The organism is Carnobacterium sp. AT7 (assembly GCF_000171855.1).
Lineage (GTDB): Bacteria > Bacillota > Bacilli > Lactobacillales > Carnobacteriaceae > Carnobacterium_B > Carnobacterium_B jeotgali.
Window position 1 is genome coordinate 57,672 of record NZ_ABHH01000003.1, and the last position, 57,671, is coordinate 115,342.

At 35.8% G+C, this 57,671-nt stretch carries 52 protein-coding genes, 1 other RNA gene, 1 pseudogene and 1 other annotated feature (2 of these 55 cut by a window edge); of the genes and pseudogenes, 3 read left to right on the forward strand and 51 right to left on the reverse strand.

The genetic code is table 11. The annotated features are described in order from the left end of the window. The 12 genes and pseudogenes from CAT7_RS01830 to sufC form a co-directional block, all read right to left on the reverse strand. Positions 1 to 1,093, reverse strand: the beginning of a protein-coding gene (locus tag CAT7_RS01830; protein WP_007721374.1) for an Eco57I restriction-modification methylase domain-containing protein. 2,201 nt of this gene lie to the left of the window's left edge; only the first 1,093 of its 3,294 coding nucleotides appear in the window; the start codon lies at positions 1,091 to 1,093; its stop codon lies off the left edge, out of view. Then, positions 1,071 to 4,760 (reverse strand): helicase-related protein, encoded by a 3,690-nt coding sequence (locus CAT7_RS01835; RefSeq protein WP_007721375.1) that lies wholly within the window; start codon positions 4,758 to 4,760, stop codon positions 1,071 to 1,073. The genes CAT7_RS01830 and CAT7_RS01835 overlap by 23 nt, the downstream gene beginning before the upstream one ends. A 299-nt stretch (positions 4,761 to 5,059) precedes the next feature. Further along, positions 5,060 to 5,203, reverse strand: coding sequence for a hypothetical protein (locus tag CAT7_RS12250; protein WP_007721376.1), 144 nt, complete (start codon positions 5,201 to 5,203; stop codon positions 5,060 to 5,062). Between the two features lie 370 nt (positions 5,204 to 5,573). Beyond that, positions 5,574 to 5,903, reverse strand: a pseudogene (locus tag CAT7_RS01840) (recombinase family protein); the annotation flags it as partial. Positions 5,904 to 6,113: 210 nt separating this feature from the next. Next, positions 6,114 to 6,269: a hypothetical protein gene (locus tag CAT7_RS12255; RefSeq protein ID WP_007721378.1), complete on the reverse strand. Its 156-nt coding sequence runs from the start codon at positions 6,267 to 6,269 to the stop codon at positions 6,114 to 6,116. A 724-nt stretch (positions 6,270 to 6,993) separates the two neighbouring features. After that, positions 6,994 to 7,212 carry a DUF3006 domain-containing protein gene (locus CAT7_RS01850; RefSeq protein ID WP_007721380.1) on the reverse strand — a complete coding sequence of 73 codons (219 nt, stop codon included), beginning with the start codon at positions 7,210 to 7,212 and terminating at the stop codon, positions 6,994 to 6,996. Then, positions 7,213 to 8,052, reverse strand: coding sequence for a ComEC/Rec2 family competence protein (locus CAT7_RS01855; RefSeq protein ID WP_007721381.1), 840 nt, complete (start codon positions 8,050 to 8,052; stop codon positions 7,213 to 7,215). It lies immediately after the preceding gene. A 288-nt stretch (positions 8,053 to 8,340) separates the two neighbouring features. Further along, the gene (gene sufB / locus CAT7_RS01860) at positions 8,341 to 9,735 is read right to left on the reverse strand and encodes a Fe-S cluster assembly protein SufB (RefSeq protein ID WP_007721383.1); all 1,395 of its coding nucleotides are present in this window, start codon (positions 9,733 to 9,735) and stop codon (positions 8,341 to 8,343) included. A gap of 31 nt (positions 9,736 to 9,766) precedes the next feature. Then, positions 9,767 to 10,198 (reverse strand): Fe-S cluster assembly sulfur transfer protein SufU, encoded by a 432-nt coding sequence (gene sufU / locus CAT7_RS01865; protein WP_007721384.1) that lies wholly within the window; start codon positions 10,196 to 10,198, stop codon positions 9,767 to 9,769. Further along, positions 10,185 to 11,423: a cysteine desulfurase gene (locus CAT7_RS01870; protein ID WP_007721386.1), complete on the reverse strand. Its 1,239-nt coding sequence runs from the start codon at positions 11,421 to 11,423 to the stop codon at positions 10,185 to 10,187. The genes sufU and CAT7_RS01870 overlap by 14 nt, the downstream gene beginning before the upstream one ends. Beyond that, the gene (gene sufD, locus CAT7_RS01875) at positions 11,420 to 12,706 is read right to left on the reverse strand and encodes a Fe-S cluster assembly protein SufD (protein ID WP_007721387.1); all 1,287 of its coding nucleotides are present in this window, start codon (positions 12,704 to 12,706) and stop codon (positions 11,420 to 11,422) included. Before sufD ends, CAT7_RS01870 begins: the two co-directional genes overlap by 4 nt. Before the next feature lie 11 nt (positions 12,707 to 12,717). After that, complete coding sequence (gene sufC / locus CAT7_RS01880; RefSeq protein ID WP_007721390.1) at positions 12,718 to 13,491, reverse strand: Fe-S cluster assembly ATPase SufC; 774 nt, start codon at positions 13,489 to 13,491, stop codon at positions 12,718 to 12,720. Between the two features lie 241 nt (positions 13,492 to 13,732). Here sufC and CAT7_RS01885 point away from each other — a divergent pair, with 241 nt between their 5' ends. Beyond that, entirely contained in the window at positions 13,733 to 14,461 is a 729-nt protein-coding gene (locus tag CAT7_RS01885) for a gamma-glutamyl-gamma-aminobutyrate hydrolase family protein (RefSeq protein WP_007721392.1), read from the forward strand. A 76-nt stretch (positions 14,462 to 14,537) separates the two neighbouring features. Here the strand turns inward: CAT7_RS01885 and CAT7_RS01890 are convergent, their stop codons facing one another. The 12 genes from CAT7_RS01890 to ald all read right to left on the reverse strand — a co-directional run bounded on the left by CAT7_RS01890 (position 14,538) and on the right by ald (position 25,275). After that, positions 14,538 to 15,011, reverse strand: a complete 474-nt coding sequence (locus CAT7_RS01890; protein WP_232208099.1) for a PH domain-containing protein — start codon at positions 15,009 to 15,011, stop codon at positions 14,538 to 14,540. Beyond that, positions 14,944 to 16,512: a PH domain-containing protein gene (locus CAT7_RS01895; RefSeq protein ID WP_007721397.1), complete on the reverse strand. Its 1,569-nt coding sequence runs from the start codon at positions 16,510 to 16,512 to the stop codon at positions 14,944 to 14,946. The genes CAT7_RS01890 and CAT7_RS01895 overlap by 68 nt, the downstream gene beginning before the upstream one ends. Further along, positions 16,505 to 16,987 carry a PH domain-containing protein gene (locus CAT7_RS01900; protein WP_007721403.1) on the reverse strand — a complete coding sequence of 161 codons (483 nt, stop codon included), beginning with the start codon at positions 16,985 to 16,987 and terminating at the stop codon, positions 16,505 to 16,507. Before CAT7_RS01900 ends, CAT7_RS01895 begins: the two co-directional genes overlap by 8 nt. A 518-nt stretch (positions 16,988 to 17,505) precedes the next feature. Then, complete coding sequence (locus CAT7_RS01905; protein ID WP_007721404.1) at positions 17,506 to 18,351, reverse strand: MetQ/NlpA family ABC transporter substrate-binding protein; 846 nt, start codon at positions 18,349 to 18,351, stop codon at positions 17,506 to 17,508. Positions 18,352 to 18,467: 116 nt separating this feature from the next. Next, the gene (locus tag CAT7_RS01910) at positions 18,468 to 19,172 is read right to left on the reverse strand and encodes a methionine ABC transporter permease (RefSeq protein WP_007721406.1); all 705 of its coding nucleotides are present in this window, start codon (positions 19,170 to 19,172) and stop codon (positions 18,468 to 18,470) included. Next, positions 19,156 to 20,196 carry a methionine ABC transporter ATP-binding protein gene (locus CAT7_RS01915; RefSeq protein WP_007721408.1) on the reverse strand — a complete coding sequence of 347 codons (1,041 nt, stop codon included), beginning with the start codon at positions 20,194 to 20,196 and terminating at the stop codon, positions 19,156 to 19,158. Before CAT7_RS01915 ends, CAT7_RS01910 begins: the two co-directional genes overlap by 17 nt. A gap of 68 nt (positions 20,197 to 20,264) precedes the next feature. After that, positions 20,265 to 20,528 (reverse strand) — a binding site (T-box leader). 50 nt (positions 20,529 to 20,578) lie between these two features. After that, the gene (locus tag CAT7_RS01920; RefSeq protein WP_007721421.1) at positions 20,579 to 20,929 is read right to left on the reverse strand and encodes a glycine cleavage system protein H; all 351 of its coding nucleotides are present in this window, start codon (positions 20,927 to 20,929) and stop codon (positions 20,579 to 20,581) included. A gap of 21 nt (positions 20,930 to 20,950) precedes the next feature. Further along, entirely contained in the window at positions 20,951 to 21,310 is a 360-nt protein-coding gene (locus tag CAT7_RS01925) for an arsenate reductase family protein (protein ID WP_007721423.1), read from the reverse strand. A gap of 29 nt (positions 21,311 to 21,339) precedes the next feature. Continuing rightward, entirely contained in the window at positions 21,340 to 22,515 is a 1,176-nt protein-coding gene (locus tag CAT7_RS01930) for an FtsW/RodA/SpoVE family cell cycle protein (protein ID WP_007721425.1), read from the reverse strand. 162 nt (positions 22,516 to 22,677) lie between these two features. After that, positions 22,678 to 23,676 (reverse strand): YihY/virulence factor BrkB family protein, encoded by a 999-nt coding sequence (locus CAT7_RS01935; protein ID WP_156780498.1) that lies wholly within the window; start codon positions 23,674 to 23,676, stop codon positions 22,678 to 22,680. Positions 23,677 to 23,817: 141 nt separating this feature from the next. After that, the gene (locus tag CAT7_RS01940; protein WP_007721429.1) at positions 23,818 to 24,048 is read right to left on the reverse strand and encodes a DUF2969 family protein; all 231 of its coding nucleotides are present in this window, start codon (positions 24,046 to 24,048) and stop codon (positions 23,818 to 23,820) included. Between the two features lie 111 nt (positions 24,049 to 24,159). Continuing rightward, positions 24,160 to 25,275 carry an alanine dehydrogenase gene (gene ald / locus CAT7_RS01945; protein ID WP_007721430.1) on the reverse strand — a complete coding sequence of 372 codons (1,116 nt, stop codon included), beginning with the start codon at positions 25,273 to 25,275 and terminating at the stop codon, positions 24,160 to 24,162. A 228-nt stretch (positions 25,276 to 25,503) separates the two neighbouring features. On the opposite strand from ald, the gene CAT7_RS01950 reads away from it, so the two are divergent. Beyond that, positions 25,504 to 25,857 (forward strand): hypothetical protein, encoded by a 354-nt coding sequence (locus tag CAT7_RS01950; protein ID WP_007721431.1) that lies wholly within the window; start codon positions 25,504 to 25,506, stop codon positions 25,855 to 25,857. A 344-nt stretch (positions 25,858 to 26,201) separates the two neighbouring features. Here CAT7_RS01950 and CAT7_RS01955 read toward each other — a convergent pair whose 3' ends face one another. Both CAT7_RS01955 and CAT7_RS01960 read right to left on the reverse strand, forming a co-directional pair. Further along, complete coding sequence (locus CAT7_RS01955) at positions 26,202 to 26,741, reverse strand: PadR family transcriptional regulator (protein ID WP_007721433.1); 540 nt, start codon at positions 26,739 to 26,741, stop codon at positions 26,202 to 26,204. Further along, a complete protein-coding gene (locus CAT7_RS01960; protein WP_007721435.1) occupies positions 26,738 to 27,580 on the reverse strand; it encodes a sialate O-acetylesterase in 843 nt (280 codons plus the stop codon). Before CAT7_RS01960 ends, CAT7_RS01955 begins: the two co-directional genes overlap by 4 nt. Positions 27,581 to 28,023: 443 nt before the next feature. Here CAT7_RS01960 and CAT7_RS12660 point away from each other — a divergent pair, with 443 nt between their 5' ends. Beyond that, positions 28,024 to 28,296: a transposase family protein gene (locus tag CAT7_RS12660; RefSeq protein ID WP_442852114.1), complete on the forward strand. Its 273-nt coding sequence runs from the start codon at positions 28,024 to 28,026 to the stop codon at positions 28,294 to 28,296. A 1,206-nt stretch (positions 28,297 to 29,502) separates the two neighbouring features. On the opposite strand, the gene CAT7_RS12350 is transcribed toward CAT7_RS12660, so the two are convergent. From CAT7_RS12350 to gap, 25 genes are all read right to left on the reverse strand, one after another. After that, positions 29,503 to 30,081, reverse strand: a complete 579-nt coding sequence (locus CAT7_RS12350; RefSeq protein WP_007721436.1) for a phage integrase N-terminal SAM-like domain-containing protein — start codon at positions 30,079 to 30,081, stop codon at positions 29,503 to 29,505. Positions 30,082 to 30,269: 188 nt separating this feature from the next. Continuing rightward, positions 30,270 to 30,636: a transfer-messenger RNA gene (gene ssrA, locus CAT7_RS12110) on the reverse strand. 179 nt (positions 30,637 to 30,815) lie between these two features. After that, positions 30,816 to 31,769, reverse strand: a complete 954-nt coding sequence (gene argF / locus CAT7_RS01970) for an ornithine carbamoyltransferase (protein ID WP_007721440.1) — start codon at positions 31,767 to 31,769, stop codon at positions 30,816 to 30,818. Further along, positions 31,766 to 32,983 (reverse strand): acetylornithine transaminase, encoded by a 1,218-nt coding sequence (locus tag CAT7_RS01975; protein ID WP_007721442.1) that lies wholly within the window; start codon positions 32,981 to 32,983, stop codon positions 31,766 to 31,768. The genes argF and CAT7_RS01975 overlap by 4 nt, the downstream gene beginning before the upstream one ends. Next, positions 32,976 to 33,779: an acetylglutamate kinase gene (argB, locus tag CAT7_RS01980; RefSeq protein ID WP_007721444.1), complete on the reverse strand. Its 804-nt coding sequence runs from the start codon at positions 33,777 to 33,779 to the stop codon at positions 32,976 to 32,978. The genes CAT7_RS01975 and argB overlap by 8 nt, the downstream gene beginning before the upstream one ends. Before the next feature lie 9 nt (positions 33,780 to 33,788). Further along, positions 33,789 to 35,024: a bifunctional glutamate N-acetyltransferase/amino-acid acetyltransferase ArgJ gene (argJ, locus tag CAT7_RS01985; RefSeq protein ID WP_007721446.1), complete on the reverse strand. Its 1,236-nt coding sequence runs from the start codon at positions 35,022 to 35,024 to the stop codon at positions 33,789 to 33,791. Positions 35,025 to 35,043: 19 nt separating this feature from the next. Further along, positions 35,044 to 36,081, reverse strand: a complete 1,038-nt coding sequence (gene argC / locus CAT7_RS01990) for an N-acetyl-gamma-glutamyl-phosphate reductase (RefSeq protein ID WP_007721448.1) — start codon at positions 36,079 to 36,081, stop codon at positions 35,044 to 35,046. Positions 36,082 to 36,265: 184 nt separating this feature from the next. After that, positions 36,266 to 37,048 carry a Cof-type HAD-IIB family hydrolase gene (locus CAT7_RS01995; RefSeq protein ID WP_007721450.1) on the reverse strand — a complete coding sequence of 261 codons (783 nt, stop codon included), beginning with the start codon at positions 37,046 to 37,048 and terminating at the stop codon, positions 36,266 to 36,268. A 34-nt stretch (positions 37,049 to 37,082) separates the two neighbouring features. Beyond that, positions 37,083 to 37,763: a histidine phosphatase family protein gene (locus CAT7_RS02000; RefSeq protein ID WP_007721452.1), complete on the reverse strand. Its 681-nt coding sequence runs from the start codon at positions 37,761 to 37,763 to the stop codon at positions 37,083 to 37,085. Positions 37,764 to 37,890: 127 nt separating this feature from the next. Next, on the reverse strand, positions 37,891 to 39,885 hold the full coding sequence (locus CAT7_RS02005) for a fructose-bisphosphatase class III (RefSeq protein ID WP_007721453.1): 1,995 nt from the start codon (positions 39,883 to 39,885) through the stop codon (positions 37,891 to 37,893). A gap of 176 nt (positions 39,886 to 40,061) precedes the next feature. After that, entirely contained in the window at positions 40,062 to 40,535 is a 474-nt protein-coding gene (locus CAT7_RS02010; RefSeq protein WP_007721455.1) for a glutathione peroxidase, read from the reverse strand. Positions 40,536 to 40,646: 111 nt separating this feature from the next. Then, the gene (smpB, locus tag CAT7_RS02015) at positions 40,647 to 41,105 is read right to left on the reverse strand and encodes an SsrA-binding protein SmpB (RefSeq protein WP_007721458.1); all 459 of its coding nucleotides are present in this window, start codon (positions 41,103 to 41,105) and stop codon (positions 40,647 to 40,649) included. A 32-nt stretch (positions 41,106 to 41,137) separates the two neighbouring features. Beyond that, positions 41,138 to 43,489: a ribonuclease R gene (rnr, locus tag CAT7_RS02020; protein ID WP_007721460.1), complete on the reverse strand. Its 2,352-nt coding sequence runs from the start codon at positions 43,487 to 43,489 to the stop codon at positions 41,138 to 41,140. Positions 43,490 to 43,492: 3 nt separating this feature from the next. Further along, on the reverse strand, positions 43,493 to 44,245 hold the full coding sequence (locus CAT7_RS02025; RefSeq protein WP_007721462.1) for an alpha/beta hydrolase: 753 nt from the start codon (positions 44,243 to 44,245) through the stop codon (positions 43,493 to 43,495). Between the two features lie 187 nt (positions 44,246 to 44,432). Then, the gene (gene secG / locus CAT7_RS02030; protein ID WP_007721464.1) at positions 44,433 to 44,669 is read right to left on the reverse strand and encodes a preprotein translocase subunit SecG; all 237 of its coding nucleotides are present in this window, start codon (positions 44,667 to 44,669) and stop codon (positions 44,433 to 44,435) included. Positions 44,670 to 44,776: 107 nt separating this feature from the next. Beyond that, positions 44,777 to 46,018: a DUF1015 domain-containing protein gene (locus CAT7_RS02035; RefSeq protein WP_007721466.1), complete on the reverse strand. Its 1,242-nt coding sequence runs from the start codon at positions 46,016 to 46,018 to the stop codon at positions 44,777 to 44,779. Positions 46,019 to 46,029: 11 nt separating this feature from the next. Then, on the reverse strand, positions 46,030 to 47,211 hold the full coding sequence (locus CAT7_RS02040) for a 3-phosphoglycerate dehydrogenase family protein (RefSeq protein WP_007721468.1): 1,182 nt from the start codon (positions 47,209 to 47,211) through the stop codon (positions 46,030 to 46,032). Between the two features lie 4 nt (positions 47,212 to 47,215). Continuing rightward, the gene (serC, locus tag CAT7_RS02045; protein ID WP_007721470.1) at positions 47,216 to 48,295 is read right to left on the reverse strand and encodes a 3-phosphoserine/phosphohydroxythreonine transaminase; all 1,080 of its coding nucleotides are present in this window, start codon (positions 48,293 to 48,295) and stop codon (positions 47,216 to 47,218) included. 193 nt (positions 48,296 to 48,488) lie between these two features. After that, entirely contained in the window at positions 48,489 to 48,986 is a 498-nt protein-coding gene (locus CAT7_RS02050; RefSeq protein WP_007721473.1) for a mannose/fructose/sorbose PTS transporter subunit IIB, read from the reverse strand. A gap of 63 nt (positions 48,987 to 49,049) precedes the next feature. Next, positions 49,050 to 51,890, reverse strand: coding sequence for a sigma 54-interacting transcriptional regulator (locus CAT7_RS02055; protein ID WP_007721476.1), 2,841 nt, complete (start codon positions 51,888 to 51,890; stop codon positions 49,050 to 49,052). A 486-nt stretch (positions 51,891 to 52,376) separates the two neighbouring features. Beyond that, positions 52,377 to 53,675: a phosphopyruvate hydratase gene (gene eno, locus CAT7_RS02060; protein ID WP_007721480.1), complete on the reverse strand. Its 1,299-nt coding sequence runs from the start codon at positions 53,673 to 53,675 to the stop codon at positions 52,377 to 52,379. A gap of 199 nt (positions 53,676 to 53,874) precedes the next feature. Continuing rightward, a complete protein-coding gene (gene gpmI, locus CAT7_RS02065; protein WP_007721482.1) occupies positions 53,875 to 55,404 on the reverse strand; it encodes a 2,3-bisphosphoglycerate-independent phosphoglycerate mutase in 1,530 nt (509 codons plus the stop codon). After that, positions 55,404 to 56,159 carry a triose-phosphate isomerase gene (gene tpiA / locus CAT7_RS02070; protein WP_007721484.1) on the reverse strand — a complete coding sequence of 252 codons (756 nt, stop codon included), beginning with the start codon at positions 56,157 to 56,159 and terminating at the stop codon, positions 55,404 to 55,406. Before tpiA ends, gpmI begins: the two co-directional genes overlap by 1 nt. A gap of 30 nt (positions 56,160 to 56,189) precedes the next feature. Beyond that, complete coding sequence (locus CAT7_RS02075) at positions 56,190 to 57,377, reverse strand: phosphoglycerate kinase (RefSeq protein ID WP_007721487.1); 1,188 nt, start codon at positions 57,375 to 57,377, stop codon at positions 56,190 to 56,192. Between the two features lie 125 nt (positions 57,378 to 57,502). After that, positions 57,503 to 57,671, reverse strand: partial view of a type I glyceraldehyde-3-phosphate dehydrogenase gene (gap, locus tag CAT7_RS02080; RefSeq protein WP_007721489.1) — the 3' portion only. It continues 836 nt past the right edge of the window; the window shows 169 of its 1,005 coding nt (coding positions 837-1,005); its start codon lies off the right edge, out of view; the stop codon is at positions 57,503 to 57,505.

Consider the following 57,671-nt stretch of genomic DNA (forward strand, 5'->3'; position numbering starts at 1 on the left):
CAGCACTAGACTCATCTGTTGTAAAATTAAATTCATCAAAATGATTGTATAATCGTGTGAAAAAATCTTTAGGAAATTTTATTATCTCATCAATAAAATCATTTTCTTTAGCTTCAAAAAGTCCACCATTTAGATACGGCGTAAGTAAATCACCGCTGGTTCTAGACCCTATCTCAGTATTTAAAGTTTCAAAAAACAATAGCTTTAATCTTTGATTATAGTATTCAGTAGCTGTTAAATCGTTTGTTTCAAAGTAACCGATACTTTCATTAATAACATCCATCTTTCTCAAAAACCATATAAATAATAGTCTACCCAATAACCTAGAAGAAAATTGTTTTGAGTCTTCCGAATTCTTTCCATTTTTTTCTAAACATGTTACTACCTCTGCATAATGACTCGCCACATATCCATAAAATTGTTTATTTACTTCTTTAAGTTGTAAAGCATTCCAAAGAGTAGTATGAATTGTACGTTGTGGTTCAAATTCTAATTGCTCTCCTTTTTCAATTCCAGTATACGCTGCAGCACCATTAAGTTTATCTTTAAAAATCAACTTTTGGGTGTTGCTTAAATGTCCATGTAATTCTAATACACGTAATTTTTGATGATTAGATATAACTACCATTAAACTACTAGTATCTGGTGTTAAAAAGAAGTCTATACCTACTTTATATTCTGGTTTCCGAGTAAGTTCTGAATCTTCCCAGTTTTGTGAGTATTCTGTGGCTGCAGCAATTTTTTGTTTAGTTGCTGATTCACTAAACCAAAAAAAGTTACTCTCCAAAGCACAATCATCTGAATAAAATAGTTTAAAGGCACTTCTCGCTGAAGTAGATTCAGGATGAATATTAAACCATGATATCTGTTTTTGATTTTTAAATGTGTCTAAAGTAAGGGGGGCTGGTAATGTCCCTGTATGTCTAGAGTTTCTACTTAATTGATTTTCCCAATTATCATTCTCAGGAAGAATTACTTTTAATACTTCATCTGCTAAATCAATTGCAATTGCAAGTGACATCCATTTATCATTTTCATTTGAAAGTTTTTTCACCAAATCATCTATGGTACTAAGCCTTTTCGTTGTTAGCATAAAATAAAACTCCTTGGATTTTATCTATTTTTTGTTCCTGATTTTCTTTATCTAAAAGTTTGTTAATAAATACTTCAAATCTTCGAATTGTTGTAGAATATGGAGCTCCCGATTCTTTTACTTCTCTGTTTAATTTTCGCACAAGTTGTTCGAACTCTCGTTTTTCATTTGATCTTTTTATGCCTTTTTTAACTACGCCTAGCACATCCATTGTGAAGTATGTTCCTACTATTTCTAAAGCTTTTATATGTGAAGGCTTCAAATCAAATACAGCTTTGTTAGAATCAAATTGTACTTTTAATTCAACTTTTCCTTTAGAAATATATTCCTCCCTATTTACTTTAATAGTATCCATATTAATAGTATCGTCATCAGGCGTTGTTTTTATTCTGTGTAATGCTTCTTGTTCCTCCATATATTCTGTTCTAATAGCACGAAACGGACCTCTACTTTGACCAGAAAATGCAATTTTAACAAACCCTATATCTTTAATCTTTTCCCCTGTTCCTGTAATTTTCCCACTAGTTGTATATAAGCCAATTACTTCAGAAGGGTCAATAATAGTTTCTTTAGAGTGTGGAAGATAATTCCATTTTCCTTTAGGAATAGCTTGTATCCTTTCAATCTCCCCATCATTTTTATGTTCTTCTAAAAAATCCCTTAATTCTAACGAATAATTGTCAATCCAGTCTAGTGGATCACCTTGATTCTCTAATTTATAAGCCGCTTTACTAGCTGTTGCTTCATTTTCATTGTAATAATCGAGCATGTCATTAAATTCAATTGGGTTTGCTTCTTCGCCTAAGACACTTTGGTCATTACCTACTGTTGAATTTATGGTATCAATTTTACGTTCGATTCTTCTAACAAGCTTTAAGTATGTTTCTAAATCATCACTAGGAGTCGCATTTGCAATAAGAACCTCATCAAAGCAGGATCCTAAACGATTAATACGTCCATTTCTTTGTATCATCCTTACTGGATTCCAATGTAAATCATAATTTACTAAGATACCGGCATCTTGTAAATTTTGACCTTCTGAGAGTACATCTGTTGCAAATAAAAAATTCAATTCTATTTCACCAGTTTTCAACTGATATTTTTTACTTTTCGGAGAGAATCTTTTTGCGATATTATCTACTTCTTTACTATTACCCGAAACAAACTCTGATCGCTTGCTAAATCCTGGTATTTTATCTTCTAATAGTTTAGGCAAAGTATCTCTCAGGTACTCAATTGTGTCAGAAAAGAAACTAAAAATAAGAACCTTATTTCCATGTTTCCCTTCGTTTATTTGTTCGCATAAACGTGTAATAAAAGCATTTAATTTTTCATCGGATCCTTCTTGGGTTATAAATCCCAGTAATTTTAATAGTAAATCAATGATTAATTTATCCCGATTAATATCTTTCCTTAATTGCACCAAATTATAAATATTTTCGTCCGCTTCTTTACGTTCAATTCCACGTTTTTTTATATACTCTTCATCGCCATCTATAGCTTCTTCTATTTCTGTTAAGTATTGTTCATAATCTTCAAAGGCTTTATCAATATCTTCACCATATTCATTTTCTAATAATGAAGCATCAGATAGATTTACTATAAATCCTTTATCTAGCCAATTTTCGAAAAATTCAATTCTATGTTTATAATTTGAAATAGATTTTTTTAAAGCCATCATTGATGATTCCAAACGTTTTAACCAAGTTACATGTAGCATATTATGAATGGCTAACTGAGTTCTTATTTTAGATGGTATATTTATTGAGCGTATATCTGGAATAGACTTACCGTAAATTTCATTATGATAAGAATCAGGTTTGTATGGGGGAAACCCAAGAAAATTAATTAATTGAAAAAGAAGTGGTATTACTGTTTCCGACACACCACTATTTATTATTTTTAAATCTAAGTATTTTTCTGAAATATCATTATCTTCTAATACCTGTTCATTTTGATTATCTTCTTGAAGTCTATGAATATTAGTGTACAGATCAATCGGATGAATCGTTCTTTGTGTAATTTCATTTACAAAATCTAGATTTAATCTTCTTGGGTCAAATCCCTCAAAAATGCTACTAATTTCTGCTTCAATAGCAGCTTTAACTAATTTTGAATTATCGTTTCCATAGCTATATGAGAATTGTTCAACTTTTGTATCAGGAAATAGCTTTTGTCCAGCAGCATTGCTTTTCATTGCGTTTCTTTTTATAACACCTTGCCTTGTAGAGCGAACTAAATAATGCCTTATACCAGAAGTTAACGATTTCCGATAGATGTTCCAATCTAATTTTTCACCATTCTTTTCCGCCCTACTAACTTGTGATTGAATTCTTTTTAAAGCTTCAAAGAAATCAATATATTCTAATTGTGAGTTTCCTGTAGCATAAGGAACATTTACAGAAACTAAATCCCCCTTTGAACCAAGCTGAATTTGATTGGCAAAATCCATAAGTGAATTATTTATAGGAGTGGCAGTAAGAAGTAAGACTTTGGCATCCGGGTTTTCCTGAAATAATTCTAAGATTTGTTGGTGTCTTGTAGATCCTGCGTTTCTTAAATTGTGTGCTTCATCTACTACAAACAGGTCTATTTCATCCCTCTTATTTCTACGACTTTTTGATTTATCAATTAATCGTTCAATTTTATTACTATCCTGCTGTGTATATATTTCAAAATCTCGATGTTCCACTAAGTTCCATCTATCACTTTCTAATTCATCAACCCACTGCTGCTTCAATGAGGCAGGTGGTATAATAGCAATATTCACCTTATCGTCATGAATATATTGTTTAATAATAGCTGCAGCTGTGATGGTTTTACCTAATCCTACTGAATCGGAAAGCATAGCAACTCCCATTGTGTCTAATTTACGTCGAAGGCTTAGGGCATTTTGATTTTGAAATTCATGCAAAACTTTTTCAATATCAGTATCGAAAGGCGATATGTCAATCAACTCATCCGGAAAAACTTCCATTAATGTTTTTATATATACATCATATGGTCCATACGTTTTATCCCCCACAGGACTGTTACTTAATATTTCTGTAAAATCACCTGTCCAATCTTCAGCACCTATATCATTCCACAACTCTTCAAACCATGTGATATGACCGTTTTCTTGATTTTCAGTTTTTGGTTCAAACTCAACTATTTTATAGTCATATGTTAAAAAGTTAAGTTCTTGACTAGTAGTCAGTCCAGCTTTTGTAAAATTTGATGATCCAACTATCCCTACAGATTTTCCGTCACCTAATTCACCAAATATGTATGCCTTGGCGTGTAATCTAGGTTTCCTAAATACTTTTACTTCTAAATTACCTTCTTTGATTAGGGTTACAACTTTACGTGATGTCTCCCGCAGTTCATTTATTTGATTCGCTATTCCATAATCTTCTAAATCAGATTGAACATAGCTATCTGGAAATATATCATTTTCATCAACTGAAATTTTAAATTTTTTTTGAAGATGATTAGCTAAAGGCTCTTGCCCGATTAATAAGTGTATTTTAGTATAATGCTTAATTTCATCTATTAATTCCAAAGTTCCTGCTAAATCCCAATAGCCTGTCGCTATACGAAGAACATTATAACTTGGAGCAATCGTACGTAATGTTTCCGCTAAAGTTTTCCTCTTATTATCAATAAATTGTGGATATTGCGCCATTAAATTTGCCTCTTTTCGTTTCTATATATGGATTTCCCCTAAAAATAATATGTATCTAAAGATGATTTGAGAATATAAATAGAAAAAAGGAAGCCCACTTCTGTAGAATAGCGTTAGCACAACACATTCACAGAAAAAAGGACCTCACTATGAACGATTTTACTACAGAAATTCTAAAGTCTCTAGCAAAAAAATGATTTAATGAATTGTTTCGTGTCTATTAGCGTAAAATAAGGAGATACGCTCAATATTCTTGCAAAAATGATTGAAACAGACACTGATTAATTAGCAAAAACAAACTAAATTGGAACATCCCAATAATCTTCAGTATCGGTGACACCTAAATCGCAACTACAACCTGAAGTACCAAAATAATCAAGTGAGTCCGGGTCATTAGCAGAAGTAACTTTTCGTAACGGCAAAGAAACTGGTAGAAAAGTCATATCTTCAGTAACAACACCTTTAAGTTATAGTGAACAACTTAAATGATCAGACAACTGATTCTTCTTTTCCTAATTTAGTAATTAGTCTGGTATAGATATGGTTTTGACAAACTTAATCACAGCTGAGTAAAAGCAAGAATCTATAACTTTTGAAATTTAAGGCTAGAGATTGCTTATTAAAATAATTTTCCAATTCGAAATAAAGCATTTTAAGCTGTTTTCATATTCAATTACCCATGAACTTACCCATGAAAATGACTTAAAATCACCTTTACTTCTTTTAGCCCAAACCCTAAAAGAAACACTTTTGGTAAAAAAATTTTATTCTTATCTTAACAGTCATCAGTTAAACAAGTGAAGTTAGAGTTTATCAAATATATATTTTTTTATCTGTGAGCAATTTCCGTTTAAAACGAGTTAGTGTACTTTTACTAATACCAGTCATTTTTTCAACTTCTGAATAGGAATGTATCTCTAACAGTTGCATAGCTAAATCAATCTGCTGCTTAGAGTGTTTTTTTGGCCTTCACTCCCTGAAACCGGGACGTTGTTTGGCAATTTCCTTTCCTTCTTGTGTCCGTTCTACAATCAAGTCACGTTCAAAATCTTCAAAGGCACTAAAGACAGTAAAGATTAGTCTTCCGGTTGAGGTATTTTCGATGACACCTAAATTCAAGACATTAATCCGCACACCTTTTTCAATCTTTCTTATTTTACACTTCTAATCTACATACAGAATCCCATAAATTCAACGTTCTGTCTATGACTATTTAGGGTACACCTAAAATAGTCATACACATTTTTTTGTATATCTTTTCAATCTGGAGCATTACTTTTATTTTTGAATTAATTTTTCAGATTAATTAAATAGACTAACATACAGTTGGTTTTTCAAAAAAGCGAAACTAACTTATTTATTAATTTTCTCATGTGACATAATTAGTGTCATAAAAAAATCGCAAGCTTCTGACTCTGTACAAAATAAATAGATGACAGTAATTTTTTCCGTAGTTAATTCAATAATCCATTTTTTTCTTTCTATAATTACTTCTCCACTAGTATACATAAAATCCCTCCATTTTTACCTACTATTATATAATATTGATAAATAGAAGAGATTTTCATTTATATTTTTACAATAACTTTTAATAATGCTTAAATATATAAAAAACTTCTTCTATAATGTATTAATTTGCTTAGTTTATAGAACCTACAATTGGCTTTAACTAGTAGGCTTATTTTTAATTTTCTATAGTTCTTGATAAATAACTGCTTGCGAGCCAGAACAATGCATTCAACTGTTAAATCAATACCTTTTCAACTTCTTATACTTACTTAAAAGCTTTCTTTCCAATAATTAAACAATTACAGTTTTACTTTTTACATCTAAAGCTATATAACAAAATGGATAATCATGTTTAGTATTGATCCCTTTGACAACTAAAACCACTTTCACAATAAATGTTGCAACAGTCATAATTTTTCATTATTAATAGCATATTTAAATCATCCTCTATAAGCAACAATGCTAATTCACTAAATCCAAAACCTTCACTACCATACCAGGGTCTCGATAATAATCAACGGATTCATTAAATTTAAATAAGTACCATGCTTTCGATGCTTGCCAACTTAACGCATGCTAAGACTTCCAAAAATGCCTACATACTTGACAGCAAAATTTTTATTGTAATCATATTAAGTGTTATTGCCTATTTATTTAATAAAGAAAAAAACAAAAAAAGTCTTATCTTTTATGATAGATAAGACTAATATTGGTTACTTTACATTTACTCTTCTTCAAATAATTCTTTCATCAAATCTTCTATTTCATTTCGTAATTTATCGGTGCCAGCTTTATCAATGCTAATCGAATCATCATCAAAAACAAGCAAGTCACCAACATTACTATCTTCAGGTAATAATTTTTTGGGAATATCACGCATTTCAGAATCAAATTCTACTACCGCTAAATCACCTTCAAAGCGATCAATAATACCTTTTTCCATTTATTTCACCGTCTTTACCGTAATTTTTGAACCATTAGATGTAAAAATAATATTACTCGATTTATCTGTTCTGTAAACAGTTGATTTAACAGCTTTTAATCGATTTAAAGCCTCCGAAGTAGGGTGGCCATAACTATTTTTCCCTACTGAGATGACAGAATAAATAGGTTTTGCCTTGTCTAACAGTTTTTTAGATGTAGAATCTTTTGAACCGTGGTGACCAACTTTTAAAACATCAACTTTAGGAATCAGATTTTTTGCTAGCATATCTGTTTCCGCTTTTGTTTCAGCATCACCCATAAATAAAAACGACTTCTGATTGTGTTTAAGATGTAATACAGCACTCCAGTTGTTTAAATCGCTTTTAACATACGTTGTTACTGGTGCAATAAATTTCAATGTAATATCTTTTGCTACAGTAGGGATTTCAAGACCCTGTTTAGCAATAGTAATTTTCATTTTTTTGTTTTTTACTGCTAATAGAAAATCTTTATACGCTTGAGTTGTATGGCTAATGTTAGGGGCATACACTTTGCTTACTTTCATATTATTAATAACATAAGCTAATCCACCAATATGATCTGCATCGGGATGTGTAGATACCACAGCAGTTAATGATTTAACATTATATTTTTTTAAATATTTGATAATTTCAGGACCTTTACCTTTACCACCACCATCAATTAAAATATTTTCATTAGGCGTTTGTATAAGAGTGGCATCACCTTGACCAATGTTTAAAAAATGAACCTGTACATTACTTGCAGCTTGAACGTCTTTAATTCCAGTAAAAAATAACGCAAATAGCAAAATGAGAGTGATTATTCTAATCTTTTTCATAGATACTCCTCCAAGTAGTAATATATCAATTAATACGTTTTCATTCAAGAGTATACGATATTTCCATAAAAGAGTATAGTAAAACTATAGTATAAGTTGTCTAAAAAAATATGGGATCAAACTTTTTTATTAATTCAACAGCTAGAATTTAATTAAGTCATAGATAAGTTCTTTCAGAATCAAGAATGGAAAACCAATAGAAAAATGATAAAAATTATTTTTTAGATTAAAAACAATTTATATCCTTTAGAATACTGTTGTACCAATATTTTAACGACTATTATCTTACTACCCCACTGACCCTTCCATTTCATAAGCAATCAATCGGTTCAACTCCACTGCGTATTCCATTGGGAGTTCTTTTGAGAAGGGTTCGACGAAGCCCATGACGATCATTTCAGTGGCTTCTTGTTCGGTCAATCCGCGACTCATGAGGTAATAAAGTTGTTCTTCTGAGATTTTAGAGACTTTAGCTTCGTGTTCTAGCGAGACATTGCCGTTGTGGATCTCGTTGAACGGAATGGTATCTGACTTGGACAAGTCATCCATGATGATCGTGTCGCATTCAATATGTGAGATAGACCCGCCTGAATTTTTGCCAAATGTGACTTGTCCACGGTAATTGACTTCTCCGCCGTCTTTAGCGATTGATTTAGAGACGATCGAACTAGAAGTGTTTGGTGCGTTATGAATCATTTTAGCACCGGTATCTTGATTTTGTCCGGCTCCTGCCATCGCAATCGACAGCATCGTTCCTCTAGCTCCTCGTCCATTTAACTGGATACTTGGGTATTTCATCGTTGTTTTGGCTCCAAGGTTGCCATCGATCCACTCCATAGTGGCACCTTCTTCGGCTACAGCGCGTTTGGTCACTAAGTTGTACACATTGTTGGACCAGTTTTGAATCGTCGTGTAGCGGCAGTAAGCGTCTTTTTTGACTACGATCTCAACGATGGCGGCATGCAGACTACTAGATGAAAAGGTTGGCGCAGTACAGCCTTCAACGTAATGCACACTAGCGCCTTCATCGACAACGATCAACGTCCGTTCGAATTGACCCATCGCTTCATCATTAATCCGAAAGTACATTTGTAGGGGTACGTCACAGCGTACGCCTTTTGGAACATAAATAAAGGTTCCACCAGACCAGACAGCTGAATTGAGTGCTGCTAATTTGTTGTCGGTTGCTGGTACGACGGTTCCAAAGTGTTCTTTAAAAATCTCTGGATATTCTTTTAGAGCTGTATCGGTATCGGTGAAGACGATGCCCATTTTTTCAAACTCTTCTTTCATATTGTGGTAAACCACCTCGGACTCGTATTGCGCCCCAGCTCCAGCTAGATATTTGCGTTCAGCTTCTGGGATCCCAATGCGTTCAAAAGTTTCTTTGATTTTATCGGGTACATCTTCCCAACTGCGTTCTGGCTGATTGCTGACGGTCTTGTAGTAAGTGATGTTATCAAAGTCGATTTCTGATAGATCTGCTCCCCATTTAGGCATTGTTCGTTTTGTAAAGTGATCGTAGGCTCTCAAACGGTAATCCAACATCCAGGTCGGCTCTTGTTTGCGTTTTGAAATCTCACGAACGGTTGCTTCCGTTAATCCTTTTCCCGTTGTATAAATGGATTCCACATCATCATGAAACCCAAATTGGTAATTCTCGCGTTCTGGCACTTCTCCCATTATGTGACACTCCTTACTTTTTTGCTGTAATCTATTTTTCAACCAATGCTTTTTCCAGTGCTTTCCATGACAAAGTAGCACATTTGATACGGGCAGGAAATTTTGCGACGCCATTCAATAAAGCAGCATCTCCCAATTCTTCCAGTTTTGGAGCGTCTTTGCCTTGTACGAGCAGAGAGAATTGATCTGCTAAGGCGAGTGCTTCAGAAACAGTTTTCCCCATCACGGCATCCGTCATCATACTCGCACTAGCTTGACTGATAGTACAACCGCTTCCATCAAAACGAATATCTTTAATCACTTGATCTTTAACGACAAGTTGTAGTTGCAGCACATCCCCACAAGTCGGATTAAGCAACTCGATTTGAGTCGTTGACTGCTCTAATTTCCCATGGTGATGTGGATGACTAGAGTGATCCAAGATGACTTGACGGTACAATTGATCCAGTTTAGTTAAGGCCATGAGCAAAAAACTCCTTTGTCGCCAGCAATGCTTCAATAAATTTATCCACATCTGCTGTCGTATTGTACAGATAAAAACTCGCTCGAGCGGTTGAATCGGCTGATAATCTGCGCATCAAGGGTTGAGCACAATGATGGCCAGCTCGAATCGCTACCCCTTCCATATCCATAGCGGTTGCCACATCATGTGGATGAAGCCCATCTAGGTTGAACGTTACAATACCGGTTCGTTTTGCTATATCCTTTGGTCCATAGACTATTAATCCTGGAATCGCTATTAATTTTGGCCATAAGTAAGCCATCAAGCTTTTTTCGTGTTCTTGAATCGTTGACAAGCCAATCGTTGATAAATAATCAATGGCTGCACCTAGTCCAATGGCTCCGGCAATATTAGGGGTGCCGGCTTCAAACTTCCAAGGCAATTCTTTCCACGTACTGTCTTGTTCATCCACCACAGCAATCATTTCCCCACCAAATTCAACGGGGTCCATTTGTTCTAATAAGGTACGTTTCCCGTACAGCACGCCAATGCCAGTCGGTCCGACCATCTTATGTCCACTGAAAGCATAAAAATCAGCTTCCAACTCTTGGACATCCACCGGCATATGCGGAACAGCTTGCGCTCCATCGACCACTAATACGGCTCCTCTTGCATGGGCCAGTCGTGCAATGTCTTGAATCGGGTTAACGACCCCAAGTACATTGGAGACGTGCGCCAACGCTACGATTTTAGTCTTCTCGCTTAATTGAGCGTGGAAACTCTCCATGTCCAACATGCCTTCTTCTGTCAGCTCGATATACTTTAATGCAGCACCGGTTTTCTTAGCTAACTGCTGCCAAGGAATCAAATTAGAGTGATGTTCCATCACTGAAATCAGGATCTCATCTCCTTGTTGCACATTTGCTTCACCGTAGCTTTTAGCTACCCAGTTCAAACTGGTCGTGGTGCCGCGGGTAAATAGGACTTCTGCTGATTCATTGGCATTGATAAAGTGCCGTACTTTTTCACGCGCTGCTTCGTAACCTGTTGTAGCTCGTTCAGCTAAGGTGTGCACACCGCGATGGACGTTGGCATTGGCTTCACGGTAATACGTTTCAAGAGCAGCCAATACGGCTGTTGGTTTTTGAGTGGTCGCCGCATTATCTAAATAGACTAACGGTTCATCGTTGATAATTTGAGTTAGAATTGGAAAATCATTTTTCACTTGTTCGGCTGAAAAACTCATTTGCTTAACTTCCTTTCAATCGTATCCACTAATCCGTCACGCATAACTTTCAGTGGTATCGCCGCAATCACGGAACCTAGGAAGCCACGAATCACTAACCGTTCGGCTTCTTGTTTCGGAATACCTCTACTCATTAAGTAATACAATTCTTCCGGATCGACTCTGCCTACACTGGCTGCGTGTCCAGCAGTAACGTCATTTTCATCAATCAATAAAATTGGATTGGCATCTCCTCTGGCGTGTTCGGATAACATTAAGACACGGCTTTCTTGTTGGGCATCCGCACCTTTTGCGCCTTTGATAATGTGTCCAATACCATTAAACGTTAGCGTTGATTTATCTAGAATCACACCGTGTTGCAGAATATGACCAATCGTATTGCGACCATAATTGGTCACGCGTGTATCGATGCCTTGGATCTGTTTGCCCATACTGATGGCAACGATTTTCACAGCACTGTGTGCACCTTCTCCAATCAAATCGGTATCAAAGTCGGCCACCACATTTCCGGTATTCATCACACCCATTGCCCATTCGATAGTCGCATCTTTCAAAATGTGGCCGCGACGGTTGATATACGTTGTCGTATTTTCACCTAATTGGTCAACCGCAGAATATTTCACTTTCGCTCCTGGATTAGCAATCACTTCCACAATGATATTAGCGGTATTTTTTTCAGTCCCAATTGTTTCATATTTTTCCACATACGTAAATTCACTATTGGTATCCGCAAAGATCAATACGTGTTTAATCCAACTATTTTGGACTTGACTGTTTTGCACGTACAGTGCTTCCAATGGTTCTTCAATCACAACATTTTTAGGAACATACAAGAATAATCCACTCGTCATAAAGGCTGTATGGAAAGCCGTTAGTTTGTCTTCATCGTGCGCGACTGCCAACGTCATATAGACTTGTTCGACTACATCTGGGTGTTCTTGTAAAGCCGTAAAAATATCGGTGAAAATAACCCCTTGTTCATAGTATTTCATGGGCAATTGTTCCATAACCGTTTGATTGCCGACTTGAATCACGCGCGGAGCATCATTATCGCCCGTTAAGAAATCTTCCGCTAATAGAATTCCTTCTTCATAGCTGAACAAATCTGGCACTTCAAACAATGGCCAGCGTTGGTACTTGACGCGCTCAAATACTGGCAATTCCAATCCATCAATTTTCGCTAAAGCTGTTTTCCTCAATTCCAGCATCCACAGCGGTTCTTCTTGCATCACTGAAAACTGCTGAACAGCATCAAGATAAGCATTAAAATTTGTCTCTTTCATCTTGATCCTCCTTAATCATCTTCCAATACAATATCTAAACCAAGTTCATCACGAATGCCTTTATAGCCTTCTGCTTCCAAGCGTTTAGCGAGTTCTGGCCCACCAGTTTTTACAATAATACCGTTCATCATGACATGCACCACATCGGGGGTCACATAATTCAATAAGCGTTGGTAGTGAGTAATAATCAATGCACCAAAATTTTCGCCGCGCATCGCATTTACCCCTTTTGAAACGACTTTCAATGCATCGATATCTAGACCTGAATCAATTTCATCTAAAATGGCAAATGTCGGTTCGATCATCATCAATTGCAAGATCTCATTGCGTTTTTTCTCGCCACCAGAAAAACCTTCATTCAAATAGCGTTCAGCCATTTCTTCTGGCATATCTAATACTGCCATCTTTTCATCTAACTTTTGGATAAACTTCATAACCGAAATTTTATCGTCTTCTGGTCTGCGAGCATTGATTGCGGCACGCATAAACTCAGCATTGGTAATCCCAGCAATTTCACTTGGGTACTGCACTGCTAAAAACAATCCAGCACGCGCACGTTCATCAACAGCCATTTCCAATACGTTTTGTCCATCTAATAAAATCTCACCTTCTGTTACGATGTAGCTAGGATGCCCCATGATGGCTGCCGAAAGAGTGGATTTCCCAGTTCCATTTGGTCCCATAATGGCATGGATTTCATTGGTATTCATGACTAAATTTACGCCTTTTAAAATTTCTTTCTCTTCAATGGACACATGCAAGTTTTTCACTTCAAGTACTGACATAAGTTTCATTCGCTCCTGTGCATTAGATTTTTTTCACAAATCATGAGTGTTTAGCTTTTTGCTTTCATAGCTTATATTTTAGACTAAGCTTCCTACTTTCGCAATCTTATTAGCCATGGCTATGGGTTTACTTTTCTGCTTTGAATCAAGTAAACTGATAAAAGGAACTATTAAGAAGTTTAGCTGAATTTTCTAAGCTACTTTTATAGTTGTTCAGCTCGTCAAGAAAGGAATGATTTTCATGAAACCTCTTATTGGAATTGCCGGAAATATCTTATTAGACCACGCCGCTATGAATGGTTTTCCAATCACTTATACACCGCAAGGATTTGTTAAAGGCGTTCAGCAAGCGGATGCGATTCCTGTAGTTTTTCCAATCAGTGACCCACACGAAGCTAAAGAATACATGTCGAAAGTGGACGGACTTTTGTTGGCTGGCGGACAAGATGTATCACCATTACTATTTGGCGAAGAACCTAGTTTAAAACTAGGTGCCACTAACCCAGCTCGTGATGCTTTTGAGATTGCTCTTGTAAAAGAAGCACTTCATCAGGCCAAACCCATTTTTGCAGTCTGCCGTGGTCTTCAATTATTGAATGTCGCTTACGGTGGCACACTTTATCAAGATGTTTCGGATTATCCTGATTTAGCTGTCCAACACATTCAACTGACTCATTTTGAGACTGGCGCTCATACGATTACAATTGATCCTGATAGTACGATTGGAAAAATCTTTGGCGATCAATATGTAGTGAATACTTATCATCACCAAGCAATCAAAAATTTAGCTGACCCTTTTAGAGCTGTCGCTTGGAGCAAAGACGGATTAGTCGAAGCCTTTGAAGCTAAATCGTCTAGTCAAAGTATTGTCGCTGTGCAATGGCACCCTGAATTAATGCTGTCACACGATGTCATGATGCAACGTTTGTTTACCGATTTTATTAAACGAGTAATCAAAAAAATGACTTAAAAAAACTAGTTCTGCTTCTTTCCTAAAACAGTAGTGTTCTACTGTTTGATGGTCAGATCATGAACTAGTTTTTTTATTAAAGACTATGTTGAATCAAACGTTGGATTCTTTTTTGCAGCTCGTTTGCTTCTAATTCAGGCATTTCAGGCAACTTATGGCTGTCTGCAGCAGTTGAGATAATCAAAGACATTAGACCCATTTTTTGAGTTAAAGGACCTTTATTGGATTCGATGTTTTGAATCCGAATAAGCGGAATTGTGACTCTTTTTTTTATCAGGATGCCCGAAACAAAATCAATCTCATCATTTTTATATTCCACTTTCCAAGACTGATAATTTAACGTTGGCACAACATAAATGAGTAAAAATCCACCAATAATTGTTACTCCGATAGTGATATAAATACCCGCTTCAGGTAACGCAGTATTGGGCATGATTTGGAACAGAAAGTTATACAGTAAAGTAACGACCACTAAAGGAAGACTATTCATGAACCCGCGAATGCGCCATAGCTTCAATACTTGGGGATGAATCTTTGTTTCCAGTCCCATACTCTTTACTCCTCTCTGTTGTTAAAAACCAATTAAATATTCGTTCACAATCTGCTTCTTCTATAAAAGATAACTGTTTGACCTGGGCGGAATCTCCAAGTGCACTAGATACTTCTACTTTTCCTAAATGACTTTTCTTTAAGAAGGGTGTTTGTTTAACGGTTAGATTTAAGATTCGGTCTCTACGTAAATAAACCGTTTCTGTGCTGATGAATTTAGGCAATTGGAAGGTGATTTCTGCTTCTGAAAGAGTATAGCCTGTTCTTTTGTAACTTCGGTATCCATAAAGAATTGTCAACAAACTCATCACAGCTCCAATAATCCAGGCAAATGGCCATAAAATATAGGATACCAATAGTGATAAACTAATCCATATTAGTAGCGGAACTTGGATAAACCTTCTCCAAGAACGAAGGGGAACAACAGGTTGAGCCGGTTGGCAGATAAACTGCGGTACGATTTCTGCTCTTAAAACAGCCAATTGTTTTGTCTTGACGAGCGGCAGTAAAATGATTTCTCCCTTTTCAGTTGCTTCACTTGTATCTTTTTTATCCGCAACGTTTTCATCACTGGTGATACCTACCGAAAACGTCGTGTACCCTGCTAACTTTTGCACCCAATTCTGCTTTTCCCAAACACTTTGAATATTTGCTACCGCAATCGTCTGACTTTTGACCTCTAGTAATCCTTTTTCAATCGTTAGATAGTTATTCGTTACATCAACTTTGTATTCGAAATTTTTAATAATGGACAGCACACTTCCGATAAAAAACAAAAGCAGAAATACACCTATACTAAGCAACAAAATAGATACAATAGCCGTTTGGCTGACAAAAGTTCTTGCTTGGTCAAAAAGTGCGTCTGGAATGAGTTCGCCAAAAATATTTATCGCTCCAACAAATACGATAAAGCCTTTAATAACAGAACCGCCCATCACATTCATTTTAAGAATATCAACTAAACTCATCGTATAAACGGTTCGGGTCACGCCAGCTTTTTGTAATGAAAATCCGCTATGACGATCAATCTGTGGTTCTGTTGTACTTTTCCTCTCAGATACAAGAAAGGTTTCTTTTAGAAAGTGCAGTTGATTTGCCAATTGCAAGGCATTTTCTTTCGATAAAGCATCTAAAACAATACCTTTTCCTGGTGTTTTGATTTCCAGTTTAGTAGCATTGAAAAAACGGTGAACAATATCTTCACTGTAATCGATGCTTTGAATACGGGTGATTTGAACATCTTTTTCATTTTGAACAAATAGTCCACTTTTAACAACAAAGCGGTTGCCTTCAATCCAATAAGTTGTGCGAACAAATCGCAACACATCAGCTAAGTAAACTAAACCAAAAATCGTAATTGAAAGCACCGTTAAAATCAGTCCAAAACCATCTAATCTAGAACTTGAAAAGGCGAAGAAAATAATTGGCCAGATAAATGAAACCAAGCGACTGTAAGCAGTGGTCACCAGTGTTATCGGGTGTAGTTTTTTTTCATTATACATCTGATTTCACCGCCTTTATTTGTTCTATCAATTGACTTCTCAATTCTTCAGCCTCATGTTTAAGGAGTAAAGGAATCTCATGATTGGTTCCTGCGGTAAAAACTTCAATCATTTGTATGCCATATTTTTTAGTCAGGGGACCTTCTTTTACAACTACATGTTGGATGCGTTCAATGGGAATTAACGTTCTCTTTTTAAAAAACACGCCTTGCATGATTTCTAAATAAAGCGGATGCATTTCGTAGCGCACCGATTTTAATTTCAAATAAGGTAATAAGAATACACTGACTAAAAAATCCGCTACCGGTAAACTAATCCAAATTGCCATCAACCAGTTTGGCCAATCAAATCGCACTGTCAAGAACATTAAAACGCCAAAAAAAGCTAAGGTAAAAAAACTTTCAATAACATTTGTTGTTCGTTCATAGCGAATTACACTTTCATCTAACTTTTTTGTAGGCATTTCCTTATACATGATACTCACTCCTAACCAACTATCCTTTCATTGAGTGTATCATTATCTTGAAAAGAGTACTATCTTAATGTTTCGCTAAATGCATAGAACAACTGCTATTCTACTTGAACCACTCTCTTTTTATATTCCCAAATCCAATTTCCCATACCGTCAACTCTACAAACTAAGAAAACAATCTAAAAATAACCCGCCGACTAAATAATCTAGTTAGCGGGTTAACACCTTATTCAGATTGCATGATTTTTAATTTTTATCATGACTTAATTTGATTGCTTATAAATTCTGGAGGAATAAGATTACTTGTAGCCCTGTTAAGGATTCAAGCCTCAAACACAGCATTAATGCTCCAGCGATTATGCTTGTATTTGAGGTTTGAAAAATCTTAAGACCTAAGGCTTAAGACGGTCTCAGGGCTCTTACAAGCAAACCCGTCCGTCTATTCCATAAGAATTTTTTTGAAGCATCCACACCATTTATAAAAAATAGTAGTTCCTTTATTTCTACTGGTTTGAATAGGTTTATTCTGTTACGGGAACGACTGCCCCATCCCATTCTTCTAAGATGAAATCTTGTACTTCTTTAGATTTTAATACTTCAACCAATTTCAAAATAGCTGGATCTTCAGCATCTTCTGAGCGAACGGCAATAATGTTTGCATATGGTGAAGAAGAACTTTCAATAGCAATTGAGTCTTCAAGCGGGCTGATATCTTGATCCACAGCAAAGTTTGAATTGATAGCAATCAACTCTGCTTCATCTTGTTGGTACAATGTCGTCATCAAAGCTGGATCATTTTCGTATTCAAATTTCAAGTTCTTAGAATTTTTGTCAATATCGTCAAACGTAGCTGTGGTAAGATCCACACCATCTTTAATCGTTACAAGTCCGGCTTCTTGGAAAATTCCAATTATGCGTCCCCAGTCTGATTGGTTGTTGCTGACTAAGACAGTTGCACCATCTTCTACCTCATCTAAACTTTTATAACGTTGAGAAAAAATTGCTAAAGGTTCAATATGAATGCTTCCAGCATTCGCAAAATCATAGCCATTTTCTTCTACTGCTGCATCAAAAAATGGAATATGTTGAAAATAGTTAGCATCAATTTCGCCTTCATCTAAAGCCACATTCGGAATCACGTAGTCATTGTAAGTAGTGATATCCAGTTTGATGCCTTCTTCTTCAAGAATCGGTTCAGCAAATTCAAGAATTTCAGCATGTGGCACGTTGCTGGCTCCAATTTTGATTGTTGTATCTTCTGATCCTGAACCAGTCGATTCATTTTTGCTTTCTTCACTGCCACAAGCCGCTAACGTTAAGACTACCCCTGTTGTTACTAATGCTGATAAAAGTGTTTTCTTTTTCATCTTTAAATCCCCCTATTTTCTATTGTTTTAATAATTTAAATCCCCTATTTAAATTGCAGTGTTGCTATTTATCAGCTAATGATTTTTGTTTCTTTTCAGTTAGCTGTTATGCTGACTTACCGTTTATCGACTTTTTTGACAAGCACATCGCCAATAGCTTGGATGATAAAAACGATCACTAAGATAATCAATGTTGCGACTAGTGTTACAGCTGGCTGGCTACGTTGGAAACCATCAAGATACGCTAAGTTTCCTAAACCGCCTGCTCCAATTACACCTGCCATCGCTGTAGCACCAACTAAAGAAATCGTAGTAACTGTAATACCTGATACAATTGCTGGCAAACTTTCTGGAATCAAGACTTTGTAAATGATTTGCCATTTGCTGGCCCCCATAGCTTCAGCTGCTTCAACGACACCTTTATCGATCTCTCTAAAACCAATTTCAACCAGTCGTGCAAAGAATGGTGCTGATGAAAGAATCAATGCTGGTAATGCAGCTACCGGTCCAATAATGGATCCTACAAGCGTTTTTGTGACGGGAATCAACAGCACAATCAAAATGATAAATGGGATTGAACGGAAAACATTGACTAAAATAGCCACTACTCGGTACAGTATTTTGGCAAACACTGTATTTTTTCCATTTGTTTCATACAATAATAGCCCCAGCAATAATCCGGCAAAGAAAATGATTACGACTGATCCAAGTGTCATACTAATCGTTTCAATCGTTGCTTCTTGCATTTTTTCCCAATTGACTTCTGAAAAATCGAGGTACTCTGATAAAACACTGGCTCCAAAACTAAGCTTCGACAACATGTTCTACCACCTCGACTTCTACTTGTAATTTTCTTAACTCTTCAATAGCAATTTGTATTTTTTGACTTTCACCTGTTAGTTGAACATAAAGTGAACCAATTGCACCGTCTTGCGTTTGTTGAATGCTTCCTTGGATGATGCTTAAATCAACACCATCTTCTCGAACAATTTTTGACATAATTGGCATCTTAGCTTGTTTGCCATGGAACGTTAAGTGAACAATCTTTCCTTCAGGATATTCAGCTAATAACTCTTCAAAAATCAGATCCGTATCTTCGCTATCCGGATTTGAATCTTGGCGGATAAAACGTTTCGTTATTTCTTGTTGCGGTTTTTTGAAAACATCTATCACAGAGCCTTCTTCAACAATTTTTCCATTGTCCATAACTGCCACTTTATCACAGATTTTACGAATCACATGCATTTCATGCGTGATCAATACAATGGTTAAATTTAAGCGTTTATTGATATCTAATAATAAATCTAACACCTCATCCGTTGTCTGTGGATCAAGGGCACTTGTTGCTTCATCGCACAGCAATAACGTTGGATCATTAGCTAGTGCTCTTGCAATCCCAACACGTTGCTTTTGACCACCTGACAATTGTGAAGGATAAGCTTTTTCTCTTCCTTCCAGTCCTACCAAACCAATCAGTTCTTTTGCTTTAGCTTCACGTTCTTTTTTAGGCATTTTGGCTAATTCAAGCGGGAATAAAACATTTTCTTCTACCGTTCTTGACCACAATAGGTTGAAATGTTGAAAAATCATTCCGATTTTTTGACGTTCTTTTCTCAGGGATTTCCCCTTCAATTGTGAGATGACTTTCCCTTCAATAGCAACTGTACCATCTGTTGGCATTTCTAAGCCATTAAACATTCGAACCAACGTACTTTTTCCTGCTCCAGAATAACCGACGATACCATAAATTTCGCCATCTTTGACTGAGACATTGATATCTTTTACAGCTGTTAAACTGCCTTGTTTTGTTTGAAACACTTTTTTTACATTTTTTAATTCAATCACTTCAATCACCCCTCTCATTTCATTCAAATAAAAAAACTTTCGCCCTTATACTGAGCATACTTGCTTAGTATAAGGACGAAAGTTTCGACTTTTCGTGTTACCACCTTAATTTGTCAATTTATCACTAAATCAACCTCATACAGTACTTAAGTTTTTTTCAACTTTTTTATACTGTGGCACGTTATCGGGTGCACCCGGAATAGGCTTATGCAAAGCATTCACTTATTCTGCTCAAAGACCATCTTCGGTTCAACTTCCATTACCTTTTTTCAGCAAACAAGGCTCTCTATAAATGGTTATTACGAACGTACTCTTCTTATCATCGCGTTATTGATATTTAACATATTCTAACAGAGCTGTTTTTTTCTGTCAACTTTAATTCTTAAACTTCTGCTGACAATTTTTCAAAAGTACCAGGTTCCACATCTTTCACTTCAAGAATCCAGTTGTCTTTTTCATCTGTACTGTTTAATTTTTCCGGATTATCCGTTAACTCAGTATGAAATTGGACTACGACACCTGTTAAAGGAGACAACAATTCAGTAACTGCTTTTGCTCCTTCTACACCTAGTAATACATCGTTTTCTCTTACTTCAGCTAATGTGTTTGGTAATTCTACAAACATGACTTCACTCAAATCATCTTGACCTTTTTCAGATAAACCGATGCGGTAGTTGTCACCTTCTTTTAATACCCACAAACCATTTTCGCTGTATCTCATTTGTTGTTCCACGTTAACCGCTCCAATCGTTTTTTAGTTTCCATTCCACGTTGTTTCATAAACGTTTGCTTTAAAACCAAGTGTTGTTGTCTTTCCATCCGTCAGCAATGGACGCTTGATCAGCATGCCATCTGACGCCAATACTGCTGCACCTTCCGCTATACTCATACTGGGCACTTTGGATTTCAACCCTAATTCACGGTATCTATTCCCGCTGGTGTTGAAAAAACGGATGAGAGGCAAATCAGACTGCTCTATTAAACTCGTTAGAATTTCTTGCGTTGGCGGAGTCTCAATCATATTTATCGCCTGATAGTCTAACTCATGTTCATCTAACCATTTTCTAGCCGCCTTGCAAGTTGAACAAGTAGGATGTTGATAGAATGTAAGCAATTTTGTTCACTCCAATAACTGTATTTCGTTTATTTGAAATCTTCGTCTTCTTCAGAGAACATGTAGCTACGGTAATGGTACCTCATAGACATGATGAGTCCAACACCCATCATATTTCCTAACAACGCCGTTCCCCCTTGAGAAATAAACGGCAAAGGGATTCCTGTTAACGGAAGCAATCCAATACTCATACCAATATTTTCAAAAACGTGGAACAAAATCATCATGATAACACCTGTGGCAATATACGCATAAAATTCATTTTTCGTATCAAAGCAAATACGAATCATTTGGTAAATCAATAAGAAGTAAATGAAAATCAATATACAACTGCCAAGAAAACCAAAATTTTCTCCAATCGTTGAAAAAATCATATCCGACTCTCGAACCGGTACATAAACTTCTGATGTCCCAAATCCTTTACCAAACATTTTACCTGATCCAATCGCTTTTATACTTTGAATCAGTTGATAAGATGCTCCTCCTGAATCTCCATAAGGGTTCAACCAAGAGTCTATTCGAGAGAATTGATACGGTTTAAAACCTAATTGCAATAAAAAGTCACGATCGTATACGACTAAAGCAAGTAATGTTCCACCAAGTGCTGCAACTCCAGAAAATACTGGCAGAATGATTTTCCATGTAACTCCTGAAATCAGGACTAAGCCAATGATAATGGCAATGAATACCAGCGTAGAACCTAAGTCGTTTTGCAACATAACCAAGAACAACGGCGGTATAGAGGTTAACATAATTTTTCCTAGTAATAAGAAGTCGGCTTTAGAGTAATGGGTTGGGTAATCGCCATTGTGTTTTGTAACTACACGGGCGAGCATAAGGATAAAAGCCACTTTCATAATTTCCGAAGGCTGAAAGGTCAATCCACCTATCTTAAACCAGCTTTTTGCTCCGGTACTAAACTCAAGAGACCGATCATAGAAGAATAACACCAACACTAACAGAAAAAGCCCTACACCATAAGCTATCGGTGCTAGTTTCCATAACTGCTCCGAATCAAACTGCATAATAACAATAATGGCTACTGTACCCACTACGTACCAAATTACTTGCATCAATGTAGCACCAATCCCAGTGTTCCCAGTTAAATAAGTGGTTGAAAAGATAGTCGCAATACTAATAATTGCCAGCAACATGACGGATAAGATAATTCCGTAATCTATTTTTGTTTCTTTATTTTCTGTCATTTTTAAAATTCTCCTTGTGTCCTATCTATCAAAAAACTTCGTTATCAAACTCCATCCATTATATAAGAAAAACAACCTAAAAAAAAGCCTTGTCGCATTTCTTAGAAAAATCTTACAACGCTTCTTGGAGATTAGCGAATGAAGAAAAAAGAAACTAAGTCTTCACTCAGTTTCTTTTTGTTTTTCTACTGTTTTTACTTTTATTAATTTTTTATGTTGAATTGAATCCGAACTATCTGGATATTCTTTTTGCTTGTCATCTTTTTCAGCTTCTTCTTTCTCAAGCTTAACTTCATTAACTGATCTGCCCGTTTTGAATTCAAAGTAAATGGTATTGATCAGTCCACCTATTAATAAAATTATAGCCGATAAATAAAGCCACAACATCAAAACAATGAACACCCCAAAAGTGGCACTAGCGGCTGCTTCTCCTCCAGCATATTTAACATACAGTGTAAAGGCTTGAGATAAGATCAACCAACCTACTGTAGCAAATATAGCACCTGGAAGAGCATATTTAATGTGCAAACGGTGATTCGGTACTAAAAAATAAACCATAGTAATGACTAGAATTAAGACAACTAATAGAACTAACCATTTATAGCCAAAGACTTGCAGAATAAGGCTTAAATCAATTCCAATGAAATCTTGAATAAACAATAAAATTTGTTCCCCAAAAACAAAGATAAAAATTAATGCACCTACAATAGCCACAATGACTAATTGAACTAAGAATGATACTAATCGAACGATAATGAAGTTATTTCTTTTTTCAACGCCATAAACATCATTTAATACATTTTGTAACGCATTAAAAGCCTTACTAGCTGACCACAATGACGTGATTAACCCAATAGAAATAGCTCCACCACTCGAACTGCTCAGATAACTTTCTAGGACTGGTGCTAAGACATTATAAATATCTGGTGGGACAGCTGTTTCTAGCATTGGCAAAATATCTGAAGCATTTATCGGGAAAAGCGGAATAATATTTGCTATAACCAACAATATTGGGAATAGAGATAATAACGTGAAGTAAGCCAACTCAGCTGCATTTGATGAGACTTCCGCTCGTGCCCAATTGGGTTTTACTACTTCTATCAGAGACTTGAACTTATCTTTGAAAGAAGCTTGTTTTATACTCGTTGTCAAAACGACCACATCCTTTACTTTATGTATAAAAAAATCATAGCATAGATGGGTTTAAAAAGCTTTTAGGACGCTCTTTAAAGAAAGTGAAAATCTAAAAAACAACCCTATAGAAATAGGATTGTTTTTTAGATTTTCATTAATCAAACAGACTTACATTTGGTGTAAATTGTAGTCCATAATTAGTTTATTTATTCCTTCGTCGACAGATCTTACTTTAGACTCTGTTCCTGAGTTGGTCGTTACAGTAACGGTCTGGCCTTCTTCTTGTTGCAATTGACCAATTTTTTCATCATTCACATACAGTTCCAACTCAGTGAAACCTTCTCTATTATTAGGGGTTTCTTTTACTTCTACTTGAACTTTTTTATTTCCTTTTGACATGCGAATGCTCCTTTTTGCAGTTAGTTTCTCCATTAGTATACTGCATTTTAGGGGAAAATTCATTTATTTGTTTAGTTTACTATCATTTCTCAGTCAAAATCACTGACTAAATTAATTAAAAGAACCTAATGCTTCATGATATGGCAGGTTCAAAGACTCCGCAACTTCTTTTTTAGTCAGCTTTCCGTTCATGACATTGATACCTGTATAAATTGTTGAATTCTCTTTAGCTGCTTTGATCAATCCTTTGTTTGCAATTTCTACTGCGTAAGGAATCGTAACATTCGTTAAGGCTAAAGTTGACGTTTTAGGTACAGCTCCTGGCATATTTGCAACCGCATAATGAACAATGCCGTGTTTTACATATACAGGATTGTCATGTGTCGTCACTTCAGAAGCTGTTTCAACAATTCCACCTTGATCAACCGCTATATCAACGATAACTGAACCTTTTTCCATTTGTTTAACCATTTCCTCGGTTACAAGTGTTGGCGCTTTTGAACCTGGAATCAGAACAGCACCAATCACTAGATCTGCTTCTTTAACAGCTTTTGCGATATTGAATTCATTTGACATTAACGTGTTAATTTTATTCTCAAATAAATCATCTAACTCTCCAAGACGTTTTGGGTTTACATCTAAAATCGTTACTTCTGCTCCCAGACCGATAGCAATTTTAGCTGCGTTTGTTCCCGAAACTCCACCACCTATAATGGTTACTTTTCCTTTTTGAACACCGGGTACGCCTCCTAAAAGAATCCCTTTTCCTTGGTTGACACTTTCAAGAAACTCAGCACCAACTTGCGCAGCCATTCTGCCGGCAATTTGACTCATTGGTGTTAAAAGTGGCAATGTGCCATCTTTTCCAACCATTGTTTCATATCCAATAGCAGTAACGCCTTTGCTCATGAGTTCTTTGGTCAACTCTAACGCCGGAGCTAAATGCAAGTAAGTAAAAAGAATCATTCCTTTTTTAAAATACTTGTACTCACTAGGTATAGGTTCTTTCACTTTAATAATCATTTCAGCATTCCAAACTTCCGTAGCTTCTTCTAGTAAAATAGCTCCTGCTGATTGATATTCTTCATCTGTAAATCCAGCCGTCTTTCCTGCACTTACTTCTATCCTAACTTCATGTCCATGTTCTACAAGGCTATTTACACCTGCAGGCGATATAGCGACTCTGCTTTCATTATTTTTAATTTCTCTTGGTATCCCAATTTTCATAATTGACATCCTCCTATATTTTTTAGCGTTTTTCCAACTTTATAGTTCTATTGTAACGCTCAATGAGGTAGAACCCAACTATTTCGATGTATCCTTTTTTTTCAGCTTTTATTCATTAGACATATTTTGTTCATATAAAATACTGTTTTCAAAGTGTTTTTCAAAAGCTATTTTCATTTTGTTTGGAATGTTATATAATCAATTATTGTGATTACGGAGGTGTACTTTATGTTAATCGACATTAACGATGAATTTTTTAATGAGTTACATGATGTTTCAGACTCACTAGAGATGACGGTTGGAGAGTACTTAGAAAATCTCCATGAAAAAAATCAAAGCTTAAAAAACATTTTATTAGATGATAAAGAAGGATTTCAAGAATTCATAAAAGAATTCCATCTTATATTAGATGATTTATTTATCCTTAATCATGAAGCTTTGACTATTGTAAATGAAAATGAAAAGTCTGAAATAATGAAACCTGTATTTATAGAATTAATGAAAATGTCTAGTAGTGACATTACCGTATTGTCTAAATTATACGAAGTTTACCTTCAGTCATCTAAATCAGTCAGTCAATGAATATAACATATTTCCAATTATTTAAATGCAGTTTAACAGTCGAAAAAAACACATCTCAAAAAGATGTGTTTTTTTTCGATCTTGATTATCTGGCAAACTCGTTACGAGTAAAGTGTTGTAATTTTCGTTACATAAGAAAAATTTAGTCGATGAACTAAAGCATAAAACGTTAGGTGGTATAACGCTTATTCGTAAATACTAATTAACTTTAGGTTTAAGTAACAAAAAAATGCACCCAAAGCGAAATTTGGGTGCATTTTAAAGGCCTTCTATAAAAACACAATTCCATTAAAAGATCCCGTATCAGATTTACTTAATGATACGGGATTTTCGTTTTTATTTTTTTATACAGTAGTATCTTCTATTTCTGACTTTAATTCTTTAAACCATTTTAAGTTTACTAAATGATGAAAACGAGAATTTTCGTTCATGCGACGAAAATAATCAATTTTACCAGGTAATTCTTTTGTGTTAGCTAGGTATTCATCGAGAAGAGCCATTCGGGCTTCAGTTTGATCAATTTGTGACTGGATTAATTCTAATAATTTATTTGTATCAAATTCATCTGCAAAGAGTAAAGCCCCATAGAATTGTAAGTTTACATACTCAGCTTTAGTTCCATATTTGGTCATTAATTTTTCGAATTCTTCTATTCCTAAAGACGTGATTTTAAAGGGATGAATTTCACGACCATTTTTTGGACGTATTTGATGTATTTGTTCAATCAAACCTTTTTCTTCAAGTTGTTGTAAATTGTAATAAAATGATCCTTTAGTGAAGTTAACGATATATCTATACTGTTGTTTTTCCATTAAACTTAATAGTTCGTATCCATGAGCGCCAGGGTTTTGAATAAGTAAGCCAAGGATAAGTAAAGGAATCAAGGCTGCATTGCCTTTGCCATTCGTGCTTCGAATTCAGCGTATGTGATTTTACCAAGAGCCAAATTCATACTGTGAATATAAATTAGTTCAGTATTCGAATAGTTAGTGTTTATTTTTAGTGATTGATTTTCATCCGCAAAAGGCTCTACTATATGACACTTTTTTGAATATGCTTCGAAGTAGCGATAACCGAATTTCCTTTGAGAAACGGCGTTAAAATGAATGCCATCTGGATTGGCAGTTAGACCTTCTGCCGATACGAAATAACAATTTTGCTGCTCATGAGCGAATTTGCTTAATTGTTCATTGATTTCTTGAAACTCTGTTGAATACTTTCCAAATCCTGTTTTCCCTAAAAATTCACCAAGCCCACCAATAATTAATGGAACATCTTCAAGTTTTAATTCTTTTCTTAAAGTTTCAATGATAAAAGATAATTTCTCATAATAAGTTTCATGTAGTGAATTATTGCTATCACTTTCGCCTTGATGCCAAAGTATGCCACAGATTTCGCTAGACTCAAGTGCGAAACGAGCTTCAGATAAAGCATGTTGAAAAAGAGTACCTTGCGGATGCCAATCGTTCAAAGTACTGCCACCTTCCGCACAAGGAATCAAACCGATTTCATAATTTGGATGGGCTTTCGACCATGCATCTGCAAAAGATGCTGCTAAACTTACACCAGCAACAGGGCGGTCATAATTAACCGGCTCTGTCATCATTTGCCACTGACCGTTGCGAAGCATTTTTATTTTTTCATTATAGATAGGGTCTACTTCATGCAAGAAGCCACGACCTGCCATATTTGATTGCCCTAACATTAAAAAAGATTTTACCATTTAATTTTCATTCCTTCACTCAATAGTTTAATTAGACCTCAATATTATAGAGTCTAATTAGACTATCGTCAACTCACTGTATCTAGTAACTTTTTAACAAAATAACGATTAGGTCATACAGATGTTAAAAAGACTTTGAAAATCTAACTCTATACTCACGTTACAAAGGTAGGCACAATTGAAAAGTTCGATAATTTCATTAAAGGTAACCTTTAATTCTGGTTCTATAATATTTAGTGTTGGTGACTAAAAATCGCCAGCACTATTTTTCTATAAAATGATAAAAAAATAGAAACAAGCGAAAATCTCCGTTAGAATAAAGTTACGACACAACATTCAAAGGGAGGATTTTCACTTGTCTTAATCTCATTCTATACGACTTGCTTTAGATATTAAAGATAAAAATATCACTTTCGGGGAAAAATAATTGTTCTGAAAAACGAATTAAAGGAAAAAAACCAAAAGTTTTCTATGATAAATTAACGTATCATCCTACCCATTGCGCGAATTGTGGGATGGAAAATAACTCTTATTCTATTATTAAATATGGCTATAAAACCTCTCGAATAACGCTCAATAGCACAACCCACTACCCTACTTATTTAGAATTGAAGAAACAGCTTTTCTATTGTAAAGACTGTCAAACGACCTTTAGCGTATCAAGCGCCTGTATTGAGATATATTTAACAGCTGACTTATTTTACCCGATATGGTAAATATTATTTGCTATTATTCTCCAATATGATAATATATATTATATGACATGGTATATAAAAAAGACCCGTTGCAACCGAGTCTTTAACAGATTATAAATTGAGTTGAGCAACATTTCGATATTCATTTTAAAAATTTGATATTTTATTACGCACCTCTGAAACCCGACCAAGGAAATTCAGTGGTGTTTTTTGTTACTTATTTTTAGCAATTTTGTTCTTTTTCAAAAATAAAACAATGTTTAGCAATAGCAAAACAATGTCTAAGCAATCTTTGATTAAGTCCAATTTATCCAAATATTAATTATCCAATTCCTTAGAGTTCTAAGCATGTTATTTAATTTTCTGATATTGCCCAGCTCCTCACGTTCAAAAGTCGCTGTGGCTCAATTCTTGTCTGTAATAGCATTCTACTATGATTATCCCTTACTGGCAAATAAATAAATTACTATATGTAGTTGTTTTCCTATTGACATATTAAATTAACACTATATGTAGTGGTTCTAAAACTAGGGTTGTGAAAAAAAAGTATTAAGAACGTATATTTACCAATGTTTCAATGTATTTTTTGTTTAATTTTCACATATAAAAAATACATTGAATCTTTTTTTATATTTATTTTAAAAAACTACTCATCTTGCTCTAAAAGCCATATTTTGACGTTTTAAGGCTTTCTGCATATCTATCTACTCTTTTTTATAAGCTTATTTATTTAGCTTCATTATAGACCCATTATTTATCCTTTAGTGTTGTTTGTGCTGTAAGTCCTAATTTTGGGTAAACTCCTCCTAAGTGCTGAAAATTTTACCCAAATAATTTGGTATAAACATTAAAATCTTTTTACGCCAGTAAGCCCTCCCTGTCTGACAACCATCACAACATATCTTCAGATTATTTTTTGCAGTCAAGCCTTTAAAAACACTGCTACCACATCTGAGGATGGATATTTGTTATTGGATGGGAAAAGATCACTTCATTAAGCTACCTCCGTGTCATTTAGTTTCTAATAAGGCTGACTCCGCCTAATATCTTTCATTAATATCAAATGCTCACATCTTATAAAGTCTAGTACATCGGCTTGTGAGTGCCTTTAATGCCTCTGTAGGCAACTAGTATCAATCTAAAGAGTTTTTTGTTTGCTATTTAATTAGTTTTTTCTGTTGATCTTTTTATAAAAATCCCCTTAAACTTGTTACAACTTCTTCCGCATCAATGCCCAAATACTGCGTTGTAACCTCTAAAGACTTGTGTCCTAACGCTTGCTTTACTTATAAACACAACATCAGCTCTCTGTGACCTTAAATTCATTGCAAAACCACGTCTCAATGAGTGAGGATTGATATTTTTAATTTGATAATCTTTAGCTGCTTTGTACATAATTAAAGCCCCTGTAGCTAGTCTTAAATCAAAGAAACTAGTTAAATCCAACACATTTAACAGTTGCTGGAATTGTTCTGGTGTTGTCCCTGCTTTTTGACTTTGAGCGATTTTAATTCTTAGGTTTTTCCAAAATTTATCCTCAATCCAATTGTTTTCATACATGCGATTCAACAACGCTTTGAGAGCTTTTAACCTTATTTGGCACGTATTGTCTGATACATCCATATCTTGTAACCAGTCATAGATATCCGACTTAGTAAATTGGTGGACATATGTAGCACCGGTAAAAAAAGTAAATTCATCAAACCATTTTATATATTCTTTGACTGTTCTTTCTCTCGGCCCCTTCACTTCCATTTGATTGATTATTTCTTTTTTTGCTTCACAACTGTAATTGCTGTTATTCATTTTTTGAATGTCATATCTGCACCAATAACATGATTTAATTCATCAAAATTGGTGAGCGTATGGTAAACTTTTCTATTGTCTTTTCCCGAACCTTTTTTCATTTGTTCGACTCCCTCTCTAAAATCAAGCACAAAAAAGCTTCAGAACATTGATTTATCAACATTCTAAAGCTTTTAAGTTATTACATTTTATGGAGACGAGGGGAGTCGAACCCCTGTCCAAATATATCGGCACCCGGACATCTACGTTCATAGTTGTACTATTAAGGTTTCGCTCAGTATTAGCCGCACAACAGGCATCATATATCGCTAGTCTGATGATCTCTTCTAAAACTTGCAGACGGAAAGGTTTAGCGTATCCCACTTATTATAGGACCCTTGCTCGAGCACATGGGCGATACCGAGAGGATCTACACTAAGCTGTTATTACGCAGCTAAAGCGTAAGAGTTATTATTGTTTTTATCAGTTATATTTAACTGTAACGTTTTTACGTAGCCGTAACCTACGAAACGCCATCCAAGCTCGACCTATACCTGTCGATTCCGTAACGTCCCCTAAGTGATTGGGTTGTGTGTACAGAAAGAATGATTTAATACATAAATCATCTTAAGTTAACTCTCTAAGAGCATTATACCACATTTTAACGGAAAAGAAAATACGTTCGCTTCAATTGAACTGTATCAATAGATTGGATGAGTTTGGTTGATGATTGTTCTGTCTCATTTCTATTTACTTTAATCCTGTCCCATTAACTTTTTCAATACCGCTTTTTGAGCATGCAATCTATTTTCTGCTTCATCAAAAACTACTGAGTGGATACCATCAATCACTTCTGCCGTTACTTCTTCACCACGGTGTGCAGGTAAGCAATGCAAGAAAATAAAATCTTCTTTGGCATGATGAGTTAGCTCTGCATTCACCTGATAAGGCAGAAAGTGTGTTGTCCGTTCTGTTTCTTCCGCTTCCATTCCCATACTTGTCCAGACATCCGTTACTACAATATCGGCATTTGTTACTGCTTCAACCGGATCATAAGTAAATTGAATAGACGCTCCTGTTTGTTCTGCTTTAATTTTAACTTTTTTAAAAATAACTTCTAATGGTTCATATCCTTTTGGACTAGCTATAGTCATATTCATTCCCATAATGGCTGCCCCTTCCATTAGTGAATGAGGCATATTGTTATTTCCATCTCCTATGTAGGCTAAATTCAACCCTTTTAGTGCCCCTTTTTTTTCGTAAATGGTCATAAAATCAGCTAGAACTTGCATCGGATGATGTTCGTTAGTCAAGCCATTTATAATAGGAACAGTTGAATTTTCAGCAAACTCTTCAATTATTTCATGACCAAATGTTCGAATCATCAGTCCATCGACATAACGCGAAAGAACTTTAGCAGTATCCGCGATACTTTCGCCTCTCCCCAATTGAATATCTTTAGAACTTAAAAACAAGGCATGTCCGCCTAGTTGGGTCATTCCAACTTCAAAAGACACCCTTGTCCGTGTGGAAGACTTTTCGAAAATCATACCTAGTGTTTTTCCTTGTAAGTAAAGATGAGGAATACCTGCTTTAGTTTGTTCTTTCATAACGATTGCTTCCTCAATAAGCAACGTTACCTCTTTTTCTGTCAGATCAGCTACCTGTAAAATATTCTTTTGATACCCTTTCGATTTTGTTTCTGTCATGATGGATTTGCACTCACTTTCTTTTCGTTTTTCTCTTCTACGAGCTGCAATACGTAATCTAATTTGGTAATAAATTCATTTATTTCTTCAATTTCGACGGTTAAGGGTGGCAAAATACGCAAAACCCCTTGTCCAGCTGTTAAGGTTAAAATATGCTGCTCTTGCAATAACGTTACGAGTTTTTTTGCTTCCACATCTATTTCAATTCCTATAAGGAAACCGAGCCCTTTCACTTTTTTTATAACGCTAGAACGACTTGCCACTTGTTCTAATTGTTCCTGCAGATAAGCTGCTTTTTGTTGCACTTCTCTCAAAAATCCAGGTTTAACCATTGCCTGTAAAGTAGCTATTCCCGCCGTCGCTGCTAAGGGATTCCCACCAAATGTGGTCCCATGAGTTCCATGAGTAAAAGACGCAGCGATATGCTTTTTGGCTAACATAGCTCCAATTGGAAAACCAGATCCCAACCCTTTTGCTAAAGTCATTACATCCGGTTCAATACCATATTGTTCATACGCGAATAATGTTCCTGTTCTTCCCATCCCCGTTTGAACTTCATCGACCATCAATAGAATATCCTCTGTTCTGCAAATATTTTGTAACGCATGAAGCCATTCTTTTTGGGCTGGGTTAACCCCTCCCTCACCTTGCACCAACTCCAACAGTACTGCCGCTGTTTTACCATTAGGAATTTTTTCCAAATCAGACAGTTCATTAAAGGCTAACGTTCGTACGCCAGGCATCAAAGGTGTATATCCAGTCTGGACCTTTTCTTGCCCCGTTACGGACATTGTAGCGTAAGTTCTTCCATGAAAGGATTCTTTAAAAGATACAACCGATGTACGTTCTGGATGCCCATGATCTTTTGCATATTTGCGCGCGATTTTCAATGCTGCTTCATTTGCTTCTGCTCCACTATTGCAAAAAAAGACTTGGTCAAATAAAGAATGTTGAACGAGTCCTTTAGCTAGTTCTGTTTGAGAAGGAATCGTGTACAAATTAGAACAATGCCAAAGAGTATCTACTTGTTGGTGCAATTTTTGTGTGATTTGATCAGGAACATGACCTAAGTTACAAGTTGCAATGCCCGATGTGAAATCTAAGTACATCTCATTTTTCTCATTCCATACATGCGTCCCTTTGCCTTTTAGAACTGTAATCGGAAAACGCGCATACGTTGCCATCAGAGCAGATGGTTTATTTTCTTTAGACATACGCCGCTTCCTCCTTATAAACAAATTTTGTTCCCACTTGATTTCCTTTTAAATAACTCGCAATGTCTTCTGGTTCTAAGCCATTAAGAATAACTGCTTGTTTCATTTGGATAGACAGGCTTCCAATTGCTGAACGTACTTTAGGAATCATTCCATCAGTAATGATTTCATCTTTAATCAGTTGTTCAGCTTCTCCTTTCGTTAATGAAGAATATATTTTCAGTTCATTCTTCTTTCGCTTCATGACGCCAGGAACGTTGCTGATAAAAGCTAACTTACCACCTAAAGCTTTTGCAACCGCCGACGCTGCCATATCTCCATTGACATTATAATGCTGTCCCGTCTCATCCATTCCAATAGGCGAAATGACTGGAATAACGTTGTTTTCGAGTAAGTTCATTAGAAAATCAGTATTAACTTCAGTAACTTCTCCCACAAATCCAATAGCTTCTGTTGTCTGAATAGGGATTACCTTCAGTAAACCATGATCAATACCACTCAACCCAATAGCTTGCAGTTGTTGGATTTGACATTGAGTAACAATCTCATTATTAATTGAACCACTTAAAACCATTTCCACTACTTGCAAGACTTCCGTTGTCGTTACGCGCAATCCATTGATGAAGGTTGTAGGAATGTCTAATTTCTTTAATAAGTCATTTATCATTGGTCCACCACCATGAACAATCACCGGATAACATTTTTTTGTCTGCTGCAAATGAGCAATTGTTTTGTAGAAAGACTCTGGTAATTTGTCTTGTATACTGCCACCGATTTTCATAATTAAGATATCCATTTTCTCACCTCATGTCCGATACGATGAATTAATACGAATGTAATCATAGGTCAGATCGCAGCCCCATGCTGTTGCTGTTTGAACGCCTTGTTGTAAATCAATCGACAACTTTACCTCGTCTTTTATTAAAGTAAGCATGACCGCTTCTTCATCGAAGGGAATACCTATTCCTTTTTCAACAACTGCTGTATCGCCAATTAAAATTTTTACGCATGCCGGTTCAATTTTTTGATTGCTGTATCCAATGGCTGATATAATCCTTCCCCAATTGGCATCTGAGCCGTACATCGCAGTTTTAACTAAATTTGAAGAAATGACTGTTTTGGCAATAGCTCGAGCAGCTTCTAGTGTTTCGGCTCCTAAAACCTCTACTTCGATTAATTTGGTAGCTCCTTCTCCATCACGTGCAATAGATTTAGCCAGTATCTTGCAAACGTATTGAAAACCTGCCATAAATTTAGTCCATTGTGGATGACTTTTAGTTAATACGCTATTTCCTTGTGTGCCATTTGCCAGAGCAAGGACCATATCGTTCGTACTTGAGTCTCCATCAACTGTGATCATATTAAACGTCTGATTAGTCGTAGATTTCAGCGCGTATTCCAAACTTTCACTATCAACAACAGCATCTGTTGTAATAAAACCTAGCATTGTCGCCATATTAGGATGAATCATGCCAGACCCTTTTGCAGCTCCACCAATGGTAATCATCTTCCCATCAATTTCCAGTTCAATCGCAATGTGTTTGGTTTCAATATCAGTCGTTAAAATAGCCCGTTCAAAGTTTGTTACCTTTTGACACAGTGGGTCATTCAAGTACTGGATACCTTTCTTGATAGGTTCAAAGGGCAACGGAACACCAATGATTCCTGTAGAAGCAATCGCTACTAAATGCTCATCGATGCCCTTTTCATAAGCTACAAGTTCGGCAGTTGCTTGAGCTTTTAATAACCCATCCTCGCCGGTACAAGAATTAGCATTACCAGAATTCACCACTATTGTTTGGATTTTTTGGGCTTTATCTACATGTTGTTTGGTTAGTTTAAGTGGAGCAGCTTGAAAACTGTTTAGGGTATAAACACCTGCCGCAGTCGCTGGAATCTCAGAATGAATCCAGCCGAAATCAAGCGCTGATTTGCGTAAACCAGTATGTACACCTCCAGCGGTAAAACCTTTTGGCGAGGTCACATGACCGTCCTCTACTATATGAATTGTTTGTATGGGTTGTTTTATATGGGTCAACATTATTTATCTCCTCACTTTTTTAAGGGTATATTGGGCTATTCTCTAGTCCTTCTTGAATAGGCCAGTCATTCATCAAATTCATATTTTGGATTGCTTGGCCGGCTGCTCCTTTAACCAAATTATCTATCGCTGTAACGATGATCAACTGTTGGGTTCGCTCATCTACATGAATACCAATAGCAACATAATTGCTTCCAATAACTTGTTTTGTTTGCGGTAGTGAACCTAGCGGATGAAGTCGAATAAATGGATCTTTTTCATAAAATTCTTGATACAATTGCCATATTTCTTTTGCTGTTTTTGATTGGTTTAGCGGTACATACATGGTGCATAAGAGACCTCTAGTCATTGGAACCAAATGAGTCGTTAACGTTACGTTTATTTCCTCACCCGCTTCTTTTGATAGATAATACTCAATTTCAGGTGTATGCTGGTGCTCTCCAAATTTATAAGGAATGAGTGATTCATTCATTTCTGAAAAATGCGTCATACTCGAGAGTGTACGTCCTGCCCCTGAAGTACCACTTTTAGCATCAATAATGATTCCTTTTTTTGTGACTAATCCAGTTTTAATAATAGGAATTAATCCCAATAAAGCCGCGGTTGAATAACATCCTGGATTAGAAATAAAGACCGCTTTTTTTATTTCTTCTGGATAAATTTCAGCTAATCCAAACGTGGCTTTTTCTTGTATGTCACTTTCCGGAGCTATTTTTTTGTACCATTTCTCATAATCTTTTTTTAGCAATCTAAAATCCCCACTTAAATCAACACATTGCAAAGACGTTTTTAAAACATCCGGAATCAACTCCTTGCTGATACCCGCTGGAGTTGCGAAAAATAACAAATCCACTTCTTTTTCCAAGTATGAAAGATCGTATTCAATTAAAGGTTTTTCCATACTATTTTTTAGATGAGGATATAAATCGCTTAACAACTCCCCGTAATGAGAATGCGAAATAATTTCCGTAACGGTTACATACGGATGATGGTTTAATAAACGGATAAGCTCTAAAGCGCTATATCCCGTTGCACCAATAATAGCCACTTTCATCATTCCTTAACCTTCTTTCATGTAATTTTAATTATTATCAGTATAACAAAAAGTATTATTTATGCAACTAAAAAGATAAAATTAATTAATTTATACATATATTATACTTTTAATGTATATATAATGTATAATAACTAAAAAAAGAGCCATCAGCGTAATGCTGACGACTCTTATTAACCTAAAAAATTTATTTAATTAAATCATAAAATTCTAACCCTTCAATAATTCCACCTTCGATGTGACTGGAAGTGACATAATCAGCTGCCGTCTTCAACGCATCTATCCCATTTTCCATAGCGACACTATAGTCAGCATGAGTTAACATTTCTAAATCATTCGGGCCATCTCCAAAAGCATACGTAGGAATCTCATCAAACTGCATTAATTTGACCAATGCTTGAATACCTGTAGCTTTTGAATTGCCTTTCGTGATTACATCTATGCTGTATGGCGTATTCCTGTAAAAAGATAATTCAGGAAACTCCTCTCTAAGCTGAGCATCAACCGACGTATCTGTGGTGAGAATCAACGACATCAATACTTCTTCGTTTAAATGAATTTCTGCATCGATTGGCGGTGTTTTAGCATGAATAAAATTGTACGCACTATCTACCTCTTTCGAAGCATTAGTAACGCGAATTTTATCACTCGTGTAGAAAGATATCGCCAAACCTAACTTATCAGCTGCTTTTTTTAAACGAATTAACAGCTCTTGCGGCATCTGACTACGATAAATTTCTTTGCCTTCATACATAATGTATTGACCATTAAGCGTGATAAACGATTCAATAGGCGTTGCATCTAAGACGTGTTGAATCTCAATCGGGCTTCTTCCTGTTGCGATAAACGGAACTCCCCCATTTTCTTTCAACTTTTCTAAAGCAACTATCACTTCTTGGTCTACTTCAGATTTATTATTTAATAGCGTTCCATCTAAATCGAAAAAAACTAAAGCTTTTGGCAATACCATAAGAATCTCCCTTTTTTTGAATCTATCAGCTAAATTAATTTTCTGAATCTTTAAAATGACCTACTTCATTGTATACTTCTAAATGGTATTTTCCATTGTAGTATTTAACAGCTGAGACACTTGCATTTAATAGTGGCTGCGGATTTTCAAGTTCTGGAACTAAATTATTTAATAAATAGCGAATAGTATTTCCGTGAGCAACAATCATGACTTTATCTCCTGTATCACGGTGTTTATTGATTAATTTAAGCAAACCTTGTTCGACTCTCAACCAAAAAGTTAAAAAATCTTCTGCATCGTGATACGGATCTGCTTTTTTAAATGCATTCATTTGTTCAGGAATAGACGTTTCAGCCCACATCTCAGCAACACTTGAGTAACCCATTGTTTCATTTACTTTTGCCCAAGTTTCATCCACATCGCTTCCTTCAAATGAACCAAAGAAAACTTCGCGAAATTCCGGCATTGATTTTAATGTCAGGTCTTTACCTTTTTTATTTTCCTCTAAAATAATAGTGGCTGTTTCAATTGTGCGGCTCAAGTCACTTGTATAAGCTGCATCAAATTCAACATCTGCTAAACCTCGTCCGCTTCTACGAACATCATCACGTCCTTGAGGTGTCAAAGGGGTATTAGACCACCCTTGCATTCTTTTATAATGATTAAAATACGTTTGTCCATGACGAACAAAATAAAACGTGCAACCTTCTTCCATGAAAATCTCCTCCTGTACAGTAATAGAATCAATCATTCTTTTATCCTTCTTATTGTACCAAAAAAATGCACGATAATATAAATATCCGTTTAGGATTAGGTAAATATTTGATTAACCTCTTTGGAACTCATTTGAGTATAGTATAATTTTGTCTCGGTTTTTCAATAACATCTCCGTTACGGTAGGCTTCTAGCAATATTTTCAAATCACCGACTTGTTTAGTCAATTCTTTACCTACATCGGTTTCTCTTACCTTCTTACGGTCTAGCTCTCGGTCAATCACTCTTCTTGTAGACATGATATCTATTTCATTTTCAATCGCCTCATTTACAGAAGTAAAGGGTTGATGCGAAACTAAAACCATCCCATAAGAGTTATATAGCAGAGTATAGCCGGCTAATCCCGTCGTTCCTTGATAAGCTTTTGAGAATCCACCATCAATCACAATAATGCGACCATTTGCTTTTATCGGGTCTTCACCACGTTTTTCTTTTACTGGTGTATGTCCATTGATAATATGCCCTTTAAGAGGATCTAAACCAAACTCACTTAATATCATTTCACACGTTTGTTCATCATTCCGCATTTTGTAATATGCATTTTTCTTTTCTTCATGTGTAGCTTTCTCTTTAATATAATAACGTTCAAAAGTAGTCATTTGGTCTTTTCCAAATAACGAAGAAACGGGTCCTGTCCATAAGTACCACACATAATCCAAATATTTCTCGTTATTTTCATGGTCTTTGTTCAAGTAACCTTTACGCAGTATTTCTTCAAATTTATCCAATAAATTTCTGCCAGTATATTGTTTTCCTTGAATATCCATTCCCATAAAACTACCGGTTTCAGTCAATGGTATACAGCCGTGAAACAATAGATTGTCATTATACGTTAAATACATACTGCCTTTGCTATATAAATAAGAAATGTGTTTCTGCAGACGTTCACAGTTTTTGAAAGCTGAAACCAATTTTTCAACGACCATTTCTTCCTCTGCTGTTAATTTGTAGGGGTCAGCTGGGTCAATAGTTGGAAAATTCGTATTCAATAACGGGTACTCTATCCCTTTAATGAATATTGTTCCCTTTTCATAATCAATCCCATTTAAAACTAACCGGTGGTCTAATTGAAAATCAGGATGCCTTTTAATGATTTCTCCTTCAAGTTTAAATTGGATGACTGAAATAGCTTGATGCATTTTAGTAATTTGACGTATTTCATCTTCAAAATAATCTTTTTTATCTGGGTCCACTTTCGGGTAAAAACAGCTTTCTAAATCTTCTGGATAAGTCATTTCTGCAAAGGTAAGCAACTGACGCAATGAAATGCCATAAGCATCTTCTATAATTTCCAAATTGTCATAACGAGCACTGATACGCAACACATTTGCAATACATACAGCTGAACCACTGGCCGCACCCATCCATAAAATATCATGGTTGCCCCATTGGACATCAACCGAATGATGTTCCATCAGTGTATCAATAATTTTATCGGGATAAGGGCCTCTATCATAAATATCCCCCACCACATGTAATTGATCGACAACCAAGCGTTGAATCAGATAAGAAATAGCCGCAATAAACTCAGCCCCCCTATCCAACGCAATGATATTATCAATAATTTCACTATAGTAATCTTCTTTATTTGTGTAGCCGTCTCCGTCTTTTGATAGCAGCTCTTCAATAATATAAGCAAATTCATTGGGCAAAGCTTTCCGAACTTTTGAGCGAGTATATTTTGAAGCAACAAACACGCATAATTCGATTAATCTAGATAACGTAATACTATACCATTCATTTGTTTCCTCTTGATTTTCAAACTCATTGCGAACTAATCGAATTTTATTTTCAGGATAATATATTAATGTCGCTAGACTATTCATTTCTTTTTGACTTAAACGATTATGAAAAATTTCTTTAATCTTTTCTTTTATATTGCCTGATCCATTTCTTAGCACATGTTGAAACGATTCGTATTCTCCATGAACATCACTAACAAAATGCTCCGTACCTTTAGGCAGATTCATGATAGCTTCTAAGTTAATGATTTCAGTAGTTGTCGCCCCTATAGTCGGGTACTCTTTAGCTAATAACCTTAAATATTTTTTAGTTAAGTCCATGTTTTCTCACCCCTTTATAATCTATACCAAATCATTATACCATGTTTCTTATGTTTTATTTTTTTGTTAGAAAGGCTAAAATAGTTCTCGTGTTTTTTAAAGAGCGTCGCTATTGCACAAAATACCGCTAATAAAAAAAGGCCTAAGACTGTTTGTCTGAGACCTTTTTGATACTATTAGCCAGTTGTTACTGCTTCAGCAATATCGGTTTCCATCTTTTCAGGTTTGGTTGTTGAGCCAAATCGTTTAATGATTTCGCCATCTCGACCAATTAAAAATTTCGTGAAGTTCCACTTAATTTTCTTATTTCCTGTTTCTGATGTTAAATATTGATAAAGTGGATCTGCATTTTTACCATTTAACAGTATTTTTTCATGAAGTTGGAAAGAAACACCAAAATTCTTTTGACAAAAGCTGGCAATTTCTTCACCTTCACGAGGTTCTTGATTCATAAACTGATTTGAAGGAAACCCTAATACAACTAGTCCTTGATCTTTATACGTTTGATACAATTTTTCTAAACCTTCTAATTGAGGGGCCAGACCACATTCGGTTGCTGTATTCACAATTACCAAAATTTTTCCTTTGTATTTTGAAAGCGAAACTTCATCTCCACTAATTTCCTTGACCGTATAATCGTAAACAGACATTGTTAGTCCTTCTTTCACATACTATATTTTTAGATACTTCTTCTTGTCCTTACTTTACATCACTTACTTTATCAAAGTCAAAAGGAATGACTTTGATAACGCAACTTCTGCTTATCTTGATCTTAACGCTCGATCCAGTTCACGTTTTTGATCTTTTCGTTTTAAATCTTCTCGTTTATCGTATTTTTTCTTCCCTTTTGCTAAACCGATTAATACTTTTGCATAGCCATCTTTTAAATAAACTTTTAAGGGAATCAATGTATTTCCGCTAGATTTCGTTTCTCCCAATAAGCGCACAATTTGTTTTTTATGCATCAACAATTTTCTTGTTCTTAATGGATCATGATTAAATTGATTTCCTTGTTCATAAGGACTGATATGAACATTATGCAAAAAAATCTCACCATTTTGAATTTTAGCGTAACCATCTTTTAAATTGATTCGACCTGCTCTAATAGACTTGATTTCTGTTCCTTGCAATACTATCCCAGCTTCTACTGTATCTAATATTGAAAAATCATAACTTGCTTTTCTATTTTGAGCAAGTACTTTACCTGTACCTTTTGGCATCAATAATCGCCTCCTGACTCATTCGCTCTAAATTAATTTTTCTTTTTAGGTTTTTTAGCCTTCGCTACATCTTTATAAAAAGGTTTGCTTTTCTTTTTACTGCTTCCCTCTTGTTTAGGTTTATAGGTAGATGAACTTTCTTTTCCTCGACGTTGGCTGTTGCCACGACCTCTGCCTTGTGTTGAACGTTTAGGTCCATCATACTTAGGTGCATCTGGATCAGGAACAAGTTCAAAATCAATCTCACGTGTTTCGGGATCAGCTTTTGTAATTTTCACTTTCACTTTTTGTCCAATGCGATAAACCACACCAGTTCGTTCTCCAACAAGCATCATTTGTTCTTCGATGTAGTTAAAGTAATCATCTTTCATATTTGAAATGTGGATTAGTCCCTCAACTGTGTTCGGTAATTCTACGAATAAACCGAATTTCAAGACCGAACCAATAATTCCTTCAAACGTTTGGCCAACTTTATCCACCATAAATTCTGTTTTCTTCAATGCATCTGTTTCTCTTTCTGCATCAACCGCACGACGTTCTGCTTTTGACGTTTCTTCTGCAATTTCTGGTAAACGATTTGCCCATTTTGTTTTTTGAGCAGACCCTGTTCCTTCTTCGCCATAAGAACGAATCAGACGATGTAAAATCAAGTCAGGGTAACGACGAATCGGCGACGTAAAGTGTGAATAGAATTCTGCGCCTAAGCCAAAGTGACCTAATGGTTCTACATCATACTTGGCTTGTTTCATACTTCTTAACATCATCGTTGAAACGACTTGCTCTTCTGGTTTTCCTTTTACACTATTGATAACGGTTTGCAATGTCTTAGGTGAAACATCCTTGCTAGTACCTTTAACTGTGATACCAAAAGCTGTAACAAATTCCATGAATTTTTGCATTCGATCGCTATCTGGTTGCTCATGAATACGATAAATTAAAGGAACTTCCATCCGAGAAAAATGTTCAGAGACTGTTTCATTAGCTGACAACATGAATGATTCAATCATGCGTTCACCTACACCACGTTCTCTCAACTCAATATCTAACGGTTTTCCTACAGAATCGACAATAATTTTTGCTTCTTTTGTATCAAAATCAATTGCCCCGCGAGACTTACGTTTTTTCTCAAGTGTATGATGCAATGTTTCCATTAATTCAAACATACCCACTAAGCTACTGTATTTTTCACGTGTTTCTTGATTTTTATCTGTTACTATTTCATTGACTTCAGTGTACGTCATACGTTCAGTTGTTCGGATCACACTTTGGAAAATGTCATGTCCGACAATTTCTCCATCCGGTGACATTTCCATCACACAGCTCATCGTTAAGCGATCTACATGTGGGTTCAACGAACAGATACCATTGGATAAACGTTGTGGAATCATCGGGATAACTCGATCCGTTAAGTAAACACTGGTTCCTCTTTCAAATGCATCTTTATCTAAAGGACTATCTTCTGTTACATAATACGATACATCTGCTATGTGAACTCCTAATTGATAATTTCCATTATCCAATAATTTCAAGCCTACAGCATCGTCTAAATCTTTCGCATCTGCTCCATCGATCGTTACTAGAACTTCATCTCTTAAGTCACGGCGCCCTTCAAAGTCAGTTTCTTTGATTTTTTCAGGAACAGCATCTGCTTGTTGCAAAGCTTCTTTTGAAAACTCAGTGGGAATACCGTGTTTATACACGATTGTCAAAATATCAATTCCAGGATCATTTATATGCCCTACAACTTTTTTGACGATTCCTTGCATACTTCTTGGAAATTCATCATCTGGATACAAGGTTATCTCTACGACAACAATCGAACCATCAACGGGTTTAATTCCTTCTGCTTCAATGAACACACGAATATCTGTAATTTTTTTATCTTGAGGATCGATATACCCATATAATCCGGTTTCTTCAATTCCTTCTTCACTATAAGCATAGAACTCTCCGACTAATTGAGTAAAGTTGCGTTCAACAATAGCTTTAATTTTTCCTTCAGCACCTTTATCTGACCAAGGTTCAGCAGGTTTAATAATATCCACCGTTACTTTGTCACCATCTAATGCATAATTGGTCATATTAGGTGGAATATAAATATCTTTTTCTTCATCTTCAATTGCAACAAATCCAAACCCTCGGTCACTGGCTCTAAAAACCCCTGTTAATACCGGATCATTACTTGGCAATTTAAAATGACCTTTTCTACTTAAAAATAATTTACCTTCTCGCTCCATTTCAGCCAATGAACTAACTAACGTTTTGAAGTCGGCTGCACTTGTCATGCCCATTCCCTCACTGATATCACTAACTTGAAACGAAACATTTTTATGTTCAGTCATAAAAACTAAAATCGCTTCTTGTAACTTTTTTTTATCGCTCATTTTTTATCCTCCATTCCAATCTAACTGTTTTAAAAAATTGCTCACATCTTCTTGCAAGGCTTTTCTATCTACTCCAACCGTTACCGCATGTTTACTGTTTTCATACCAGTGAAAGTCAACTACTGCAGCTTGTGTTAATCTTTCTTTGAACGCGATCGCTACTTGCGGATCAATCATTTCATCTTGACCAGCTTGTGCAATAAAAAAAGGTTGGTTAATTTCACTATAGTGAGTTTCCATTGATTGCGTCAATGCACTTATTTCATTTAACTGACTGTCTAATTTTCGCACTACTTCTGGCATAAGATTGTTAATTTCTATCTCAGAATAACCAGCTTTCTTTTTCATTGTCCGCACAAATGTTAAAAACTCTTCTCTTACATTGCTTCCTTTATGAAAATCTATCATTGGTGAACAGAATGTGCCCCCCGCTAAGACTGGTTCTTTATCTACCAGTATTTTTGTAGCAATCACACCGCCTAAAGATAATCCGAAGATTGCTATCTCTTGATAACCTTTTTCGCGCAAGAACTGAATCGCTTCTTTTGCATCCTCTACCCAATCCATTGGTGATGCAGCTAAAATATCTTCTGGCTCAGTTGTCCCATGTCCTCTGAATAAAGGCGCATAAACCGTGTAATTTTCTTTCTCTAACGCTCTTCCCAACATGCGCATATCATTAGGAGTGCTGGAGTAAGCGTGCATCAAGACGACTGCTTGAGGCCCATTTTCAAAAAAAAATGATTTTATTGCCATTCTTATTCTCCTTCTTCTCGTTTCCTTTAAGTCTTCATTCTACTATTTTACTGTAAAATCCTTTTTTTTCATACTGTAACACTATTATCATTAAGAAAAGTCTTACACTCAACTTCACTTCAGCAAAAGAATGAATTTTTTTAGAAAAAAAAGCCACCTGAAGATTCAGGTAGCTTCACTAAGTTTGTTAATTAATTGCTATATAAGCAAGAGCCAGTGCCAACGCAAAGAATAATGTTCCAAGTACTACTGTAGCACGTTGCAATACAGCCTCAAACCCGCGTGCCTTTTGTTTTCCAAATAATTGTTCAGCTCCGCCAGTAAATGCACTAGCAGCATTGTTTGTCTTTGTTGGTTGCATAGCCACCACAATAACAAGTAAAACTGAAATAATTAGTTCAGCAATTAAAAGTGTATCGTACAATTTCAATGCCCTCCTGTCTGCCGTTTCTTCTACCCCTAATTTTAACATAAAGAATCCTACATTACTAGAAAATAAATGAAGTTCTTGGCTTGCTCTTTCTTATACGATCATTTACTTTCAAGGTCATGAATAAATAATCCACTTAACAATTTCGGTTCGAACCAAGTCGATTTTGGCGGCAATACTTCTCCACTGTCTGCCACTCGTATCAGTTCAGCGATTTCTGTGGGATACATGGAAAAAGCTACTGTAAATGATCCTTCATCTACCGCATCACTCAACGCTTGCAATCCTCTAATTCCACCAATAAAATCAATTCGTTTATCTGTTCGGATATCTTTTATATCAAACAATGGCGTCAATACATGCTCTTGTAAAAGCGAAACATCTAACCCTTTTACAGGGTGATTTGAAATAAAGGCTGGCTTGACAGTTAATTTATACCATGCACCTTTCAAGTACATTCCAATTGTTTTTGCTTGTTCAGGTTTGTAGCTGCCCAACACTTTTTCGACTTCAAATTTTTCAGCTAATTGCTCTAGAAAATTTTCTTCGATTACTCCATTGACTACTCGATTATAATCTAAAATGGCTAATTGTGATGCTGGAAAAAGAACGGCTAGAAAATAATTAAATTCTGCATCTTCCGGTGCATCTGGATGACTTTCTTTTCTTTTTAATGCTACTTTCACAGCTGACTCTGTTCGGTGGTGTCCATCAGCAATATATAATTCAGCTACATTTTTTTCAAATAAATTTTTCAATTGCGCTATAACTGCCTTTTGATCAATGATCCATACCTTGTGTTCTACAGCATGAAAACTCGAAAAATCATAAATAGGATCGTTTTCGGTCACCCATTGTTCAATTAACGTATCGATTGACTCTTGATCGCGGTACGTTAAAAAAATTGGACTTGTATTTGCATCAGCCGCATCAACATGTCGAATCCGATCCACTTCTTTTTCTTCACGCGTAAATTCATGTTTTTTAATTGTTTTCTCTTGGTAATCTTTGATAGATGCACAAACAACTAATCCCATCTGTGAACGTCCATTCATTGTCAGTTGATAGAGATAGAACTGTTCTTCATCATCTTGCACTAGCCAATCTTTTTTCAAAAAATCTTTTAAGTTACTGGCAGCTTTTTGATACACTTCTTCCGCATAAGGAGAATTTTCTTTTGCCAAATCAATTTCTGATTTATCAATGTGTAAAAAAGATTTTTCATTTTGAATGCCCAGTTCACGAGCTTCAGCTGTATTTAGCACATCATAAGGAAGAGAAGCAATATCTTTTACATACTCTCGTGCTGGTCGAATAGCTTTAAACGGTTTAATCTTAACCATATTTTCTCCTCCTATTTACCATTATCATTTTTGATCACTCGAACACTTAAAATCCCTTCGACATCTTGGATTCTTTTAACGATCAGTGCTAATTTTTCAGCGGGAATAAACTCAATATCAATCAACGTATACGCATAGTCTCCGCGACTTTTATTCATAATGTTCACGATATTCACGCTGTATTCAGCTAAACCAATTGACATCTGTGCGACCATATTCGTGACATTACGATTGATGACTGCTAAACGAAGCGGCGAATTAAGAGCCATTTCTACAGTTGGAAAATTAACTGAATGAACAATATTACCGGTCTCTAAAAAATATTTCAATGTTTTTGAAGCCATTTTAGCACAATTGATTTCGGCTTCTGCTGTTGATGCCCCTAAATGCGGTAAGACAACAGCATTGTCCAATTCAATTAGGCGTTCGTCAGCAAAATCGGTCAAATAACTTTTCAACTGACCTTTTTCAAGTGCAGCAATGACTGCATCTAAGTCAACCAGTTCTCCACGTGCAAAGTTCAATAAAACAGCTTCTCTTTTTACTAACGCTAATTTATCTGCACTGATCATTGCTCTGGTTGATTCCATCAGTGGTACATGAACCGTGATATAATCAGATGTTTTTAACACTTCTTCAATAGTTAACACTCGCTTGACCCGGCTAGAAATACTCCATGCAGTATCAACTGACACATACGGATCATACCCTACCACTTCCATTCCTAGGCGGTAAGCATCATTTGCGACCATCGCGCCAATTGACCCTAATCCTATAACCCCTAACTGTTTTCCAGCCAATTCGCTCCCGACAAAGCGGTTTTTTTCTGCTTCTACTTTTTTATCTACATCTGGGCCTTTGAGCGTTTTCACCCACTCCACACCTTCAATAATTGGGCGAACCGCTAATAGTAGACTAGCTAAAATCAATTCTTTCACTGCATTTGCATTAGCTCCTGGGGTGTTAAAAACAACTACCCCTTTTTCAGAACATTCATTTACGGGAATATTATTCGTTCCTGCACCCGCACGTGCGATGGCTTTTAGTTCGCTAGGAAACACCATATCGTGCAAATTCTGACTTCTTAGTACGATTCCATCTGGGTTTTCCGTTTTATTTAACTGGTAATGTTCAGGTTCAAATTTTTTCAATCCTTCATCGGCTATTGCATTATACGTTTTGATTGCATACATCTTGCTAGTCCCCTTTCACTTTCGCTTCAAATTCTTTCATAAAATTAATTAATTCTTCTACACCTTCTAAAGGAAAGGCATTATATAAACTAGCGCGCATCCCACCTACAGAACGATGCCCTTTTAAATTAATCATCCCTTTATTTTCTGCTTGTTTGATAAATAATTTGTCCATTTCTGCATCTCCCGTAACAAATGGGATATTGGTTAAAGAACGTGACCCTTTATCAACCGGTGAACGATATAGTTTTGATGCTTCAATTGTTTCATAAAGCATAGCGGCTTTCTTTCGATTTAATTTTTCAATTTCCGCAACGCCACCTAATTCTTGGAGCCATTCAAACATTAATTTAGCTGCATAAATAGCAAATGTTGGTGGAGTGTTGTACATTGAACCATTATCTGCTTGCACTTTGTAGTCTAGCATTGCCGGTAAATTTTCTTTTAGACCGATTAAATCTTTGCGCACAATCACAACTGTCAAGCCAGAAGGTCCTATATTTTTTTGAGCTCCAGCATAGATCAAACCAAAATCCGATACCTTGTAGCTACTTGATAAAATATTTGAAGACATATCCGCTACTAGTGGTATATCTCCACTAGTAGGAACATCAAGAAAAGCTGTGCCTTCAATTGTGTTATTCGTTGTGATATGCACATAATCAAATGTTTCATCGACTAGGGGTACTACAGGATTTTTGGAAAATTGATTCTCTTTTGAGCTAGCGATAACTTCTACCGTTAGACCGTTAATTTTTTCAGCTTCTTCAATCGCTTTTTGCGACCAACTTCCAGTATTGACGTATGCAACTTTAGCTTTCCCTAAATTCATTGGCAGCATGGTAAACTGCAAACTCGCTCCGCCTTGTAAAAACAACACTTCATAATTTGAAGGAATATCCATCAATTCACGTAATAATGATTCAGCGTCATTCAAAATAGATTGAAATAAGGATGACCGATGGCTCAATTCCATAACTGACATACCACTGTCTTGATACGATAACAGCTCTTTTTGAATTTTTTGTAATACAGTCACCGGCATAACAGCTGGTCCTGCTGAGAAATTATACACACGATCCATTTTAATCCACTCCTAATAATATACCGATTAAGCTAATCGAATTTTAATAAACTTCTTTTTTTATTATACCAGTATTTTCGTATTTAAACAGGCAAACTTATTCTTTTTTACAAAAGTATACAAAAAAGAGGAGCCGATATATCAGCCCCTCTTGCTTATCTAATTCAGATTCTAAACTATATTCAGAAAAAAATTAGAGCATTTTTTCTTTTTTCAACAAATCCATCATGTGAACCTTATTGTCTGCTACTACTTTACGAATCTCTAAATTGATTCCTTTATCATTTAAATACTTCAAGTCTTCTATATCTTGACTATTTACTGCTACAGCATTTGTAATCATTTTTTTACCACCTGAAAAACTCATGCCTCCAATATTGATAGAGTCAAGAATTACTCCGCCTTCCACTACTCTTCTTACATCATGTGGACTTGTAAACAACAACATTGATTTAAAACTATCGAATTTTGGATCATTAAATATTGAGATCATTTTATCAATAGTAATGACATTTACAATAATTCCTGGAGGAGAGGCCTGTTTTAACAACGTTTTTCTCAATATGTCTTTTGCTACCTCATCACTGACCACTAAAATACGGTTTACTTTTGTTACTTTCGCCCATACCGTTGCAACCTGACCATGAATCAAACGATCATCAATACGAGCTAAACGAATTTCCATTGACATTTTCACTCATTCTCCTTTTACACATTGCAACAAATTAGATAGATAGACTGATCGATTTCAACCCTAAATCGTTTCATTTTGTACATCAACTATTTTAACAATATAAAACGATTCTGATTCTGGAATACTCATATTTAATTTTGATTCAAGCACTAAATTAGCTTCTTTTATCGCTTGATAATAAATAGAGTTTTTATCAATGGCTTCATCTGGCTGATTGAGTGGATCTTTAAATAAAACTCGTTCAATCACTCCAGCCATGTGCATCAACAACCCTATTTGAACACTGTTGCTGAGTGTTGTATTTAATTTTTCTTCAATAAATTCTGTGTAATCCCATAATATATTAATAAATTTACGGGGATTTAAGAAGGTAAAGTAAGTAGCTAAATACTCTTCACAAAGCTGCTTTGTGTCCATTGACTTAGCGTAGTTTCCTTCAAGATATTGCTGTGCTAGAATGACTTGTTTAACTTTTTCATCTCCAGAAGTTTGAAATAACTCTTCTAAAGAAAGATGTGGAACCTCTAAAGTTGTCTTTTGAACACCTGCAGTTGCTAACACATGATACTCTTGAGCAATTTTTGAAACTTCTTCTTCCAATCCGACTAAAGAGACAGAAAAAACTTCAATTGTCTCATCAATAAAAGTTTCTAATACACTTTCTACACGTTGTTTTATTCGGATAGCGGTTCCTTCACCTGTTGAACAAATGGTAATAATGGCCTTTGGTTTATTGATTTCTTGCTGTTGAAACACAGGAGAAAGAGCTGTTTTTTCCTCAGGAAGATTGCTGTATCCTCTAAAGTTTTTCAAAGACCAGTAAACTTCATCTAATTGGTTATCCATTAAAGATGTTTTACGCGCAGCTTCTAATACAAGCGGAGTCGTCACCATATCTAACATTTGGACAGCAATATCCGTTTCTCTCATCGCTTTTATGCCAAAAGTAGTTAATGAGCCCATATCGACTAACAACAGCACCCCTTTACCTTCGTTTACATTTCGAATAGCTTCAAGAACCAGTTTATAGGCTTGTTGCGGACTCATTTCCAGAGGCATATCAACAGCTTCAATATTTTTAACATCTAACAATTTTGATACTACTTGCACCATACTCGTAGCTGTTGAGCGACCGTGTGCAGCAACGACTATTCCAACATCTCCCAAATTATTTGGATCTTTTAAAGACACTAATAACATCGTTAAGTACCAACACTCTACTTCTGGCACAATAATTTGATAATTTTCTTTCATATGATCCTTAATCATAATGGCTACTTCATATTCTTTTTGATAATTTAAAATTATTTTATCTAATTCACTATTTTGTTTTATTTGCACAAAGCCTTCTTTAGACCGCTTGATAAATGAACTGAGATGAAGACTCATGGCATATAAAAAGTTTTGTTTAAACTTATAACCTAGATGTTCTTCCGCCATTTTCCATACTTCTTTTGTTAAAGTTATGACTTCTTGTTCAACAATATCTCTTAAGTTGTGTTCATTATTTGGAATCAATTGATTGGTTTTATAAAAGGATTTCAGATGAAGATTGATATCAGTCGTGATAAAATTTTCGATGTCTTCTTGTGTTAGCCCTTCATCTTTTAGCATCACGGCTTTATCTCCAATAATCTCATATAAATTAAACGGCAATTCATAAGAATCTTTGTCTAAAATATAAACCGAATCTTTTGGCTGAATTATCATACGTGGTTCAAGATAATTGGAGATTTCATTTAATTCATCTCGATTTCTTGCAATATTGATTAGTCCTTCTTGTAATTCTCCTGTTAAACCATCCATATTGATCAACATTTCTTCGTTATTATCCATACTATTCAAAAAGGCTTTGGCACAAGCTAATTGGATGCTGGATTTTAATTGTCCAATATTTCCATAAGTGACACTTCCAAGCAATGCCTTGACGACGTCTTCTTCTACAACAATTCGTTTGTCGATTCGTTTTGCTTCAATAGAAAGCAATAATTTAAGCAATTGTACACGTTCACTAGCAGGACGATCATTAAAAGCTGGCAATTGAATGGTAACGGGAATACGTCTTACAAATGTTTTTAGCAAAGTCGAATTTGGATCTTCAGTTGTTGCACAAATAATTCTAACCTTGGCTGAATACCGTTTATCCGTTTCCCCCATTGGTTGAAACGTTCCTGTATCCATAAAATAAAAGAGCATTTCTTGTCCTTCAGGAGGCAATCGGTGAATCTCATCTAGAAATAACATATTATTGTCAGCTTTAAGCAATAAGCCTTCTTTTGCTTCTGTAGCTCCTGTATAGGCCCCTTTAGCATGTCCAAACAAATGAGACATCAACAATTGCGGATTTTGCGAATAGTCCGCACAGTTAAAGATGATCATTGATTGATTTGGTTCAATGATTCCTTTGTCTTGCGAATATTGATACATCGCATTCGCAAAAAAAGTTTTCCCAGAGCCCGTTGGACCAATTACTAAGCTGTTTAAGCCTTTAGGTGGATAAAAAATAGCTGCTTTTGCTTGCTCCATCTGGTTTTTCAAACTACCATTTGAGCCAATCATGTATTCAAATAAATTATGATCATTTTTTCTAGTATCTTCTTGTTGTTCTATTGTGGGTTCTTTTTTTATCAAGGTTTCATCTTTATAGGATTTTACAACTTTCGATAACGGCTTCCATTTTAAGCAACCACTGTCAATATATCGCACAGGTCTTCCTTCAAGTTTCGCTATCTTTCCTTCGCGAACTAAAAGATTCAACTCTTTACTTACATTATTGCGAATGATATTTAGCGCCTCAGAAATTTCAATAGTTGTCATTCCTGATCCGAATTCTATTTCATCACTAGTAAGGTTTTCAGTATGATTTTTTACAAACTGATAAACTAAATCTTTTCTTTTCATTTAGCTACCTGCTTTCTTTTAGTCTTAATCGCTTACAGTCTATCACAAATAAACGGCTTTGTATCCTAATATTTGATACAGTAAAATTTGTGTATCAAATCTGGTGTTAATGTTCATTTTTTGTTCACAACCACAAGTGATTTTTTTGGGCTCTATACTTTTTAGTGTTGATAGATGAATTTAGTTCATGCTTCACACTTCTGGAGGAATAGGATTGCTTGTCGCCCTGTAGAAAAATGAAAGGGTAGCACTGTGGGCACTCATGCCCAAGTCTATCATGTTTGTAAGCAGCTGAAGCAGCAACAACCATGACAACTTTAGGCTTAAGACGGTACCAGGGCTCTTACAAGCAAATACGTCTATTCCGAAAGAATTTTTAGAAGCAGCTACATCATTTAAAGAAAAGAGAAAAAAACACTTCATTAGTTGCGTTGCCTCAACTAATGAAGTGTTTCTCTATTCAAGAATTTAGTTTAACTTAAATTCTTATTTGTTTTTTAGGTTGTAGAAAGCTTTTTTGCCTTCGTATACAGCTAAATCGCCTAATTGATCTTCGATACGTAACAATTGGTTGTATTTTGCAATACGGTCAGTACGTGAAAGAGAACCAGTTTTGATTTGTCCAGCATTTGTAGCAACTGAGATATCAGCAATTGTTGAATCTTCAGTTTCACCAGAACGGTGAGAAATTACTGCAGTGTAACCAGCTTTTTTAGCCATTTCGATAGCGTCAAAAGTTTCAGTTAATGAACCAATTTGGTTAACTTTGATAAGAATAGAGTTTGCTACTCCCATTTCGATTGCTTTAGATAATTTTTCAGTGTTTGTAACGAATAGATCGTCACCAACGATTTGAACTTTATCGCCTAAAACTTCAGTTAATTTTTTAGTACCTTCCCAGTCATTTTCATCTAATCCATCTTCGATAGAAATAATTGGGTATTTTTCAACTAAGTTTTTGTAGATTTCGATCATTTCATCAGCAGTTTTTTCACCTTCGCCTGAATCAGCTAAGTCATAAACACCTTTTTCACTGTTGTAGAATTCTGATGAAGCAGCATCCATTGCAAGCATAACGTCTTCACCTGGTTTGTAACCAGCTTTTTCGATAGCTTCGATGATAACTTCAAATCCTTCTTCGTTAGAACTTAGGTTAGGAGCGAATCCACCTTCGTCACCAACTGAAGTAGCTAAACCTTTTGCTTTTAAGATTCCAGCTAATGCGTGGAATACTTCAGCACCCATACGTAAAGCTTCTTTGAATGAAGGAGCTCCTACAGGCATGATCATGAATTCTTGGAAGTCAATGCTGTTATCAGCATGTGATCCACCATTGATGATGTTCATCATAGGAGTTGGCAATACTTTAGTATTGAATCCACCTAGGTATTGGTATAAAGGAACATCTAGGTAATCAGCAGCAGCACGAGCTACAGCGATTGAAACACCTAAAATAGCGTTAGCGCCTAATTTAGATTTGTTAGGAGTTCCGTCTAATTCGATCATTGTTTTGTCAATTGCCATTTGATCGCGAACGTCAAATCCAATAAGAGCTTCAGAAATAACGTTGTTCACGTTTTCTACTGCTTTTAAAACACCTTTTCCAAGGTAACGAGATTTGTCTCCGTCACGTAATTCAATTGCTTCGTGTTCTCCTGTTGAAGCTCCTGATGGTACCATTCCACGGCCAAATGCTCCGCTTTCTGTGTAAACTTCTACTTCGATTGTTGGGTTACCGCGTGAGTCTAATACTTCACGAGCTAAAATATCTGTAATAAATGGCATTTAATTTCTCTCCTTTGAGTATAAAAAATTTTTAGTGCCAGGGCTTTGCCCATAGCTACATTTTAATGAGTTTACTTGCTAAATGCAAACACTTTAAGCATTGTCTAGCAGTTTCTTTTATTAATCTTATTAATGGAAAGAATTTATGCAAAGTCTGCAGCTTTTACATCATTTTCTTTCGCATAATATTTAGTTTAATTTACTTTTGAATTAAAGATACGCCAGTCATTTCAACTGGTTTTTCAATGTTTAGTAAATCTAACATTGTTGGTGCAATATCAGCTAGACGTCCGCCTTCACGTACTGTTGCTCCTTCTTTAGTTACAATTACAGGAACAGGAACAGTTGTATGAGCTGTATGCGGCTTGCCTTCAGGTGTTGTCATTGTATCTGCATTACCGTGATCGGCAAAGATAATAGCATATCCACCTTTAGCAGTAATTGCATCAACTACACGACCTAAGTTTTCATCAACAGCTTCAATCGCTTTGATTGTTGGTTCAAGCATACCTGAGTGTCCAACCATATCCGGGTTAGCAAAGTTTAAGATAATTGCATCATGTTTATCCGCTTCAATATCTGCCACTAAAGCATCCGTTACTTCATAAGCACTCATTTCAGGTTTCAAGTCATATGTTTCCACTTTTGGAGATGGAATTAAGATACGATTTTCACCTGGAAATTCTTCATTACGTCCACCATTCATAAAGAAGGTAACATGTGGATACTTTTCAGTTTCCGCAATACGCAATTGAGATAACCCTTCATTTGAAAGAACTTCGCCAATAACATTTTTCAAGGCTACTGGTGGGAATGCTATTTCAGCTTTGATACTTGGGTTATACATTGTCATCGTAACAAGTTTAAGATTTTGTGCTCTTTGTCCACGATCAAAGAATGTCCATTCATCATCAGTAATAGCATTTGATAATTGAATTGCACGATCCGGACGGAAGTTGAAGAAAATAATAGAATCATTATCTTGTAAAGTTGCTACAGGTTTTCCGTCTTTTTCAATAACGGTTGGCATAACAAACTCGTCAAATTTTTCTTTGTCGTAGCTTGCTTGAACAGCAGCTAGTGCACTAGTTGCTTTTTCGCCTTCGCCATGAGCAATAGCATTATAAGCTTTTTCTACACGTTCCCAGCGTTTGTCGCGATCCATTGCATAGAAACGACCAGAAATAGTGGCAATTTCTCCTGCTCCGATTTCTTTGATTGCTTCTTCTAATTGCTCAACATAGTTGATTCCAGAATTAGGAGAAACATCACGTCCGTCAAGGAAAGCATGAACATAAATGTTCGGAACGCCTTTTTCTTTAGCTGTTTTGATTAATGAAATCAAATGATTGATGTGACTATGCACTCCACCATCTGATAATAATCCAAACAAATGCAAATTAGATTGGTGTTTAATTGTACTATCCATTGCATCGCTTAAAACAGGGTTCGTTTGGAATTCGCCATCTTCAATTGCTTTATCAATACGTGTTAAGCTTTGATATACAATACGTCCAGCTCCAATATTTGTATGTCCTACTTCAGAATTCCCCATTTGACCTACTGGAAGACCAACGTCTAATCCAGAAGCTTTTAATGTACTATGAGGGTATTTTTCTAAAAGACGATCAAAATTTGGTTTTTTAGCTTGAGCTACGGCATTACCCATAACTTCATGACGCCATCCTAATCCATCAAGAATGATAATAGCTACTGGTGCTTTTGTCATTATTTAACAGCCTCCAATAATGCTAAGAACGATTCTGCTTCTAAACTTGCTCCTCCTACTAAAGCTCCATCAATATCTGATTCAGCCATGTATTCAGCAATATTTTCAGGTTTTACACTACCGCCGTATTGAATACGTACCGCATCAGCAGCATCTTGAGAAACTTCTTTTGCAATCGTTTGACGGATAACAGCACAAGTGTCGTTTGCATCTTTAGATGTTGAAGATTTACCAGTTCCGATTGCCCAGATTGGCTCGTATGCAATAACTGATTCAGCTACTTGACCATCTGTTAAACCAGCGATTGCAGCTTTAACTTGACCACTTACCCATTCATTTGTTTCTCCAGCTTCACGTTGTTCTAACGTTTCGCCACAGCAAATAATTGGAACCATACCATTTTTGAAAATAGCATGTGCTTTTTTATTGATTTCTTCATTTGTTTCGTGGAAGAATTCACGACGTTCAGAGTGACCAATGATTACGTAATCAACTCCTAAGTCTCCTAAAGCTACAGGGCTAATTTCGCCTGTAAATGCTCCAGATGCTTCAAAGTGGCTGTTTTGAGCCGCAATTTTCAATTCTGTTCCTTCTGATGCTTTAACTAATGATTGTAAAAATAAAGCAGGAGCTCCAACAACTGAATCTACTTGTTCAGAAGAAGGGATTTTTGTTTTAACTGCTTCAACAAACGCAGCAGCTTCAGCAGCTGTTTTGTTCATTTTCCAGTTACCAGCAATAATTGGTTTACGCATAATTAACTTCCTTTCTCTAATTGAACTAACTTATTTATCTGAAATAGATGCTACGCCTGGAAGTTCTTTACCTTCAAGGTATTCTAATGACGCTCCGCCACCTGTAGAAATGTGTGTGAATTGATCTGCAAAACCTAATTGCATTGCTGCAGCTGCAGAGTCTCCACCACCAATGATAGTCGTTGCATCTGTTAAGTTAGCAATTGCTTCACAGACTCCAACTGTACCTTGAGCAAAGTTAGACATTTCAAAAACACCCATTGGTCCGTTCCATACAACTGTTTTAGCACCTTGTAATTCTTTAGTGAATAATTCAATTGTTTTTGGTCCAATATCAAGACCCATTTGATTAGCTGGTACAGCACCATCATGAATTTCAGTTGGTGTGTCATTGCTGAATTCTGGAGAAGTAACAGAATCAATTGGTAAGACTAATTTGTCTCCGCCTTTTTCAATCAATGTTCTAGCTAACTCAATTTTATCTTCTTCAACTAATGATTTACCAATTTCAATGCCTTTAGCAGCGTAGAAAGTGTAAGTCATTCCGCCTCCGATAAGAACTTTATCTGCTTTACTTAATAGGTTTTCAATAACACCAATTTTATCACTAACTTTTGCTCCACCTAAAATAGCCACAAACGGACGTTTAGGTTCATCAACAGCGCCACCGATAAATTTGATTTCTTTATCCATTAAGAAACCAGCAGCTGATTCAAGATTTGAAGCAACTCCTACGTTAGAAGCATGTGCACGGTGAGCCGTACCAAATGCATCATTAACGAAAACGTCGCCTAAGCTTGCCCAGTATTTGCCAAGTTCAGGATCATTTTTGCTTTCTTTTTTACCATCAATATCTTCAAAACGTGTGTTTTCAAATACTAATACATCTCCAGCATTTAAGCCTTCGATAGCACTTTCTAATTTTTCGCCACGTGTTTCAGGTACAAATGTAACGTCTTTTCCTAATAATTCGCTTAAACGTTCAGCGACTGGACGTAAACTTTTGCCTGCTTTATCTTCTTCAGTTTTTACTTTACCTAAGTGAGAGAATAAAATAACTTTCCCACCTTGTTCAATAACATATTGAATAGTTGGTAATGCTGCTTGAATACGGTTGTCATTAGTAATAACGCCGTCTTTCATTGGAACATTAAAGTCTGCACGTACTAAAACTTTTTTACCTTTTAAGTCTAAATCAGTTACAACTTTTTTCACCATTAAAGATTCCTCCTGTATCGAGCAATTATGTGTAAATACTAATCTTTGAAAAAATAAAAGCGAGGAAGCGCGCTGCCTCCCCGCTTTTATTATTTTCTATCCTAATTTAAGTTTCTCTTTAAAGATTAACCTAATTTAGCAAAGTATTCTAAAGTACGAATTAATTGTGAAGTGTATGACATTTCGTTATCATACCAAGCAACAGTTTTAACGATTTGTTTGTCACCAACAGTGATAACTTTAGTTTGAGTTGCATCGTATAATGAACCGAATGACATTCCTAAGATATCAGAA

Excerpts from the sequence above, each read along its gene's own strand:
- CAT7_RS01835 (WP_007721375.1), bottom strand. The coding sequence starts at position 4,760 with ATGGCGCAATATCCACAATTTATTGATAATAAGAGGAAAACTTTAGCG.
- CAT7_RS12250 (WP_007721376.1), bottom strand. The coding sequence starts at position 5,203 with ATGACTTTTCTACCAGTTTCTTTGCCGTTACGAAAAGTTACTTCTGCT.
- CAT7_RS12255 (WP_007721378.1), bottom strand. The coding sequence starts at position 6,269 with ATGTATACTAGTGGAGAAGTAATTATAGAAAGAAAAAAATGGATTATT.
- CAT7_RS01850 (WP_007721380.1), bottom strand. The coding sequence starts at position 7,212 with ATGGAAAAAGGTATTATTGATCGCTTTGAAGGTGATTTAGCGGTAGTA.
- CAT7_RS01855 (WP_007721381.1), bottom strand. The coding sequence starts at position 8,052 with ATGAAAAAGATTAGAATAATCACTCTCATTTTGCTATTTGCGTTATTT.
- sufB (WP_007721383.1), bottom strand. The coding sequence starts at position 9,735 with ATGGGAGAAGTGCCAGAACGCGAGAATTACCAATTTGGGTTTCATGAT.
- sufU (WP_007721384.1), bottom strand. The coding sequence starts at position 10,198 with ATGGCCTTAACTAAACTGGATCAATTGTACCGTCAAGTCATCTTGGAT.
- CAT7_RS01870 (WP_007721386.1), bottom strand. The coding sequence starts at position 11,423 with ATGAGTTTTTCAGCCGAACAAGTGAAAAATGATTTTCCAATTCTAACT.
- sufD (WP_007721387.1), bottom strand. The coding sequence starts at position 12,706 with ATGAAAGAGACAAATTTTAATGCTTATCTTGATGCTGTTCAGCAGTTT.
- sufC (WP_007721390.1), bottom strand. The coding sequence starts at position 13,491 with ATGTCAGTACTTGAAGTGAAAAACTTGCATGTGTCCATTGAAGAGAAA.
- CAT7_RS01885 (WP_007721392.1), top strand. The coding sequence starts at position 13,733 with ATGAAACCTCTTATTGGAATTGCCGGAAATATCTTATTAGACCACGCC.
- CAT7_RS01890 (WP_232208099.1), bottom strand. The coding sequence starts at position 15,011 with ATGGGACTGGAAACAAAGATTCATCCCCAAGTATTGAAGCTATGGCGC.
- CAT7_RS01895 (WP_007721397.1), bottom strand. The coding sequence starts at position 16,512 with ATGTATAATGAAAAAAAACTACACCCGATAACACTGGTGACCACTGCT.
- CAT7_RS01900 (WP_007721403.1), bottom strand. The coding sequence starts at position 16,987 with ATGTATAAGGAAATGCCTACAAAAAAGTTAGATGAAAGTGTAATTCGC.
- CAT7_RS01905 (WP_007721404.1), bottom strand. The coding sequence starts at position 18,351 with ATGAAAAAGAAAACACTTTTATCAGCATTAGTAACAACAGGGGTAGTC.
- CAT7_RS01910 (WP_007721406.1), bottom strand. The coding sequence starts at position 19,172 with ATGTTGTCGAAGCTTAGTTTTGGAGCCAGTGTTTTATCAGAGTACCTC.
- CAT7_RS01930 (WP_007721425.1), bottom strand. The coding sequence starts at position 22,515 with ATGACAGAAAATAAAGAAACAAAAATAGATTACGGAATTATCTTATCC.
- CAT7_RS01940 (WP_007721429.1), bottom strand. The coding sequence starts at position 24,048 with ATGTCAAAAGGAAATAAAAAAGTTCAAGTAGAAGTAAAAGAAACCCCT.
- ald (WP_007721430.1), bottom strand. The coding sequence starts at position 25,275 with ATGAAAATTGGGATACCAAGAGAAATTAAAAATAATGAAAGCAGAGTC.
- CAT7_RS01950 (WP_007721431.1), top strand. The coding sequence starts at position 25,504 with ATGTTAATCGACATTAACGATGAATTTTTTAATGAGTTACATGATGTT.
- CAT7_RS01960 (WP_007721435.1), bottom strand. The coding sequence starts at position 27,580 with ATGGTAAAATCTTTTTTAATGTTAGGGCAATCAAATATGGCAGGTCGT.
- CAT7_RS12350 (WP_007721436.1), bottom strand. The coding sequence starts at position 30,081 with ATGAATAACAGCAATTACAGTTGTGAAGCAAAAAAAGAAATAATCAAT.
- argF (WP_007721440.1), bottom strand. The coding sequence starts at position 31,769 with ATGACAGAAACAAAATCGAAAGGGTATCAAAAGAATATTTTACAGGTA.
- CAT7_RS01975 (WP_007721442.1), bottom strand. The coding sequence starts at position 32,983 with ATGTCTAAAGAAAATAAACCATCTGCTCTGATGGCAACGTATGCGCGT.
- argB (WP_007721444.1), bottom strand. The coding sequence starts at position 33,779 with ATGGATATCTTAATTATGAAAATCGGTGGCAGTATACAAGACAAATTA.
- argJ (WP_007721446.1), bottom strand. The coding sequence starts at position 35,024 with ATGTTGACCCATATAAAACAACCCATACAAACAATTCATATAGTAGAG.
- argC (WP_007721448.1), bottom strand. The coding sequence starts at position 36,081 with ATGATGAAAGTGGCTATTATTGGTGCAACGGGATATAGCGCTTTAGAG.
- CAT7_RS01995 (WP_007721450.1), bottom strand. The coding sequence starts at position 37,048 with ATGGTATTGCCAAAAGCTTTAGTTTTTTTCGATTTAGATGGAACGCTA.
- CAT7_RS02000 (WP_007721452.1), bottom strand. The coding sequence starts at position 37,763 with ATGGAAGAAGGTTGCACGTTTTATTTTGTTCGTCATGGACAAACGTAT.
- CAT7_RS02005 (WP_007721453.1), bottom strand. The coding sequence starts at position 39,885 with ATGGACTTAACTAAAAAATATTTAAGGTTATTAGCTAAAGAGTACCCG.
- CAT7_RS02010 (WP_007721455.1), bottom strand. The coding sequence starts at position 40,535 with ATGTCTGTTTACGATTATACGGTCAAGGAAATTAGTGGAGATGAAGTT.
- smpB (WP_007721458.1), bottom strand. The coding sequence starts at position 41,105 with ATGCCAAAAGGTACAGGTAAAGTACTTGCTCAAAATAGAAAAGCAAGT.
- rnr (WP_007721460.1), bottom strand. The coding sequence starts at position 43,489 with ATGAGCGATAAAAAAAAGTTACAAGAAGCGATTTTAGTTTTTATGACT.
- CAT7_RS02025 (WP_007721462.1), bottom strand. The coding sequence starts at position 44,245 with ATGGCAATAAAATCATTTTTTTTTGAAAATGGGCCTCAAGCAGTCGTC.
- CAT7_RS02035 (WP_007721466.1), bottom strand. The coding sequence starts at position 46,018 with ATGGTTAAGATTAAACCGTTTAAAGCTATTCGACCAGCACGAGAGTAT.
- CAT7_RS02040 (WP_007721468.1), bottom strand. The coding sequence starts at position 47,211 with ATGTATGCAATCAAAACGTATAATGCAATAGCCGATGAAGGATTGAAA.
- serC (WP_007721470.1), bottom strand. The coding sequence starts at position 48,295 with ATGGATCGTGTGTATAATTTCTCAGCAGGACCAGCTGTTATGCCGGTG.
- CAT7_RS02050 (WP_007721473.1), bottom strand. The coding sequence starts at position 48,986 with ATGTCAATGGAAATTCGTTTAGCTCGTATTGATGATCGTTTGATTCAT.
- CAT7_RS02055 (WP_007721476.1), bottom strand. The coding sequence starts at position 51,890 with ATGAAAAGAAAAGATTTAGTTTATCAGTTTGTAAAAAATCATACTGAA.
- eno (WP_007721480.1), bottom strand. The coding sequence starts at position 53,675 with ATGCCATTTATTACAGATATTTTAGCTCGTGAAGTATTAGACTCACGC.
- gpmI (WP_007721482.1), bottom strand. The coding sequence starts at position 55,404 with ATGACAAAAGCACCAGTAGCTATTATCATTCTTGATGGATTAGGATGG.
- tpiA (WP_007721484.1), bottom strand. The coding sequence starts at position 56,159 with ATGCGTAAACCAATTATTGCTGGTAACTGGAAAATGAACAAAACAGCT.
- CAT7_RS02075 (WP_007721487.1), bottom strand. The coding sequence starts at position 57,377 with ATGGTGAAAAAAGTTGTAACTGATTTAGACTTAAAAGGTAAAAAAGTT.